Raw genomic sequence first — 53,863 nt, forward strand, 5'->3', positions numbered from 1 at the left:
GCTAAGGTCGCGGTGGCGAACCTGGACGTTCTTGAGGGTTTGTTGCAGCACCTGGCCCAGGCGTTCGGTCAGGTAGACGGAACGGTGGTGGCCGCCGGTGCAGCCGATGGCAATGGTGACATAAGCCCGATTACTTGCGGCAAAGCGCGGTAACCATTTGAGCAGGTAGCTGGAGATATCCTGGAACATCTCCTCGACATCCGGTTGCGCAGCCAGGTACTCGGCTACTGGCTGGTCCAAACCAGACTGGTCACGCAGCTCCGGCTTCCAGTAGGGGTTGGGCAGGCAGCGCACGTCGAACACCAGGTCGGCATCCACCGGCATCCCGCGCTTGAACCCGAACGACTCAACCAGAAAGGCCGTGCCTGGTTCCGGCTGGTTCAGCAGGCGCAGCTTGATGGCATCGCGCAACTGATACAGGTTGAGGTCCGTGGTGTTGATCTTGAGATCCGCGAGGTCAATGATCGGCCCCAGCAGCGTGGTCTCATCCTCTATGGCTTCTGCCAGGGAGCGATGCGGACTGCTGAGGGGGTGACGTCGACGGGTTTCGGAGAAACGCTTGAGCAGCGTTTCCTCGTCGGCATCCAGGTACAGCACATCGCAATGAATATGCTTGGCGCGTACTTCCTCGAGCAGTTGCGGGAAGCGCTCGAGATGGCTGGGCAGGTTGCGGGCGTCAATCGAGACGGCCACCAGTGGCTGCGGCAGTTCAGTGTGGATCAGGGCGCGTTCGGCCAATTCCGGCAGCAGGCCCGCCGGCAGGTTGTCGATGCAGTAGAAACCGTTGTCCTCAAGAACATTGAGGGCGGTGCTTTTACCCGAGCCGGAGCGGCCGCTGACGATGATCAAACGCATGGTTACTGCCCGCTTTGCTCATCGAGTACAACCTGATAAAGCGCCTCGTTGCTGCTGGCACTGCGCAGTCTGTCGCGTACTTCTTTGCGGTCGAGCATGCTGGCTATCTGCCGAAGCAGTTCCAGGTGCGCATCGGTGGCGGCTTGCGGGACCAGCAGAACGAACAGCAGGTCAACCGGGGCGCCGTCGATGGCGTCGAAATCGATTTTCTCCTGCAGGTGCAATAGCGCACTGACGGGAGACGTGCAGCCTTCAAGGCGGCAGTGAGGAATGGCGATGCCGTTGCCAAAACCGGTGGAGCCCAGTTTTTCACGGTCAATCAGGGCCTTGAACACGACTTGCTCATCCAGCTCAGGCACTTCACGGCTGATCAGGTTGGCGATGTGTTCGAGGGCTTTCTTCTTACTGCCGCCCGGCGCGTTCACGAGGGAACGGCCGGGGGTCAGGATGGTTTCAAGTTGGATCATGGGGGAGAGTTAACGACCTGTACCTTGCATCAGGTGCAGATTCTTTTCCTTATGCTTTAAGAGTTGGCGGTCAAGCTTGTCGGTGAGCAAGTCGATCGATGCATACATGTCTTCATGCTCGGCCTTGGCCTGCACTTCACCACCTGGAATCTGGAGGGTCGCTTCAATTTTCTGCTGAAGCTTGTCGACCTTCATGATGACCTCCGCGTTGGTGATCTTGTCAAAATGGCCCTCAAGCTTCTTCAGCTTCTGCACGACATAGTCGCGAAGTGGTGGGGTGACTTCCACATGTTGTCCACTGATGTTGACTTGCATACAGCTTCTCCTTCGTTGCCAGTGCATAAAGCGGTGGGTAGGAATACCCACCACTGGAACGCTATGGCCCGCCCGTCACATCAAACGCTTACGCTCGCTGGAAGGCGCGATCCCGAGGGACTCGCGGTACTTGGCGACGGTTCGACGGGCGACCTGAATGCCTTGTGCCTCCAGTAAACCAGCGATCTTACTGTCACTCAATGGCTTTTTCTGATTTTCCGCCGCAACCAGTTTTTTGATGATCGCGCGGATCGCCGTGGACGAGCATTCACCGCCTTCGGAGGTGCTGACGTGGCTGGAGAAAAAGTATTTCAGCTCATAAATACCCCGTGGGGTATGCATGAATTTCTGCGTGGTTACCCGTGAAATCGTCGATTCATGCATACCTACCGCTTCGGCAATGTCATGCAGAACCAGCGGCTTCATCGCCTCATCGCCATATTCCAGGAAGCCGCGCTGGTGCTCGACGATCTGGGTGGCCACTTTCATCAGGGTTTCGTTGCGGCTTTGCAGGCTCTTGATGAACCAGCGCGCTTCCTGCAATTGGTTGCGCATGAAGGTGTTGTCGGCGCTGGTGTCGGCGCGGCGTACAAAGCCTGCATATTGTGGGTTGACCCGCAGGCGTGGCACCGATTCCTGGTTCAACTCCACGAGCCAGCGTTCGTTGTCTTTGCGCACGATCACGTCGGGCACGACATATTCGGCTTCGCTGGACTCGATCTGCGAGCCGGGGCGCGGGTTGAGGCTCTGTACCAGCTCGATGACCTGGCGCAGGTCGTCTTCCTTGAGCTTCATGCGGCGCATCAACTGGCTGTAGTCGCGGCTGCCCAGCAGGTCGATGTAGTCGGTGACCAGGCGCTGGGCTTCGGCGAGCCACGGGGTCTTGGCCGGCAGTTGGCGCAGTTGCAGCAACAGGCATTCGCTTAAGGTGCGAGCGCCAATGCCGGCAGGCTCGAACTGTTGGATGCGATGCAGGACGGCTTCGATTTCGTCCAGTTCGATGTCCAGTTCCGGGTCGAAGGCTTCAAGAATCTCGTCGAGCGTCTCGTCCAGGTAGCCCTGATTGTTGATACAGTCGATCAGGGTTACGGCGATCAGGCGATCGGTATCGGACATCGGCGCCAGGTTCAGTTGCCACAGCAAGTGGCTCTGCAGGCTCTCACCGGCGGACGTGCGAGTGGTGAAGTCCCACTCGTCGTCGTCATTGCTGGGCAGGCTGCTGGCGCTGGTCTGGTAGACGTCTTCCCAGGCGGTGTCCACGGGAAGCTCGTTGGGAATGCGTTCGTTCCATTCACCTTCCTCAAGGTTGTCCACCGTAGGGGCGGTTTCCTGATAGGACGGTTCCTGCACGTCGGGGTTGGGTTTTTGCTCGATGTTGTCGGCCAGCGGGTCTGCATTGTCGAAGTCGTCGCCTTCTTCCTGGCGTTCGAGCATCGGATTGGACTCCAGGGCCTCCTGGATTTCCTGTTGCAGGTCCAGGGTCGACAATTGGAGCAGGCGGATGGCCTGTTGCAGCTGCGGTGTCATCGTCAGCTGCTGGCCCATTCTCAGGACTAGCGATGGTTTCATGGCAGGGGCTTAACACCTTATTCGCCGGCGCAATGCGCCATCCACGACAGGGCGCGTGAGCGCCAAACATAAGCAAATTATATGCCTGATATCAGGGGCTTTGCCTAGAGCGCGGTAACAATAAAAAAACTGAGGTTTTTATTGACTTGCACGCGCCCCGGGCAATGGCCTGATACCACCGTGTTTACAGGCGGAACTCGTGACCCAGGTACACTTCCTTCACCAGTTCATTGGCCAGGATAGTGGCGGAGTCACCTTCTGCAATCAGTTGCCCATCGTTAACGATATAGGCGGTTTCGCAGATATCGAGGGTCTCACGCACGTTGTGGTCGGTGATCAGTACACCGATACCCTTGGCCTTGAGGTGATGGATGATCTGCTTGATATCGCCAACCGAGATCGGGTCGACACCGGCGAAAGGTTCGTCCAGCAGGATGAACTTCGGTGCGGTGGCCAGGGCACGGGCGATTTCCACACGGCGACGCTCGCCACCGGACAAGCTCATGCCGAGGTTGTCGCGGATGTGGTTGATATGGAACTCCTGCAACAGGCTTTCCAGCTCTTTGCGACGGCCGTCACGGTCGAGTTCCTTGCGGGTCTCGAGGATCGCCATGATGTTGTCGGACACTGACAGTTTGCGGAAGATCGACGCTTCCTGGGGAAGATAGCCGATGCCGGCGCGTGCACGACCGTGCATGGGCTGGTGGCTTACGTCCAGGTCGTCAATCAATACACGGCCCTGATCCGCCTGGACCAGGCCAACAATCATATAGAAGCAGGTGGTCTTGCCGGCGCCGTTGGGGCCGAGCAAGCCGACGATCTGGCCGCTGTCGATCGACAGGCTGACGTCGCGTACGACCTGACGGCTTTTATAAGCTTTGGCCAGATGCTGGGCTTTCAGGGTTGCCATCAGTTCGTCTTCTTCGCAGCGGGTTTTGGCGCAGGGGCGGCAGCGTCTTTCTGCTTCGGCTGGATAACCATGTCGATGCGCGGCTTCGGTGTGCCGATTTTTGTGCCATTGGCGCGACCGGCGGTAGCGATCTGCTTGACGGTGTCGTAGGTGATTTTTTCACCTTCGGTGGTATTGCCGTCAGTACTGACAACCCGTGCCTGGTCAATCAGGATAATGCGGTTCTGCTGGGCGTGATACTGGATGGTCCTGCCGTAGCCTTTCATCGGTGCCGGGTCGGCAGCCGCCTGCTTCTGTTCGAAGTAAGCCAGGTTGCCCACCGAAGTCACCACGTCGATGTCGCCAGCCGGGGTGCGAGTCAGCGTTACCGTGTTGCCGGTAATCTTCATCGAGCCTTGGGTGATGATCACGCCACCGGTGTAGGTCGCGACGCCTTGTTTATCATCCAACTGCGCATCGTCAGCCGAGATATGGATCGGTTGCTGGCTATCGTTCGGCAGAGCCCAGGCGCTCACGCTTCCCAGTGCTGCGCCCAGACCGAGCAAAATAGGGAGGGTTTTAACGAGCCTCATACTGTCCTCTTACGTTCGATAGCAGGTGTATCCTGCTTTCTTTCAAATACGCTTTCATTCCCTTGCCAGTCGATACACCGCCAGCGCCGTCAATTCTAACGTCTTGCTCGGTCTGCGCATATTGCTGTTGTGGGAAAACGGTCATGCGACTGCTGGTGATGATGGTGTCACGCTTGTGTTCATCGGTGCGCGCAACGCGTACCGAGTCGATCAACTCAACCTGGGTGCCGTCCGCATTGACCTCGCCACGTTTGCTGGTGACGTGCCACGGAAAGTCGGTGCCGCGGAACAGGTTCAGGTCCGGGTTGGTCAGCAAGCTGACGTCGGAGGCTTTGACGTGTTCCACCTTATCGGAGGTCATCTCGTATTGGACCTTGCCGTCAGGCATGAACTGCACCGTATAGGCATTGGTGGCGAAATTGTCGATCAGCCCCTCGTCAACCTGTGCTACAGGCTTGTCGAGAAAGCGCTCCGGGCTGATATTCCAGTAGCCCACCGCCAGGAACAGCGCGGCGATGACCCCGAATAACAGGAAGTTGCGAATCTTTTTGCTCAGCATAAAACGCTCTATAAGTAGGCGGCGTGGGCCGCTTCAAGACTGCCTTGGGCACGCAGGATCAATTCGCAGAACTCGCGGGCAGCGCCTTCACCGCCACGTGCGACAGTAATGCCATGGGCGTGTTCACGAACAAACGCCGCTGCATTGGCGACGGCCATGCCCAGGCCCACTCGGCGAATGACCGGCAGGTCAGGCAGATCATCACCCAGGTACGCAACCTGCTCATAGCTTAGGTTGAGTTGGCCAAGAAGCTCGTCCAGAACCACCAGTTTATCCTCACGGCCTTGATACAGGTGAGGAATCCCCAGGTTTTGTGCGCGGCGTTCCACAACCGGTGTCTTTCGACCACTGATAATTGCCGTTTGCACACCGGCGGCCATCAACATTTTGATGCCCTGGCCGTCGAGGGTGTTAAAGGTCTTGAATTCGCTGCCATCTTCGAGAAAGTACAGGCGGCCGTCGGTCAGCACGCCGTCCACGTCGAAAATCGCCAGTTTGATGTGTTTGCCGCGTTGCATCAGGTCGCTGGTCATTTACATCACTCCCGCACGCAGCAAGTCGTGCATGTTCAGGGCGCCGATCGGGCGGTCGTCACTATTGACCACCACCAGCGCGCCAATCTTATGGTCTTCCATGATCTTCAGCGCTTCGGCTGCAAGCATCTCGGGGCGGGCGGTCTTGCCGTGGGGCGTCATCACCGCATCAATGGTCGCGGTGTGGATATCGATGGTGCGGTCCAGGGTGCGGCGCAGGTCGCCGTCGGTGAAGACTCCGGCCAGACGCCCGTCGGCTTCCAGGATCACGGTCATGCCCAGGCCCTTGCGGGTCATTTCCATCAGCGCGTCTTTGAGCAAGGTGCCACGTTGCACGTGGGGCAGTTCATCCCCCGAGTGCATGACGTTTTCCACTTTGAGCAGCAGGCGACGACCCAGCGCGCCGCCCGGGTGCGAAAACGCGAAGTCTTCAGCGGTAAAGCCACGAGCTTCCAGCAACGCCACGGCCAGGGCGTCGCCCATGACCAGGGCGGCGGTGGTGGAGGAGGTCGGTGCCAGGTTAAGCGGGCAGGCTTCGTGGGCCACGTGCACGTTCAAATTGACTTCGGCAGCCTTCGCCAGCGTGGATTCCGGGTTGCCGGTGAGGCTGATCATCTTGATGCCCAGGCGCTTGATCAAGGGCAGCAAGGTCACGATTTCGTTGGTGGTGCCCGAGTTCGACAGCGCCAGGATAATGTCATCCTTGGTGATCATGCCCATGTCACCGTGGCTGGCTTCGGCCGGGTGCACGAAAAACGCCGTGGTTCCGGTGCTGGCCAGGGTGGCGGCGATCTTGTTGCCGACGTGGCCGGATTTGCCCATGCCGACCACCACAACGCGGCCCGTGCTGGCCAGAATCATCTCGCAGGCGCGTACGAAATCTGCGTCGATATGGGCCAGTAAACCTTCTACGGCTTCAAGCTCGAGGCGGATGGTGCGTTGTGCGGATTGAATAAGGTCGCTGGATTGGCTCATGTCTGAAATCGTATAGCCTGACGAAAAGTCGGCGATTATAGCGGTAATGATCAAATCCCTCACGCTAGTTATTCTGCAGGTGCCTGGGATTTATGCTCAGCCACGTGTTTTCCCTGTCCCGAATCTGAACAAGCGCTGTTCCGGCCTTGGGGGCTCTGTACCAGCAGTGATATAGTTCGCCGCCAGTTCGGTCGGCCCACCCCATGCCGCTAACTTTTGTGCATCTGTTGCAAACGAAAGTCGCAAGCATGGTGTCTGAGTGAAAGGCTGCATCCCAAGGAGATTAGATGAGTGCCGATAACGCCTACGCGGTCGAGCTGAAGGGCCTTACCTTCAAGCGCGGTTCGCGCAGCATCTTCAATAACGTCGATATTCGCATTCCCCGCGGCAAAGTCACGGGCATCATGGGGCCTTCCGGTTGCGGCAAGACCACTTTGTTGCGCCTGATGGGCATGCAATTGCGGCCCAGCGCCGGCGAAGTGTGGGTCAACGGCCAGAACCTGCCGACCCTGTCGCGCAGCGATCTGTTCGATGCGCGCAAGCATATGGGCGTGCTGTTCCAGAGCGGTGCCCTGTTTACCGACCTCGACGTTTTCGAAAACGTAGCGTTTCCGCTGCGGGTGCATACCCAGCTGTCCGATGAAATGATTCGTGACATTGTGCTGCTCAAACTGCAAGCCGTGGGCTTGCGCGGTGCCATCGACCTGATGCCCGACGAGTTGTCCGGTGGCATGAAGCGTCGTGTTGCGCTGGCGCGGGCTATTGCTCTCGATCCGCAGATCCTCATGTATGACGAGCCGTTCGTAGGCCAGGACCCGATCGCCATGGGCGTGCTGGTGCGCCTGATCCGCCTGCTCAACGATGCGTTGGGGATCACCAGCATCGTGGTTTCCCACGACCTGGCCGAAACCGCGAGCATTGCTGACTACCTTTATGTGGTCGGCGATGGCCAGGTGCTGGGGCAGGGTACGCCTGAAGAGCTGATGAACGCTGATAACCCGCGCATTCGCCAATTCATGACCGGCGATCCCGATGGCCCGGTGCCTTTTCATTTTCCGGCAGCGGACTACCGCTCAGATCTTCTGGGGAAGCGCTGATGCGCAAGACATCTTTACTCGAGAAGGTTCGCCTTTTCGGCCGTTCCGGCATCGACTTGGTCGAGGTCCTGGGGCGTTCGACAATTTTTCTGTTTCACGCGCTGCTCGGGCGTGGCGGCATTGGCGGCGGTTTTGGCCTGTTGTTGAGACAGCTGCATTCGGTGGGCGTGATGTCCCTGGTCATCATCGTGGTGTCCGGGATATTCATCGGTATGGTGCTGGCGTTGCAGGGGTTCAATATCCTCTCCAGCTACGGTTCGGAGCAGGCAGTCGGGCAGATGGTTGCCCTGACGCTGCTGCGTGAGCTGGGGCCGGTGGTCACCGCTTTGCTGTTCGCTGGCCGTGCGGGTTCTGCATTGACCGCCGAAATCGGCAACATGAAGTCCACCGAGCAGTTGTCCAGCCTGGAAATGATCGGCGTGGACCCGCTCAAATATATTGTTGCCCCGCGCCTGTGGGCCGGCTTCATATCCCTGCCGCTGCTGGCGATGATTTTCAGCGTGGTGGGCATCTGGGGTGGTTCGTGGGTGGCGGTTGACTGGTTGGGCGTCTATGACGGCTCCTACTGGGGCAACATGCAAAACAGCGTGACCTTCAGCGGCGACGTGCTCAATGGCATCATCAAAAGCATCGTTTTCGCCTTTGTAGTGACCTGGATCGCCGTATTCCAAGGCTATGACTGTGAGCCCACTTCAGAAGGGATCAGTCGCGCCACCACCAAGACCGTTGTGTACGCCTCGCTGGCGGTACTGGGCCTTGACTTCATTTTGACCGCCTTGATGTTTGGAGATTTCTGATGCAAAACCGCACTGTGGAAATCGGTGTCGGCCTTTTCTTGCTGGCTGGCATCCTGGCTTTACTGTTGCTCGCCCTGCGAGTCAGCGGCCTTTCGGCCAGCCCCACCGCCGATACTTATAAGCTTTACGCGTACTTCGACAATATTGCTGGTTTGACGGTCAGAGCTAAAGTGACCATGGCCGGTGTAACCATCGGCAAGGTCACGGCAATCGATCTGGATCGCGACAGCTTCACTGGCCGGGTGACCATGCAAGTCGACAAGAAGGTAGATAATCTGCCGACTGACTCCACTGCATCTATCCTCACTGCTGGGCTGCTGGGCGAGAAGTACATCGGCATCAGCGTGGGTGGGGAAACAGCTCTGCTCAAGGATGGTTCGACAATCCACGACACACAGTCGTCGCTGGTGCTTGAAGACTTGATCGGTAAATTCCTGCTCAATACGGTCAATAAAGACGCCAAATGAGGAACCTGTTCATGATCTCTACCTTGCGACGTGGCCTGCTGGTGCTGCTGGCAGCGCTGCCGCTGATGGCTAATGCCGCTGCCGGCGGTTCTGCGCACGATCTGGTGCAGGACACCACCAACAAGATGTTGGCTGACCTGACTGCCAACAAAGAGCAGTACAAGCAAGACCCGACCAGGTTTTACGAAGCACTGAATACCATTGTGGGCCCGGTGGTCGATGCCGAAGGCATTTCCCGCAGCATCATGACGGTCAAGTATTCGCGCAAGGCTACCCCTGCGCAAATGCAAACATTCCAGGAAAACTTCAAGAAGGGCCTGTTCCAGTTCTACGGCAACGCCCTGCTGGAGTACAACAACCAAGGTATTACCGTCGCCCCAGCCGGGGATGAGTCGGGTGATCGCACCAGCGTTAACATGAGCGTCAAAGGCAACAACGGCGCCATCTACCCTGTGCAGTACACGCTGGAGAAGGTCAACGGCGAGTGGAAACTGCGCAACGTGATCATCAACGGCATCAACATCGGCAAGCTGTTCCGCGATCAGTTCGCTGATGCGATGCAGCGTAATGGCAATAACCTGGACAAAACCATCAATGGTTGGGCCGGTGAAGTCGCCAAAGCCAAGGAAGAAACCGACAAACAAGCCGGGAAGCCTGCGCAATGACCGAGTCGGCTGTTCGTCTGGGTGACGCCGGCGAGTTGTTCCTCAGTGGCGTGCTGGATTACCGCACCGGGCCTGACCTGCGCAAGCAGGGTCAGGCGCTGATCAACAGCAGTAACGCACCTGCGTTGGTGCTTGATTGCTCGGCGGTGACCAAGTCCAGCAGCGTCGGCTTGTCGTTGTTGCTGTGCTTCATGCGTGATGCGCAAGCCGCCAAGAAGCCGGTCAGCATCCGCTCAATGCCCGAAGACATGCGTGAAATCGCTCAGGTTTCCGGTATTACCGAACTGTTGGCGCATCCTTAATACACATTATTAAAGAAGCCCCCCGTCAGAGTCCTGCTATGCGGGGTTCGCAGGCGCGGGGCTTTTTTGTATGATGTGCGACCCGTGCGCACTGGGCGCCGATAGAGGTTGAGCATGCAGGCCCTAGAAGTTAAAAGCTTCCTTGAAGGAAAGCTGCCGGAAACGATCGTAGAAGTTGAAGGCGAAGGCTGCAATTTCCAGCTGAACGTGATTAGCGATGAACTGGCGAAATTGAGCCCGGTCAAGCGTCAACAGCAGATCTATGCCCATTTGAACCCGTGGATCACCGATGGCAGCATCCACGCGGTTACTATGAAATTTTTCAGCCGCGCGGCCTGGGCCGAGCGTACCTGAGCCCCCAAGGCGTCGAGATTCTTATGGATAAATTGATTATTACCGGTGGTGCCCGCCTCGATGGCGAGATCCGCATTTCCGGTGCAAAAAACTCCGCCTTGCCGATCCTGGCAGCGACCCTGCTGTGCGATGGCCCGGTAACTGTGGCCAACCTGCCGCACCTGCACGACATTACCACCATGATCGAGCTGTTCGGTCGCATGGGTATTGAGCCGGTGATCGACGAGAAGCTGTCTGTCGAAATCGACCCGCGCACCATCAAGACCCTGATCGCTCCGTACGAACTGGTGAAAACCATGCGTGCCTCGATCCTGGTGCTGGGCCCGATGGTTGCCCGTTTCGGCGAAGCTGAAGTAGCACTGCCTGGCGGTTGCGCGATTGGTTCGCGCCCTGTCGACCTGCACATCCGTGGCCTTGAAGCCATGGGCGCGGTCATTGACGTAGAAGGTGGCTACATCAAGGCCAAGGCGCCGGAAGGCGGTTTGCGCGGTGCCAACTTCTTCTTTGATACCGTCAGCGTCACCGGTACCGAGAACATCATGATGGCTGCCGCCCTGGCGAACGGTCGCAGTGTGCTGCAAAACGCAGCGCGCGAGCCTGAAGTAGTCGACCTGGCCAACTTCCTGATCGCCATGGGTGCCAACATCACCGGCGCCGGCACCGACACCATCACTATCGACGGTGTGAAGCGTCTGCACTCGGCCACCTACAAAGTGATGCCGGACCGTATCGAGACCGGCACCTACCTGGTTGCCGCTGCCGTTACCGGTGGCCGCGTCAAGGTCAAGGACACCGATCCGACCATCCTGGAAGCCGTGCTGGAAAAACTCAAGGAAGCCGGTGCTGAAATCACTACCGGTGAAGACTGGATCGAGCTGAACATGCACGGCAAGCGGCCAAAAGCCGTAAACGTGCGTACGGCTCCTTACCCGGCGTTCCCGACCGATATGCAGGCGCAGTTCATTTCCTTGAACGCGATTGCCGAAGGCACAGGCGCCGTGATCGAGACCATCTTCGAAAACCGCTTCATGCACGTGTATGAACTGCACCGCATGGGTGCCAAGATCCAGGTCGAAGGCAACACCGCCATCGTTACCGGCATCGACAAGCTCAAGGGCGCGCCAGTGATGGCGACCGACCTGCGTGCCTCGGCCAGCCTGGTGATTTCGGCGTTGTGCGCCGACGGCGACACCTTGATCGACCGCATCTACCACATCGACCGTGGTTACGAGTGCATCGAAGAAAAGCTGCAGATGCTCGGCGCTAAAATCCGCCGCGTACCGGGCTAGCTCCTGGAACTGTAAACACCGTCACCTGTGGCGAGGGAGCTTGCTCCCGCTGGACTGCGCAGCAGTCCCGTTCTTGGGGGCCGCTTCGCGACCCAACGGGAGCAAGCTCCCTCGCCACAGGTCTGTGTTTGCTGTTAGCTGAATTTGTTTCAAATCGAGGCTGTAATGGCCTCGATCTGTGTCTGGCGCCGTTTGCGACCGGACAGCAATAGCCTGATGAAGGACTGACGTTTCCCATGTTGACCATCGCACTGTCCAAGGGCCGCATCCTTGACGACACTTTGCCGCTTCTGGCTGAAGCGGGCATCGTGCCAACCGAGAATCCGGACAAGAGCCGCAAGCTGATCATCCCCACGACCCAGGACGACGTTCGCCTGTTGATCGTGCGGGCTACCGACGTGCCGACCTACGTTGAACATGGCGCCGCCGACCTCGGTGTGGCCGGTAAAGACGTGCTGATGGAATACGGTGGTCAGGGCCTGTACGAGCCGTTGGACCTGCGTATTGCCCTGTGCAAGCTGATGACCGCCGGCCGTGTCGGTGACGTCGAGCCTAAAGGCCGCCTGCGTGTGGCCACCAAGTTCGTCAACGTCGCCAAGCGCTACTACGCCGAGCAAGGCCGTCAGGTCGACATCATCAAGCTCTACGGCTCGATGGAGCTGGCGCCGCTGATCGGCCTGGCTGACAAGATCATCGACGTGGTCGACACCGGCAACACCCTGCGCGCCAACGGTCTCGAACCCCAGGACTTCATTGCCGACATCAGCTCCCGCCTGATCGTCAACAAAGCTTCGATGAAGATGCAACATCCCCGTATCCAGGCGTTGATCGACACCCTGCGCAAGGCAGTGGAGTCTCGACACCGCGGTTGACTCACCCGCGCGGCCTTAGGCCGCGCCCGTCTATCCGCCTCATAGCCAGAATTCTCAGGTGCCCAAGCGGAAATGACTGCTAGTTTAGGGCGCCTGAGTTTTTGCCAATTCTATTGAGGCCCTCGCTATGACCACGTCCACTGCAATTGCCCGACTCAACGCTGCCGACCCGGATTTCGCCCATCATCTGGATCATCTGCTGAGCTGGGAAAGCGTGTCTGACGACTCGGTCAACCAGCGAGTGCTCGACATCATCAAGGCCGTGCGCGAGCGCGGTGATGCGGCGCTGGTGGATTTCACCCGTCAGTTCGATGGCCTGGACGTGAAGTCCATGGCCGACCTGATCCTGCCCCGTGAACGCCTGGAGCTGGCGCTGACACGCATCACTGCACCCCAGCGCGAAGCCCTGGAAGTGGCGGCGGCGCGGGTGCGCAGCTACCACGAAAAACAGAAACAGGATTCCTGGAGCTACACCGAAGCCGACGGCACCGTGCTGGGCCAAAAAGTCACGCCGCTGGACCGCGCCGGTCTGTACGTGCCCGGTGGCAAGGCCTCGTACCCGTCATCGGTACTCATGAACGCGATTCCGGCCAAAGTGGCGGGCGTGACCGAAGTGGTCATGGTGGTGCCGACCCCGCGTGGTGAAATCAACGAGCTGGTGCTGGCCGCTGCCTGCATCGCCGGCGTCGACCGCGTGTTCACCATTGGTGGTGCGCAAGCCGTTGCAGCCCTGGCCTACGGCACCGAAAGCGTGCCGAAGGTCGACAAGGTGGTTGGCCCCGGCAACATCTATGTCGCCACCGCCAAGCGCCACGTGTTTGGCCAGGTCGGTATCGACATGATCGCCGGCCCTTCGGAAATTCTCGTGGTGTGTGATGGCCAGACCGACCCGGACTGGATCGCCATGGACCTGTTTTCCCAGGCCGAGCACGACGAAGACGCCCAGGCGATTCTGGTCAGCCCGGACGCCGAGTTCCTCGACAAAGTCGCCGCCAGTATCAATAAGCTGCTGCCGACCATGGAGCGCGCCGAGATCATCGAGAAGTCGATCAATGGCCGTGGTGCGCTGATTCTGGTGCGTGACATGGAACAGGCCATCGAAGTGGCCAACCGCATTGCGCCAGAGCACTTGGAGTTGTCCGTAGCCGACCCACAGGCCTGGCTGCCGTTGATCCGCCACGCCGGTGCGATCTTCATGGGCCGTCACACCAGCGAAGCCCTGGGCGACTACTGCGCCGGCCCCAACCACGTGCTGCCGACGTCCGGCACCGCGCGGTTCTCGTCGCCGCTGGGGGTGTATGACTTCCAGAAGCGCTCGTCGATTATCTTCTGCTCGCCACAAGGCGCCTCCGAACTGGGCAAGACTGCCTCGGTGCTGGCCCGTGGTGAATCGCTGAGCGCTCACGCGCGTAGCGCCGAATATCGCATCCTTGAAGAGGGGAAATGAGGCATGAGCAAATTCTGGAGCCCCTTCGTCAAGGACCTCGTGCCTTACGTACCCGGCGAACAACCGAAGCTGACCAAGCTGGTCAAGCTCAACACCAATGAAAACCCCTACGGCCCTTCGCCCAAGGCGCTGGCCGCGATGCAGGCCGAGTTGAACGACAATTTGCGCCTGTACCCGGACCCCAACAGCGACCTGCTCAAGCAGGCCGTGGCCAAGTATTACGCGGTCGACGCCAGCAAGGTGTTCCTCGGCAACGGTTCCGACGAAGTGCTGGCGCACATCTTCCACGGCCTGTTCCAGCACGACTTGCCGCTGCTGTTCCCGGACATCAGCTACAGCTTCTACCCGGTGTACTGCGGCCTTTACGGCATCAAGTCCGCCCCGGTGCCGCTGGACGAGCAATTCCAGATCCGCGTGGCCGACTACGCCAAGCCCAACGGCGGGATCATCTTCCCCAACCCGAACGCGCCGACCGGCTGCGTGCTGGCGCTGGATGCAGTGGAGCAGATCCTCAAGGCCAGCCCGGATTCGGTGGTGGTGGTCGATGAAGCCTATATCGACTTCGGCGGCGAAACCGCCATCAGCCTGGTGGATCGCTACCCGAACCTGCTGGTGACCCAGACCCTGTCCAAATCGCGCTCACTGGCCGGTTTGCGTGTAGGCCTGGCCGTGGGCCACCCGGACCTGATCGAGGCGCTGGAGCGGGTCAAGAACAGCTTCAACTCCTACCCGCTGGATCGCCTGGCGATTGTCGGCGCGGCGGCGGCGTTTGAGGATCGTGAATATTTCGAGAAGACTTGCAAGCAGGTGATCGACAGCCGCAACACGGTGGTCGCGCAATTGGAAGGCAAGGGTTTTGAAGTGTTGCCTTCAGCGGCCAACTTCATCTTTGCCCGTCACCCACGGCACGATGCCGCGGGTTTGGCCGCAAAGCTGCGTGAGCAAGGCGTGATCGTGCGGCACTTCAAGCAGGAGCGGATTGCCCAGTTCCTGCGGATCAGCATCGGTACGCCGGAGCAGAACCAGGCGCTGATCGATGGCCTCGGCGAGCTCTAAGCCACACTGAAGATAAAAAAAAGTGGGAGCTGGCAAGCCAGCTCCCACTTTTTTTTGCGTTGAGCCAGTTAGATCAACGGCTCATCCGGCTTCTTGTTCTTCCAGCCATCATTGCCCGGCAGCAGCAGGTTCAAACCAATCGCTACCACCGCACACAGGGCGATGCCCTTGAGGCCGAAATCATCCGGGCCAGTGCCGGTGCCGACCAGCACACCGCCAATCCCGAACACCAAAGTCACCGACACAATCACCAGATTGCGCGCCTCACCCAGGTCGATCTTGTGGCGGATCAACGTGTTCATGCCAACCGCCGCAATCGAGCCGAACAGCAGGCACAGAATCCCGCCCATCACCGGTACCGGGATGCTTTGCAGCAACGCGCCGAACTTGCCGATAAACGCCAGGCTGATGGCAAACACTGCCGCCCAGGTCATGATTTTCGGGTTGTAGTTCTTGGTCAGCATCACTGCGCCCGTCACTTCGGCGTAAGTGGTGTTTGGCGGGCCGCCGAACAGGCCGGCAGCGGTGGTGGCAATCCCGTCACCCAGCAGGGTGCGGTGCAGGCCGGGCTTCTTCAGGTAATCGCGACCGGTCACGCTGCCCACCGCAATCACACCGCCGATATGCTCGATCGCCGGGGCCAGGGCCACCGGGACGATAAACAGGATGGCCTGCCAGTTGAACTCCGGCGCGGTGAAGTGGGGCAGGGCGAACCACGGCGCGGCGGCGATCTTCGCCGTGTCGACCACACCAAAGTAGAACGACATGGCAAAGCCGACCAGCACGCCGGAGATAATCGGCACCAGGCGGAAAATGCCTTTACCGAATACCGCGACGATCAAGGTGGTCAGCAGCGCCGGCATCGAAATCAGCATCGCCGTCTGGTAATGGATCAGCTCGCTGCCATCGCCGGCTTTGCCCATTGCCATATTGGCGGCAATCGGCGCCATGGCCAGACCGATGGAAATGATCACCGGGCCAATCACCACCGGCGGTAGCAGGCGGTCGATGAAACCCGTGCCTTTGACCTTAACAGCCAGGCCCAGGAAGGTATAAACGAAACCGGCCGCCATCACCCCGCCCATGGTCGCCGCGAGGCCGAACTGGCCTTTGGCGAGAATGATCGGGGTGATAAACGCAAAGCTCGATGCCAGGAATACCGGCACCTGCCGCCCTGTCACCACCTGGAACAGCAGCGTGCCCAGGCCTGCGGTGAACAGTGCGACGTTTGGATCAAGACCTGTGATCAGTGGCATCAACACCAGCGCGCCAAATGCTACAAACAGCATTTGTGCGCCAGACAGGATCTGGCGCCAAAGCGGGTCGTTGAATTCATCCTGCATGCTCACGCGTCCTTCTGCTTGGTGCCGAAGATCTTGTCACCGGCATCGCCCAGGCCTGGGATGATGTAGCCGTGTTCGTTCAAGCGCTCGTCGATGGAGGCGGTGTAGATCTGCACGTCCGGGTGAGCCTTTTCGACGGCAGCGATGCCTTCGGGGGCAGCCACCAGCACCATGGCGCGGATGTCCTTGCAACCGGCTTTTTTCAGCAGGTCGATGGTGGCAACCATGGAGCTGCCGGTGGCGAGCATCGGGTCGATGATCATTGCCAGGCGTTCGTTGATTTCCGGGACGAGTTTTTCCAGGTAGGTGTGCGCCTGCAAGGTTTCTTCATTGCGGGCCACGCCCACGGCGCTGACTTTGGCGCCCGGGATCAGGCTGAGCACGCCTTCGAGCATGCCGATACCGGCGCGCAGGATAGGCACTACGGTGATTTTCTTACCGGCGATTTTCTCTACTTGTACGGGACCGGCCCAACCGGGGATCTCGTAGGTTTCCAGCGGCAAATCCTTGGTCGCTTCATAAGTCAGCAGCGCTCCGACTTCCTGAGCAAGCTCACGGAAATTCTTCGTGCTAATGTCGGCACGGCGCATAAGGCCGAGTTTGTGTCGGATCAGCGGGTGGCGGATCTCGCGAGTGGGCATGGGAAAGGCTCCGGCGGCGGGCAAAAAAACCGGCCTAGATTAATCTATCCGAGGGTGTTGTCCTATAGACATCTAGTACGTTAGTCCATTAAGGCTTGATCGTTGCGCCTCACATGCGTACCTTTGCCCGCTTTTCTTGCCACAGCACCCCCTTGGAGAGCGCCATGTCCGCTGATCTCGAGCATATCCGTCAAATCATGCGCGAGGCTGACTGCCTGTACACCGAAGCGCAAGTCGAAGAAGCGATCGCCAAGGTCGGCGCACACATCAGCCGCGAAATGGCCGAAACCAACCCGGTGGTCTTCTGCGTGATGAACGGCGGCCTGATTTTCGCCGGCAAATTGCTGACTCATCTGCAATTCCCGCTGGAAGCCTCCTACCTGCACGCCACCCGTTATCGCAACGAGACCAGCGGCGGCGACCTGTTCTGGAAAGCCAAGCCGGAAGTGTCGTTCATCGACCGCGACGTGCTGATCATCGACGACATCCTCGATGAAGGTCACACCCTGGGCGCGATCATCGACTTCTGCAAACATGCCGGCGCGCGCAAAGTGCACACCGCCGTACTGATCGACAAAGACCACGACCGCAAAGCCCGTCCGGACCTCAAAGCCGATTACGTCGGCCTGCCGTGCATCGACCGCTACATCTTCGGTTACGGCATGGACTACAAAGGCTACTGGCGTAACGCCAATGGCATCTATGCGGTTAAAGGGATGTAAACCATGGTGCGCTTTCTTGATCAGACGCTGTTCGCGCAATTGGCCGAGAAAGCCGCCGCCAGCCCTCGCGGCCGGCACCATCACAACTTCCATCAGATGGAAGAACCCTGCCATCGCCTGGCCGTTGGCCTGCAACCCGACACCTATGTGCCGCCGCATCGGCACCTGCGTGCCGACAAGGCGGAAACCCTGTTGGTGCTCAAGGGCAGCCTCGGCTTACTGGTGTTCAGCGATACCGGCGAGGTGATTGCCAAGCGCATTCTGCAGGCGGGCGGTGAGTGTGCAGGCGTCGATCTGCCGCCAGGCGTGTTTCATGGCCTGGTGGTGCTGGAGCCCGACAGTGTGATGTTTGAATGCAAGGCCGGGCCGTATCGCCCGATAGGCGAGGGCGAGTCACCCGACTGGGCGCCCCGCGAAGGCGATTCCGGTGTGGCCGAGTATCAACGCTGGATGCTCGCCCAGTTCGATTGAGCTACAGTGCTCGGCCTTCTTCTACGGAGCGGCCCATGAGCCTGTTGACACACACCTGCGCCGCCCTGGCGTTGACTCTCAGTTTGCCACTGGCTGCCGCGCCCGCGCCGATGCACAGCCAGTTCCTGCCGCCCGATGACCTGACCCTGCGTGCGCAAACGCCCGACCAGCAGCAACTGCTGCAAGTTACCGAATATGCGGTGGTGGTGGGTAACCAGCGGCAGTCGACGCAACAGCCGATTCCGGTGACCTCGCCGTTGATGATCCGCCTCAAGGGGAAATCCCTGAACAAGGGCGCGACGATCAGTCAGGTGGTGCTCAATTTTGATGCCGAAAGCAAAAGCCTGAAAAAGCCGATGTTCGATGACGCCAGCAAAACCCTGACCCTGTCTTACCCAATGGCGCAATATCGAGTGATTGTCGACCTGCTGCGCAATGACACGGTGTATGTGCAGTTCCTCAGTTATACCAATGGGCATATCTGGGCGGATCTGCACACAGGGGCCGTACGCGCAAAGTAATTAAGCCGAATGCAGTCAATGTGGGAGCTGGCTTGCCTGCGATGGCGGCGGGTCAGTTGGCCCAACTGTCACTGATGCACCGCTATCGCAGGCAAGCCGGCTCCCACATGAGTGTTTGGTTGTTTTCGAAGGTGGTGTCTGGCAGGTAGACTCCCAATCCCGTGTAAATGTCTGCAGGCTGGAGTCGGTAATGCGTAAAGATAAGAAACAGGTGATTGGTGACGAGATCGGCGACGACCAGATCAAGTTGTTCCTGGATTTTGAGCCAGTCGACGCGACTTCACCGTCCCTGCACAAGCTGATCAAGGCCTACCGTGGCCTGCGTATCGACGACTTCGAGCGCTTCCTGGGCTTTTTCAAGGAAGCTGGCCTGGACCTGGATGGTAAGGACGAGCACGGCAAGACCTTCGTCGAGCTGATCAAGGACCAGCGCAACGCGCCTGAGTACATCGAGCTGATCGAAAACGCTCGCGGCTGATTATCCCGGCCACAAAAAAACGCCCCGAAGGGCGTTTGATCGTTCCCACGCTCCGCGTGGGAATGCCTCCACTGACGCTCCGCGTCAAGACCTCAAGCGAAGCTTTCAGCCTCGTTGCTTTGCGCAACCAGCTCCAGGCTGATGTTGTTCTGCGCATTGATCTTGCGATACAGCTCAGCGTCCGTCTCCAGCACTTTTTCCCTCGCCGGGAAGATCTCGTGCAGCTTGGCCGCCCACTCACCAGCAGCCTTGGCCGGGAAGCAGCGCTCGATCAGTTCCAGCATGATCGAAACCGTCACCGAAGCGCCTGGGGACGCACCCAGCAGGGCCGCCAGCGAGCCGTCTTTGGCCGCGACCAGCTCGGTGCCAAATTGCAGCACGCCGCCTTTTTTCGGGTCTTTCTTGATGATCTGCACCCGTTGTCCGGCCACTTCCAGGCGCCAGTCTTCGGCTTTGGCTTGCGGGTAGAAGCGACGCAGTGATTCCAGGCGCTGCTCCATGGACTGCATCACTTCGCTGACCAGGTATTTGGTCAGGTCCATGTTGTCGCGAGCGACCGCCAGCATCGGGCCGATATTGCCGGCGCGAACCGACAGCGGCAGGTCGAGGAACGAGCCGTGCTTGAGGAACTTGGTGGTGAAGCCGGCGTATGGCCCGAACAGCAGGGATTTCTGGCCATCGACCACGCGGGTGTCCAGGTGCGGCACGGACATCGGCGGCGAGCCCACGGCGGCCTGGCTGTAGACCTTGGCCTGGTGGTGCTTGACCACTTCCGGGTTGTCGCAACGCAGCCACTGGCCACTGACCGGGAAGCCGCCGAAGCCTTTGCTTTCTTCGATGCCCGAAGCTTGCAGCAGCGGCAGGGCCGCGCCACCGGCGCCGAGGAACACGAACTTGGCGTCGACTTCGCGGGTGTTGCCGCTATTGACGTCCTTGATGCTCACGGTCCAGCCCGCGCCATTGCGCTTGAGGCCGGTAACGCGCTTGCTGTACTTGACCTGGGCATCCGGTGCGCTGGTCAGGTGCGACAGCAGTTGGTTGGTCAGGGCGCCGAAATTGACGTCGGTGCCGTTCATCACGCGGGTGGCCGCGATTTTTTCGTCGAGCGGGCGGCCCGGCATCATCAGCGGCATCCACTCGGCCATCTCATTGCGGTCTTCGGTGTAATGCATGTCCGAGAACGCATGGTGCTGGCTGAGGGTTTCAAAGCGTTTCTTGAGGAAAGACACGCCTTTGTCGCCTTGCACGAAGCTCAGGTGCGGCACCGGGCTGATAAAGGACTTGGACGAGCCAAAGGTGCCCTTTTTGGTCAGGTAAGCCCAGAACTGCTTCGACACCTCGAACTGGGTGTTGATGTGCACGGCTTTCTTGATATCGATGGAGCCGTCGCCAGCCTGCGGCGTGTAGTTCAGCTCACACAGCCCGGCGTGGCCGGTGCCGGCGTTGTTCCACGGGTTGGAACTCTCCGCGGCACCCGAATCCATCAGCTCAACGACTTCCAGCTTGAGGCCGGGGTCGAGCTCTTTGAGCAATACGGCCAGGGTGGCACTCATGATGCCGGCCCCTACCAGTACTACGTCGACTGCTTCGTTATGCGCCATTTAACGCGTCTCCAAAATCTGCAGCACCAAATTGACGGCATGGCTGCCAGGAGTGACGGGGCGGTTCACGTGTTGCCCCAGGTTACCCATGGCCAGGATCGCCATGTCCGTTTCGCAATTCTTTGCAACTTCAGCACACGCTTCCTGCCAGGCTAATCTGCCTATGAACGCATTCATGGGCGCCTGTGGCAATTCGACTTATGGTCAAAACGTGCGATTTGTGCAATCAAACCGTAGCGGACAGGCTCAAGCTCCGGTGTTTGAGGAGTACTCGGTCCTGTGTGGTTGGGCTGTTCCAGACGCTGATGGTGCTTGTACAAACGCCAAACTATTCATTTGCTCGCCACACTCTTGTGAAGTTGTGAAAACCCGTTTTTTTCACGCTCTTTTGAAGACGTGAACCTCAAAAAAGGGCTGCCCCAGCCTGGCACCTGGCCCGTAAACCCCTGCCGACACGCGGCAAGACGGGCAAACAACTCAAGTGGCCGAGCGCAATGGCAGCTCTGGCAGATTCGGTAAAGAGGGGTGGTTTGCAAAGAAAACAGCAAGCGCGCCAGCTTCACTCGATCTGTGTGGGCGGCTCTCTGTGGGCGATTGGGGGGTTAATACCGAGGCATTAACGATGCTGCGAGGCCCGATCAGGAGACGTCCTTATAATCGGGGGGAGATTGTAGCGAAGAACGCCAGGGAAATGGGCGTGTTTTGTGACTTTTATTAGGGCGTTCAGGAAGCCAGTGCGTGCCGCGAGTGCGTGTGGGCAACCCGTGGGCTGATTCGGGCGTTCATTGGCAGTGGGCGGTGCATCCAGCCCAGATGTGTCTCCGTGACTTCCACCCAGCCCTCGCCCACGGGTGGCAGGCTGCACTGCTTGAACGCCACGCAATGGCCATTGGCATCGAGCCGTGCGTAGTGGCGATGGCGGGGGTGGGACATGAACAATGATTTAAGAAGGCGCATGGCTTTGTACCTGTTACGTTACATGCTTGAAGGTTGCCAGTGTGCCATGACAGTGGAGTGACGAAATTATGCGAAATTGTAATTTCAGCCCGCCTTCAGCTGCCGTTCAGGATGGCTGGTGAGTGGCCCACATGCGCCGTTATACTGGCGGCCTGTTTGCACCTAGTCCTGGAGAAATGAGTATGTTGCAACGCCTGTTGTTCGGTTTGATCACTGTGACCAGTTTGACCCTGGTTGGCTGCGCCAACAGCCCGCAACAACTCAGCCCGCAACCTAAAGTCACGGCGCAACTGGCGCCTGTCGGCCACGGCCAGCCGGTATCGGTGCGCGTGGTAGATGGTCGTCCTTCGCCAACCCTGGGTTCCCGTGGTGGTCTGTACCCTGAGACCGCGCTGATTTCGGTACAAGGCCAGGACGTGCTGCCCAAGCTGCAAGCCCAGGCTGAAGCCGCCGTGCGCCTGCTGGGCTTCACCCCGGCCAACTCGCCGGGCGCGCCGCAGTTGACCATCACCCTGGCTGAGCTGAAGTACCAGTCGCCCAAAGAAGGCCTGTATGTGACGGAAGCCTCCATCGGCGCGACCTTCAAGTCCGACGTCAGCGCCGGCACACGCCGCTACAGTGGCCGCTACGGCGCGTCCCTGAACCAGCGCTTCGGTATGTCGCCGAACCAGGAAACCAACACCAAGCTGGTCAGCGACGTGTTGAGTGATGCCCTGACGCGCTTGTTCAAAGACCCGAGCATCGGTTCGCTTCTCAACGCGCAGTAACCGTCAGGCGGGCGCGCAACGCCCCCATCGCCGGGCTCAGCAATGAGCCCGGTTTTTTTATGCCTGTAGCCTTCATGCAGCCGTTTCGACATAAAAGTCCAGCACACTCACGCCAGTGAGCAGGTCCAGCTCCGGCAGGTCGGCATGCTGGTGCCCGCCGAGCGCGCAATACACCAGCCAGTGGCGGTCCTGGACGTTGAATGCGAGGCCGCCGACCAGCGCTTCCTGTTCATCGTTCTGGGCCATCAGGTACAGCCGATCCTGGTTTTGTGCGTGCAGCATGACAAGCTCCCAAGCGTTCGAAGGGCAACAGAGTGGCTTGTTAAGGTGACGTTCAGGTGACGCTGTAAATTACTGGATACATTAACCGTACATGGGGGACGGAACGTTTCAGCGGCAGGAGGCCAATATCATTCAGGTTTGTATCTGAATTGATACCAAGACACTCGTCTACCGAGGTTTGCGATGGCGCTGCCCGCACTGCTGATCAATGCTGTGGCTTTATTGGTGGCCTGCCCGGGTGCAGCGCTGCTGTTCATTACCCGCCTGCGCGAGCAGCGAGCGCTGGCCGACCTGACCGCCCAAAGCGAAGACCGCGCGATCGACCAACCGATGTTGTTTCTGGATGTGCGTACCGAACGGTCGCATCGCCTGGCTTACCGCGTCGGGTTTGCCTGCCTCGGCCTGGCGCTGGCCGTGTCCTGGCTCAGCACCCACCTCTAAAACCACCGCAAAACAAATGTGGGAGCTGGCTTGCCCGCGATAGCAGTGTGCCAGTTGATAGATTCGGTTCTGACACGCCGCCATCGCGGGCAAGCCCGCTCCCACATTTTGGTTTGGTATTTACAGAGGAATCCCGGCCTTGACCCGGTATTGATTCCTCACCGGCGTCGCATACTGCGTCACCAAGTACGGCCGGTGTTCCACCGGGCATTCATTCAAACGCCGCTCCCACTCCGCTTTGGCCTTGGCCAGCTCATCGGCCGGGAACACCTCGGCTGCCGCCGGCACCTGCAATTGCGGGTCGGCGTCGCTCCACTGCGCATACGCCAGGTAATGCACCGGGAACAGGCGATAACCGCCGAGAATCTGGCGGTCCATTTCTACGGCCAACAGTTTGGTGTCTTCAAAGCGTTCGGTGATCGGCGGTGCGAAGTTCACGTGCACGCGGCCCTTGTAGCCGGTAATGCCCAGCGCAATGCTCACATCGTCTTCACCTGGCGCCTTGCTGTAGGTGCCGGTGGTGGCGCGGATGTACAGCTCGCGGGCCTTGGCGCTGTCGCATGGGTCGTATTCATAGCTGATCGACACCGGCGTCAGGTTCAGCGACTGGATCACCTCGGCAAACGGCTCGTCCTTGCGGCTGACGTGGAACATCTTGAGGATTGCCGACTCGGTGCGATCATCCCCATCCTTGGCCCGCCCTTCGGCCTGGGCGATCCAGATCGACTGGCAGTCGTTGCGGATCGAATGGTTGATATAGGCCGACAGCAGGTTATACGCCGCCATCTTCTCCTTTCGCCCGGTGATCGAGCGGTGCACGATAAAGCTCTTGTTCAGGCGCATCAGGTCGCTGACAAACGGCTTTTGCAGCAGGTTGTCGCCGATGGCGATGCGTGGCGTCGGCAGGCCGGCGTGGTACACGGCATAGTTGACGAAGGCCGGGTCCATCACGATATCGCGGTGGTTGGCCAGAAACAGATAGGCGGTGCCGGACTTGAGCTGCTCGACGCCGGTATAAGTCACGCCGTCGGTCGCCCGATCTATGGTGTGATCGACGTAGTACTCGACTTTGTCCTGCAGCGTGGCCACGGTGGTGACGCCGGCAAATTCACGGCGCAGTTTGCGGGCGATCATCGGCTTGAGCAGCCAGCCCAGGGCGCCGGCAAAGCGCGGGAAGCGAAAGTGAGTCAGGATGTCCAGAAAGGCCTTGTCACTGAACAGGCGCGCCAGCACGGCCGGGACTTCGCTGTCGTTGTAAGGTCGGATGGTATCGAATTCGCCCATCATGCTCTCTTGTTAGAAACGGCTAGGGTAAGTAAAGGAAATATCAGGGTGCGGCCGCAATATTGGCTCTGCCGTGAATAGCCCTGTAAATAGACCGGCGATTATACGCACAAGTCACCTGGGAGACCGCGATGGAAGAGGAGTCGTACGAATGTCCTTATTGTGGAGAGGTGGTCACGGCGTTGCTGGACCTGTCGGGAGGCGATCAGCAATATATAGAGGATTGCCCGGTGTGCTGCCGGCCCATTACTTTCGAGCTACAGGTGCATGATGACGAATGGATGCTGAACGTGCGCAGCGAAAACGAGTAACAGGTACACCCCATGCAGCGAATCTACGAACCGGAAAACCTGATGGAGGGCGAGCTGCTGCAACAGATGCTTGCCAGTGAAGGCATCGAGGCGCACCTGGTGGGGCGCCATTTGCTCGGTGGGACCGGCGAGTTGCCGATCTTCGGCCTGTTGGGCCTGGAAGTCGACAACGACCAGGCCGCCTACGCCCGCGAATTGATTACGGCCTATAACGGCGCGCAACCCATGCCCGGCGATGAACCCGACAGCTTCCCCGACGTGTTGGTCTGTTAGGCTGTCGGTCGGTTTACCCCAAGAGTCGTGTTGCCCCATGTGTGGACGTTATGCCCTGTTTCGCTGGAACCCTGCCTTCGCTGCCTTACCGGGATTCCCCGCCGATCAAAAGGCCCAGTGGAATATCTCCCCGAATGATTCGGTGCTGATCCAGCGCCTGAGCGAAGGTCAGCGCACCCTGGCCCGTGCGCGCTGGGGCCTCACGCCACCGTGGCTCACCGACCTTTCGCGCACGCCAGCCCACGCGCGCGCCGAAACCCTGGCCGAACAACCGATGTTTCGCGAAGCCTTGCGTCAGCGCCGCTGTTTGCTGCCGGCCAACGGTTTCTACGAATGGCGCGGCACCCAGCGTAAACGCCCGTATTGGCTGACGCCGGGTGAAGGCTCGACACTGTTTTTTGCGGCGATCTGGGAGGCTTATCCGGTGCAGGAGCAGGTGTGGCTGAGTACGGCGGTGGTGACCCAGGCCGCACAGAGTCAGCGGCGGCCGTTGATTCTGGATGCGGCAGGGCAAGAGGCGTGGTTGAATCCTGAGACGCCGCTGCACGTGTTGCAGGGCTTGTTGGCCAGCGAGCCTGCCGCGTTGCGCGAGCGGGTGTTGGCCAATATGGTCAATGATCCGAAGTTGAATGGGCCGGAGTGTCTGACCCCAGGTTGAGATTGGCTTTGCTGGCCTCATCGCAGGCAAGCCAGCTCCCACATGTTGAATGTATTCACAAATCAAAATGTGGGAGCTGGCTTGTCGGGTCGCCGCATCGCTGCGATAGCGGCCTCAGACCTTGAACTGATTGATCAACCGCCGCTGCTGCTCCGCCAACTTGGTCAGGTCCGCACTCGCTGCGCTGGACTCATCCGCACCGCCCGCCACCTCATTGGCCACCTGGCCGATATTGATCACATTGCGATTGATGTCCTCGGCCACGGCGCTCTGCTCTTCGGCCGCGCTGGCGATTTGCGTGTTCATGTCGTTGATCACCGACACCGCCTGGGTAATGGTCTCCAGCGCTTCGGCCGCCTTCGCCGCGTGCTGCACGCTTTCGTCGGTGCGGTGCTGGCTGTCTTCCATCACCCGCACCACATCCCGCGTGCCTTGTTGCAGCTGCTGGATCATGGTCTGGATTTCTTCGGTGGCTTTTTGGGTTTTCTGCGCCAGGTTGCGCACCTCATCGGCCACCACCGCAAAGCCACGCCCTTGCTCACCGGCGCGGGCCGCTTCGATGGCGGCGTTGAGCGCCAGCAGGTTGGTCTGCTCGGCAATCCCGCGAATCGCCGTGAGGATCGCGTTGATATTTTCGCTGTCCTTGGCCAGGGTTTGCACCACGCCGACCGCCTTGCCGATTTCTTCAGCCAGCGCGCCGATGGAAGTGGACGTGTCGCGCACAATACGCATGCCTTGGCTTGCGGCCTGGTCGGCATGGCTGGCGGCTTGCGCGGCCTGGGTGGCGTTGCGTGCCACGTCTTGCGCAGTGGCGGTCATTTCGTGCACAGCGGTGGCCACCTGGTCGATCTCGACCATCTGTTTATGCACGCCCTGGTTGGTGCGAATCGCGATGTCGGCGGTGTGTTCCGACGAGTCGCTGACCTTCTGCACCGAACTCACGACCTGAGTGATCATGCCCTGCAACTTGATCAGGAAGGTATTAAAGCCGTTGGCAATCGCGCCCAGCTCATCGGAGCGATCACTGGTGAGGCGGCGGGTAAGGTCGCCTTCGCCCTGGGCGATATCGTTGAGCATGGCCACCATTTGCTTGAGCGGGCGGGCGATGCCATGGCCCACCAGCCAGATCACCAGCAAACCGATACCGGCGATCAACAGGCCGACCATGGCCATGCCGAAGGTGTCGGTCTTGCGCTGGGCTTGCAGGTCGCCTTGCAGCTTCTGCGAGTCGGCCATTACCGCACTCAGCGGCAGTTGCAGCATCAAGGTCCAGCGCGCTTCGGCCTGGCCGATGTTGAAGGGCAGGAACAGCTCGATATGCCCGTGCTCCTTGTCGATGTCGTAGCGCACTTCGCCGACTTTCAACTGGCCGAGGTTGGCCAGCTCGTTGCTGTCGAGCAGGTCGCTGGCTTTTTCGCCAAGCTTGCTGGCGTCCTTGGTATAGGCCACCAGGCGACCGTTGCTGGAGATCAGCGCCAGTTCGCCGGCGCCGTTGTACAGGTTCTGGTCGGCGCGGGTGAGCATGTCCTGGATGAAGTTCACCGACAGGTCGGCGCCGACGATGCCCTGGAACGTGCCGTCGACCATGATCGGTTCGATAAACGAGGCGAGCATCACCATCGCATTCCCGACTTTATAAGGCGCCGGGTCGATGGCGCAGGGCTTCTTGCTCTCTTTGGAGCACAGGTAGTACTCACTGGCGCGCACGCCGGTTGACAGGATCTTCTGATCGTTGACGTCAGCGAGCTTATCCAGGCCCAGGCTGCCATCGGCGTTGCGGTACCACCACGGCAGGAAACGGCCGTCGGTGCCCATGCCGACAATCGCGGTGTTCACGTAGGCAGCGTCGTTATGGTCGATGGCATTGGGCTCCCAGCCGATGTAGGCGCCGAGGATTTTCGGGTTGCGCACCACGGTTTCATGCAGCAGGTTGATCAATTGCTCGCGGCCGACCTGCAGCGCGGGTTCGCCCTTGGCGTCTTTCATCGCCAGCAGGGCATTGGCGGTGGCCAGGCCTTTGGCGGTCACCAGTGGTGCCTCCAGTTCGCGCTGGACCAGCGTGGCCTGGGTTTGCGCCAAAGCGGTGAGGCGCTGCTCGATGATCTGCTCAAATTGCGCCTGGGTGCGCTCCTGCACCAGCTCCTGGGTGCGGGCACCGGCAAACACTGCATAGAGCACCAGCACTGCGACCACACTCAGCACGATGGCCCCGGTCAATGCGGCGACAGAAAACTGAATCGACTTGAATTTCATGGAGGCTCCAGGCGCAGGGCAGGTGGGCTGCCTTTTTGTATCGGCCATGGGCACTGGAGGCTTAAGGCTTGGCGGGCGAAATAGTGCGAGATGTCGCAAACGGGCAGTTCGCCGCCGCTGTGGGTGTGTGGGATGTATCTGAAAGTTAGTGGTTACACGTCGTGTGTATCTGGCGCAGATACACATGACCGCCTAGGATACGCGCCAGGATTTCAGGGAGAGCGTCATGAAAAAGTCATTGGTGGTAAGTGTACTCAGTGCAGCGATGCTGCTGGCCGGTTGCCAGGTGGTCAACACCACCAGTGGCGGTGCCGTTGGCGTTGAGCGCAAGCAATATATGTACAGCCTGTTGTCGAGTCAGGAAGTCGACCAGATGTATGCCCAGTCCTATCAAAAGACCTTGGGCGAGGCGAGCAGCAAAGGTGTCGTCGACAAGACGAGTGCCAACGCCAAGCGCGTGCAGGCGATTGCCAAGCGTTTGATCGTGCAAGTACCGGCGTTCCGCCCGGACGCGGCGCAGTGGCAATGGGAAGTGAACCTGATCAAAAGCGACGAGATCAACGCTAACTGCGGGCCAGGCGGCAAGATATTCGTATACAGCGCGCTGATCGACGACCTCAAATTGACCGATGACGAGTTGGCGGCGGTGATGGGGCATGAAATCGCCCACGCCTTGCGCGAGCACAGTCGTGAGGCCATGTCCAAAGCGTACGGTATCGAAATGGCCAAGCAGGGCGCCTCAGCCTTGTTGGGGTTGGGCCAAGACAGTATGGCGATTGGTGATGCTGCCGTTAAATACGGCCTGACGTTGCCCAACAGTCGCGGCAACGAGAATGAAGCCGACCTGATCGGCCTGGAGCTTTCGGCCCGCGCCGGCTACAACCCGAATGCCGCGATCACCTTGTGGAACAAGATGGCCAAGGCTTCCCAGGGCGGGACACCGGAGTTCATGAGCACTCACCCGGCCTCCGACAGCCGAATCGCCTCGTTGCAGGCGGCGATTCCGAAGGTGATGCCGCTGTACCAGCAGGCCAAAAAGTCCTGAGTTAACGCGGTCCAGTGTGGGAGCCGGGCTTGCCCGCGATGCAGGCGACTCGGTTTGTAAGGTGTACCGAGGTGATGCCATCGCAGGCAAGCCAGCTCCCACAGGTTTACATCGGGTTTAGATCCAGCCGCTGCTTTGCATGGCCTTGTACACCGCCACCACCGCCAGGACGAAAAACGCCGTAGCCGCCAGTCGACGAATCAAAGTCAGCGGCAGTTTTTCCGCCGCAAAATTCCCCGCCAATACCACCGGCACGTTGGCAATCAGCATGCCCAGCGTGGTGCCGATAATCACCAGCCACAACTCCGGGTACTGCGCCGCCAGCATCACCGTGGCGATCTGGGTCTTGTCACCGATTTCGGCGAGGAAGAACGCAATCAGCGTGGTCAGGAACGGCCCGAACTTGCGCGTGGTACTGGCTTCGTCATCGTCGAGTTTGTCCGGCACCAAAGTCCACAGCGCGGTGGCACAGAAGCTCGCTGCGAGGATCCAGTGCAACACCGCATCCGAGAAGAAACTGCCGAACCAGGCCCCCACGGCACCGGCGGCCGCATGGTTGGCCAGGGTCGCGGCGACAATGCCGGCGATGATCGGCCAGGGTTTGCGAAAGCGTGCGGCAAGGATGAGCGCGAGCAGTTGCGTCTTGTCGCCGATTTCGGCCAAGGCAACGATTGCGGTAGGAACGAGTAATGAATCCAGCATCAGGTAGGTTTCCAGGGGCGGGCCGACACGGCTATGACACGTACAGCCTTCCCGCCCCGGGTAAGGTGTGCGTGTCATAGGTCTTGTCAAACCCCGGTCCGTCTGTGCGGACTCCTGGGTCGCATACGCCATGGTCTGTTGACCAAGTATGTTGACGTATGCCGGACGAGCATGGCGCTCGTGGGAGACTACTCCCCTAGGACGGAGCGGATTCTGCCTAGGCAAAACCCATTCGGCAAGCGTTCTTTTTCAATTCGCCCTCAGCCGCGTTTGGCACGGTAAATGCGAAAACCATTGCCCTCGGCCTTGATCGCACACACGCCCAAGTGCTCTTCGATCAGCGGTTGATACTTGAGGAAACTGTTGGCGACCAAGCGAAGTTCGCCACCTTTTGCCAGGTGTTTCGCCGCTTTTCGCAGCAGGTTTTCCGTAGCGAAATAATCCGTATGTACACCGACATGGAACGGCGGGTTGCTTAAAATCGCGTTCAAACCCATCGGCGCGGCGTCGATACCGTCACCGGTCAACACCTCGGCTTCCAGACCGTTGGCCGCCAGAGTCAGGCGGCTGCTGGCGGCGGCGAAGGCGTCCACATCGAGCATCGTCACGCTGTTATGCGGGTAACGGCGCTTGACCGCAGCCCCGAGCACGCCGGCGCCGCAACCAAAGTCGAGCAGATGCCCGCTCGGCAACTTATCCAGATGCTCCAGCAGCAGCTCGGTGCCGCGATCCAGGCGACCATGGCTGAACACGCCGGGCAGGCTCACCACCTTCAGCGGCCCTTCGGCCAGCGGCACCTCGAAGACTTGCGCCAGGCTTTCCAGCTCGACCGCTTGCGGGGCGTTGGCCACGGTGACTTGCCACAGCTGGCAATGCCGCGCGTTGTCGAGCTTGCGCGGCTTGCCGTACGGAATCATCTGCTTGGCGGCACTTTCGATGCCGCCCTTTTTCTCCCCGACCAAAAACAGCTCGGCGCCGGGCAAGCGTGCGGCCACGGCGTTGAGCAGGTAGTCGGTGAGGTCTTTGGATTTTGGAAGGAAAATCACTGCCGCATCAAACCCGCGTTCGGGCAAGTTCACGCCGAACTGGCTGCGCTCGGGAAAGCGCGCATCCAGTGCGGCCTGATCGCCGGCATGCCAGCTCCAGCCGTGGGCATTGGGCAGTCGGCCGAGCAAGTCGTCAGCGGGCAAACCTACCAGCAGCAGGTTGCCTTGAAAAAGTTCGGCCTGACGAAGCAGTACTTCACTGCGCGGATCCATAGTCTGCTCCTTGAAAAGGGGCGCAGTTTATCAACTGACGACGCGCAGCGGGGCACCGCTGAAAAAGCCTCGGGCGTTTTCAGCCAGTTGGCCGACGATACGCTGGCGCGCTTCGCGACTGCCCCAGGCGTTGTGCGGGGTGACGATCAAGCGGGGAATGTCGCCGGCCAGCAACGGGTTGCCATTCACGGGTGGTTCCACGCTCAGCACGTCGGTGGCCGCGCCGCCCAAATGGCCGCTGCGCAAGGCATCTGCCAGCGCCTGTTCGTTGATCAAACCACCACGCGCGGTGTTGACGATAAACGCGCCCGGCTTGAGCAGTGCCAGTTCACGGGTGCCGATAAAGTCGCGAGTGTGTTCATTGAGCGGGCAGTGCAAGGTCAGCGCGTCGACCTGTGCGAGCAACTCATCCAGCGGCACGCGGTCGGCGCGGGCAGGGCGCCCGGGAATGGCGCCGAGCACCACGCGCATGCCAAAAGCTTCGGCCAGGCGTGCCACCGCGCCGCCCAGTTCACCATGGCCGAGCAGGCCGAGGGTTTTGCCTTCCAGCTCGACAATCGGGTAGTCCAGCAGGCAGAACTGCTTGGCCTGTTGCCATTTGCCTGCCGTTACATCCTGTTGATAGTCCTTCAGACGCGTCGCCAGGTTGAGCAGCAGCATGATCGTGTGTTGCGCCACCGATGGCGTGCCGTAGCCGTGGCAATTACTCACGGTAATGCCGTGTGCGCGGGCGGCGTGGAGGTCGATGTTGTTGGTGCCGGTGGCCGACACCAGGATCAGCTTGAGCTCAGGGCAGGCCGCCAGGGTTTGCGCGTTGAGGGGGATCTTGTTACTGATCACCACCTGGGCGCCTTGCACGCGTTCAAGCACATTCTGTGGCGTGGTGTCGGTGAACAGCTGCAAATCACTGAAGCTGTTGCGCAGCTCGCTGAGGTCGAGGTCGCCCAGGTCCAGGGACGGGTGATCAAGGAAGACGGCGCGGCGATTGTTCATTCTCAACTGTACCTTTTGCGACGAGGTTCGAAGGCGTAATCTGCCGAGCCTATCAGATGAAATAATCAGTTACTTAATGGAGTGAGCATGTACGTCGCCGAGTTTTTGACCGTAGCCCTGATTCACTTGTTGGCAGTGGCCAGCCCCGGCCCGGATTTCGCCGTGGTGGTGCGTGAAAGTGTTACCCATGGCCGTCGCGCCGGCACCTGGACTGCGCTGGGCGTGGGCTCGGCGATTTTCCTGCACGTGGGGTACTCGCTGCTGGGCATCGGCTTGATCGTGTCGCAGTCCATTGTGCTGTTCAACGCGCTGAAGTGGGCCGCCGCTGCGTACCTGCTGTACATCGGCTTCAAGGCTTTGCGCGCGCAGCCGGCCAAGCCGCCCGCCGAGGGCGAGTTGCACCGTGAAGTCGGCGAGCGCACCCCACGCGGGGCGTTTACCGCAGGGTTCGTCACCAATGGCTTGAACCCGAAGGCCACGCTGTTCTTCCTGTCGCTGTTCACGGTGGTGATCAACCCGCACACGCCACTGGCGATCCAGGCTGGTTACGGTGTGTACCTGGCAGTGGCGACGGCGTTGTGGTTCTGCCTGGTGGCCATGCTGTTCAGCCAGCAGCGCGTGCGCGCCGGGTTTGCGCGGATGGGGCATTGGTTTGATCGGACCATGGGCGCGGTGCTGATTGCCATTGGTGTGAAGTTGGCGTTTACCAGCATGAAATAAAGCCACACGGGTAACACACGGCCACTGTGGGAGCCGGGCTTGCCCGCGATGCAGGCGCCTCGGTGTATCAGTTGCACCGAGGCGACGCTATCGCAGGCAAGCCAGCTCCCACAGGGAATCGCTATAAGGCTCCAGTAGTGGCGCAAAGCTAGCATTCATTGGCCGCTGCAAATCATTCCTTTGGCTGATTTGGCTGAAACATTAGCGCTCTACAGTGCAGGTCTTAGCCAAGACCGTGCAGTCAGATAAGGGATTCGTATGTTGCAGACCCGTGTTATCCCGCCCGCCGAAGGCGCTTACCAATACCCGTTGTTGATCAAACGCCTGTTGATGTCCGGGGCGCGTTACGAGAAGACCCGGGAAATCATCTACCGCGACAAGCTGCGTTACACCTACCCAACCCTGATCGAGCGGGTCGCGCGCCTGGCCAATGTGCTGACCCAAGCCGGGGTCAAGGCCGGTGACACCGTGGCAGTCATGGACTGGGACAGCCACCGTTACCTGGAGTGCATGTTCGCCATCCCGATGATCGGCGCGGTGATCCACACCATCAACGTGCGCCTGTCGCCGGAACAGATTCTCTACACCATGAATCACGCCGAGGACCGCTTTGTGCTGGTCAACAGCGAGTTCGTGGGGCTCTACCAGGCGATTGCCGGGCACCTGACCACCGTCGACAAGACCTTGCTGCTCACCGACGCTGACGCCAAGACTGCCGAGTTGCCGAACCTGGTCGGCGAGTACGAAACCCTGCTGGCGGCCGCCAGCCCCAAGTACGACTTCCAGGACTTCGACGAAAACTCCGTCGCCACCACCTTCTACACCACCGGCACCACCGGCAACCCCAAGGGTGTGTACTTCACCCATCGCCAGTTGGTGCTGCACACCATGGGCGTGGCCACCATCATGGGCAGTGTCGACAGCGTGCGCCTGCTGGGCACCAACGACGTGTACATGCCGATCACACCGATGTTCCACGTCCACGCCTGGGGCTTGCCGTATGTGGCAACCATGCTCGGTTTGAAGCAGGTCTACCCCGGCCGTTACGACCCGGAATACCTGGTGGAGCTGTGGCGCAAAGAAAAGGTCACCTTCTCCCACTGTGTGCCGACCATCCTGCAAATGGTGCTCAACGCCAAGGCCGCCCAAAACGTGGATTTTGGCGGCTGGAAAATCGTCATCGGCGGCAGCGCGCTCAACCGCACGTTGTATGAAGCGTCCAAGGCGCGGGGCATTCAGCTGACGGCCGCGTATGGCATGTCCGAAACCGGGCCGCTGGTGTCCTGCGCCCATCTCAACGAAGAGTTGATGGCCGGCACCGAAGACGAGCGCACCACCTACCGCATCAAGGCCGGCGTGCCCGGGCCGTTGGTGGAAGCGGCAATTATCGACGGCGACGGCAACTTTTTGCCCGCCGACGGCGAGTCCCAGGGTGAACTGGTGCTGCGTGCGCCGTGGCTCAGTGAAGGTTATTTCAATGAGCCGCAAAAGGGCGCCGAACTGTGGGAAGGCGGCTGGATGCACACCGGTGACGTGGCCACCCTGGACGCGTTTGGCGTGATCGATATTCGCGACCGCATCAAGGACGTGATCAAGACCGGCGGCGAGTGGATTTCGTCATTGGCCCTCGAAGATCTGGTCAGCCGTCACCCGGCGGTACGCGAAGTAGCGGTGGTGGGCATCGCCGACCCGCAATGGGGCGAGCGCCCGTTTGCGTTGCTGGTGGTGCGTGATGGCCATGTGATAGGTGCCCGAGAGCTTAAGGAGCACCTCAAGCCGTTCGTGGAGTTGGGGCACTTGAGCAAGTGGGCGATTCCAAGCCAGATCGCCGTTGTTACTGAAATTCCCAAGACCAGTGTCGGCAAACTCGACAAAAAACGTATCCGCGTTGACATCATCGAGTGGCAGGCCAACAACAGTACGTTTCTGTCCACGCTCTGACCCCCTTCGCCGCGCCCGTTCGGGCGCGGCAATGCTCTAACTCGCGGCTTCACTTGTGATTTCAGAATTTTCAGCCATCCTTCCCGCGCCGGCCTTCGTCGGCGTGGCGAAAGGGTTGTGGCAGACAGGTTGGTGATGCAAATCACACTTTAGAGGGATCAAGCGCTACCCCCTGCTGGCTATAGTCCCACTCAGAGTTTTTCACGGATGTTGCGCTGCGGGCCATGGGGGCCCGGTTGCCGTTCGGCATTGGGATCGTTGTATTCCGGCCGTTACATGCATCCAGAAGAAAGAACTCACTGCCATAACAATAATGCACATGGAGTAGCGTCGATGACCTCAGTAAACCAGTTCTGGCGCCGGGCAAGACTGCCCCTGGCCGTCAGTCTCGCTTCTACGCTCGCCGGGCCCGCATTCGGCGTCAGTTTCAACATCGGTGAAATCGAAGGCAGCTTCGACTCATCCCTGTCGGTGGGGGCGAGCTGGTCGACTGCCGGTCGCAATAAAGACCTGATCGGTGCCAACAACGGTGGCAGGGGGTTGTCGCAGACCTCCGATGACGGCCACTTGAACTTCGACAAGGGCGATTCCTTCTCGAAGATCTTCAAGGGTATCCATGACCTTGAGTTGAAATATGGCGACACCGGCATCTTTGTGCGTGGCAAGTACTGGTATGACTTCGCGCTGCAAAACGAAGACCTGGACTTCAAGAACGTCAGCAACAACAACCGCAAAGAGGGCGCCAAGTCTTCCGGTGGGCAGATCCTCGATGCCTTCATCTACCACAACTACACCATCGCCGATCAGCCGGGTAACGTGCGGTTTGGCAAGCAGGTGGTGAGCTGGGGTGAAAGCACCTTCATTGGTGGCGGTATCAACTCCATCAACCCGATCGACGTGTCCGCGTTCCGTCGTCCGGGCGCCGAGATCAAGGAAGGCTTGATTCCGGTCAACATGTTCTACGTCTCGCAGACCCTGACCGATAACCTGTCCGCAGAAGCGTTTTATCAGCTGGAGTGGGACCAGACCGTCACCGATAACTGCGGCACATTCTTCTCCCAGCCGGACGTCATCTCGGATGGTTGCAGCAATAACCTGCGGGTGCTGAACAAGCGCTCCACCATCCCTGGCGCGGCCTTGCCCACCCTTAACGCCCTGGGCGTGGACGTGAACAACGAAGGTGTGCTGGTACGTCGCGGCGGTGACCGTGATGCACGCGACAGCGGCCAGTTCGGCGTGGCCATGCACTACAACTTCGAGCCGCTGGACACGGAGTTCGGTGCGTACTTCATGAACTATCACAGCCGTGCGCCGATCTTCAGCGCCACCGGCGCGCCAAACTCGGCCTACACCCGTCCGCTGGGGCCGCTGGCGGCTTTGCGTCCGTTGATCGTGGCAGGCAGCTCCCAGTACTTTGTTGAGTACCCGGAAGATATCCGCCTCTACGGCTTGAGCTTCTCCACCACGCTACCTACCGGCACCGCCTGGAGTGGTGAATTGAGCTACCGGCCAAACGCGCCGGTGCAACTGAGCACCACCGATATCCTGTACGCGGGCGTCACGCCGATTCCGGGCTTTGGCAATGCATCGGTGCTCAAGGGCACACCGGGCCAGGACCTGCACGGCTACAACCGTAAGGAAGTGACCCAGTTCCAGACCACCTTCACGCACTTCTTCGACCAGGTCATGGGCGCTTCTCGCCTGACAACCGTGGGCGAAATCGGCGTGACCCATGTGGGCGGCCTGGAGAGCAAAAACCAGGCACGTTATGGCCGTGATCCGGTCTTCGGCCCTGGCACGCTACCCGGCGGCTTCTGCAATGCGCTTAACAATTCGACAGCCAACGGCGCAGGCCTGCCCAATGCGTCCGGCCTGAACACCAATTGCAACAACGACGGCTACACCACCGCCACGTCCTGGGGTTATCGCGCCCGGGCCATTTGGGAATACCCGGATGTGTTTGCCGGTGTGAACCTCAAGCCCAACGTGGCCTGGTCCCATGACGTCAAAGGTTATTCGCCTGGCCCTGGCGGCAACTTTGAAGAAGGTCGCAAGGCCGTCAGCCTGGGTGTGGATGCCGAGTACCAGAACACCTACACCGTCAGCCTCAACTACACCAACTTCTTTGGTGGCAAGTTCACCACCGTGGATGACCGTGACTTCATCGCGCTGAGCGCCGGCGTGAACTTCTAAGCACAACCTCTTTAAGCAGTCTGTTTTCAGGAAGAACCAGAACATGAAAATAACTAAAAGTCTGTTGCACGTGGGTGTGCTTGGGCTGTCGATCCTGGCGAGCAACGTCATGGCGGCAGTCTCGGCGGATGAAGCCGCCAAGTTGGGCACGACCCTGACGCCGATGGGCGCTGAAATGGCCGGTAACGCGGCCGGCACCATTCCTAAATGGTCGCCGCTGCCTACCAATGCCGGCGCCGTGGATGCCCGTGGCTTCCTGGCTAACCCGTATGCCAGCGAACAGCCGCAGTTCACCATCACCGCGCAGAACGTCGAGCAGTACAAAGACAAGTTGGCGCCGGGGCAGTACGCGATGTTCAAGCGCTACCCTGACACTTTCAAGATGCCGGTCTACCCGACCCATCGCGGTGCTACCGTGCCGGCCGATGTGTTTGCCTCGATCAAGAAGAACGCCACCAGCACCAACCTGGTGTCCGGCGGCAACGGCCTGGAAAACTTCGAAACCGCGATTCCGTTCCCGATTCCCAAAAGCGGCGTGGAAGTCATCTGGAACCACATCACCCGCTATCGCGGTGGCAGCGTGACACGCCTGGTAACCCAGGCCACGCCGCAAACCAATGGCTCGTTCAGCCTGGTGTACTTCCGCGATCAGTTCGTGTTCCGCGACAAAATGAAGGACTACGACCCGAAAAACCCGGGCAACGTGCTGTTCTACTTCAAGCAGCAAGTGACTGCACCGGCGCGTCTGGCCGGTGGCGTGCTGCTGGTGCACGAAACCCTGGACCAGGTGAAAGAGCCGCGTTCGGCGTGGGTCTACAACGCCGGCCAGCGCCGTGTGCGCCGGGCGCCGCAAGTGTCCTATGACGGGCCAGGTACCGCCGCCGATGGCCTGCGTACCTCCGACAACCTCGACATGTACAACGGTGCCCCGGATCGCTACGACTGGAAGCTCGAAGGCAAGAAAGAAATCTACATTGCCTCCAACAGCTACAAAATCGACGATCCGAAGCTCAAGTACGCCGACATCATCAAGGCCGGCCACATCAACCAGGACCTGGCTCGCTACGAGCTGCGCCGCGTCTGGCACGTGGTTGCGACCCTGAAGGAAGGCCAGCGCCACATCTATGCCAAGCGTGATTTCTTCATCGACGAAGACACCTGGCAAGCGGCGGTCATCGACCACTATGACGGTCGTGGCCAACTGTGGCGCGTCGCCGAAGCCCATGCCGAGAACTACTACGACAAGCAAGTGCCGTGGTACGCCATCGAAACCCTCTACGACCTGCAGTCCGGCCGCTACCTGGCCCTGGGCATGAAGAACGAAGAGAAGCAGGCCTATGACTTCGGTTTCACCGCTTCCACCGCAGACTTCTCCCCGGCGGCCTTGCGCCAGGATGGGGTTCGCTAAGCTGCTTTAACTGAGGCCGCACCCTCAGCGTGAAGCCCCGACTGGTTCGGGGCTTTTTTATGTGGGGATATTTTTTGTCGCAGTTCTTTTTCAGGCAAATGCCGCAAAGATCTACAAACCCGCCGCTTTTACCGCTAGTCTGCGGACATCTGCAATGCCGACAACAGCCTTCTACAAGAGCCCGGCGATGACTGATCTGTCCCGAATCCAAGGGCCTGCGAGCGCGGTGATTCCGACCCTGGAAGCGCGTTTCTACAGGCCACCGCTGCCTGACGGCTATGTGCTGCGCCCTCGCCTGTGCGAACGCCTGAGTGCTGGCCTTGCGGGACGACTGTTGCTGGTGAGCGCCCCGGCCGGGTTCGGCAAGAGTTCGTTGGCGGTGGAGTTTTGTCAGAGTCTGCCGGCGCATTGGCAAAGCCTTTGGCTGGGCCTGAGCCCACGGGATAACGACCCCGGCCGCTTCCTTGAGCGCTTGCTCGACGGCTTGCAGCAATACTTCCCGCAACTCGGCGCCCAATCCCTGGGCCTGCTGAAAATGCGTCAGCGTCACCAACCCTTTGCCTTTGAAGAATGGCTCGACGGCTTGCTCGACGAGCTGACGTTGCACCTGTCCACACATGCGCCCTTGCTGCTGGTGCTGGATGACTACCATCTGGCCCAAGGCCCGGTGCTGGATCGCTGCCTGCAATTTTTCCTCAATCATTTACCCGATGGGCTGCTGGTTTTGGTCACCAGCCGCCAGCGCCCGGACTGGCACCTGGCGCGGCTGCGACTCTCGCGCCACCTGCTGGAGCTGCACGAACAAGACCTGCGCCTGACCCACGACGAATCGCTGGCCGTACTCGATAGGCACAGCAGCTCGTTGCGCGGCGAAGCCCTGGACAACCTGATTCGTCGCAGCGAGGGCTGGGTGGCTGGCCTGCGCTTCTGGTTGCTGGCCCTTTCCGAAGCCGGCAATGAGGCCGCGTTGCCACAACATTTGCACGGTGGCGAAGGGCTGATCCGCGACTACTTGCTCGAAGAAGTCATTGATTGCCTGCCAGCAGAAGTTCAAGCCTTCCTCTACGACACTGCGCCTCAGGATCGTTTTTGCAGTGAGCTGTGCGACGCCGTGCGCGAAGCCCACGACAGCGCGCATATCCTCGGTTATTTACAGGCCCACCAAGTGTTTCTGGTGCCGCTCGATGAGCAGGGCCACTGGTATCGCTACCACCATCTGTTTTCCGACCTGCTGCGTACCCGTCGTGCGAGCAGTGCCACCGTGCCGATTGCCAGCCTGCACCTGCGTGCCTGCCGCTGGTTCAACACCCAGGGCTTGATCGATGAAGCGGTGGAACAGGCGTTGCGCGCCGGCCACCTGGATGTGGCGGCGAACCTGGTGCAGAACCTGTCGGAGGAGCAACTGCTGGCCGAACAGAACGTCGGCATGCTGCTGCGCTGGAAGATGGACTTGCCCGACAGCCTGCTGATCAGCACGCCGCGTTTGATCGTGCTCTACAGCTGGGCATTGGGGCTGGCCTGCCAACTGGATGCGGCCGAAGAACTGTCCGGCTACCTCAGCCGCTTCCTGCCGGCACCGTCGGCCACTGCGCAAAAGTCGATGCTGGCACAGTGGCTGGCGCTGAGCGGGATTATCGCTCGAGGCCGAGGCGATCGTGAGTTGACCCTGCGCTACTGCAGCGAGGCGTTGGAAAGCTTGCCGCAAAAACGTTACGGCCAGCGCCTGATGTGCCTGTCGACCCTCTCAAACCTGGCAATCGTCGATGCCGACCTGTGGCGTGCCCGTGGCCTGAATCGTGAATCCCTCGAGCTGGCGCAGCGCGTCGGTAACCCGCTGTTCGAGGCGTTGGCCCATTACGATCGCGCGCGGGTGTTGCAGGCGCGGGGCGAAATCCTGCGTTCCCTGGACGAAGTGCGCCAGGGGCTGCAACGTCTGCATGGCTTGGCGCCGCAGCGGCTGTACGCGGTGCGCGCGCGGTTGTCGCTGTACGAGGGCTATCTGCTGCTGGTGCGCTATCAGCCCGAGGCCGGCCTTGTCCGTTTACGCGCGGGTCTGAACGAAGCCCGCGCCTGCCGGGATATCAGCGTGCTGATCGGGCATTGTGTAATTGCCAGCTTTGAAGGGCGCCGTGGGGACTTTCCCACAGCGTTTGCCGAGCTTGCCGAAGCTGAGCGCTTGATGCACATCTGGGATGTGCCGCCGATCTACTACCTGGCGATGATCACCCTGATCAAATGCGAACTGTGGCTGGCTCAAGGCCGCACTGACTTGGCAGATGCCTGGTTGACCCGGCTGGGGCAAACCTACAACGGTGAACACGCAGCAGCAGCGCCGGAATTTCACCCGCACTTGCCACAACATATCGAGCTGCAACAGGCTTCGCTGGACGCCACCCGTCATCAGCCGGCCGCCGCGTTGCAGCGCCTCGAGGAGCTGGCTCAGCAAGCGCATAACAGTGGGCGGCAAATGATTGCCCTAATGGCCCTGACCCAGCAGGTGCAGTTGCTGCTGGAGTGTGGGCAGCAAGACCAGGCCCGGCAAGTATTGGCCCGCGCCCTTGAGGCGGGCGCCGGTGGGGCGTTGCAACCCTTTCAGCGGCTGCTGGAGAGTTATCCGGACTGGATGCGTGAGCAGCTTGGCCGGGAGGCTCATGGCTTGCTGAACCAGAGTTTGTTGGTGCTGTTGCCGGTTGTAGCTGACGCCCAAGTACCGTCCGGCCAGGAAACCCTCAGCGTCCGCGAACTGGCGGTGCTGCAACTGATCGCCCAGGGGTGTTCGAACCAGGAAATCAGCAATCAGTTGTTTATCTCCCTGCACACGGTGAAAACCCACGCCAGCCATATCAACAGCAAACTGGGTGTAGAGCGCCGGACTCAAGCGGTGGCCCGTGCCAAGTCGATGGGGCTGCTGGCCTGATAATGGGCCAGCTTTCCTGTAGAAGCTGGTGTGTGTGGGAGCTGGCTTATGTGGGAGCTGGCTTGCCTGCGATGCAGGCACCTCGGTCTATCAGTCAAACTTAGGTGATGCTATCGCAGGCAAGCCAGCTCCCACACTGGTCTGACTGTCTCGCTACGGCGCAGTCGGGCAGGCTTTCAGCGACGTGTCGGCGGTTTTGCTGACCAAGGCCGCGAAGCGCTTGAGGTTGTTCTGATGCGCCACCACCAGGTCATCAATGCTCGGGCCTGCGGGTGTCTGCAAGGTGGTGCGGCAAGTCAGCGGTGCGGCATCTCCCCCGCTTGTGGACCGCAGGCGCCAGCGCACATCGAGCAGCGCGTATTGGCCCGGCACCGAGTCGAATCGCTGCACTTCAACGCGCAACGACAGGGGCTGACGGGAGTGACTGTTGGCCAATTGATCCACCAGCGCGCTTTTCAGCTCATCGGCCAGGGTTGCGGCCCACCATTGGGTTTCAAGGATCGCCACGCCACTGTCGCCCTGGCGAATCACGATTTGTGCGCGGTCGACCTGAGGCGGCACGCTGATGCTTTCAATGCGGATATCGCTGGCCTGTGCCTGAGTGCTGTTATTCCAGTGCACCGGGGTGAGAGTGTGGAACGCAATCGGCTCACTGCGACAGGCCGCGAGCAGCACCAGCGCGGCGACCAGGGTAAGTTTCAAGGGAAAGGTCATGGCGGCTCCAATGGTCATTTGCGCGGCGGCCCTTGCAGGTCTGTTGGCGCGGCGTTGTCAGGGCGACCGCGAATCAGCGATTCCGGATGCCGGCCCAGGTAGTCCGACAGTTCGCGCAAGGAGCGCGACATACGCGCCAGTTCATCCAGGGTCTGGGTCAGTTGTTCACGTTGCGGCGAGTCTTCGGCCAGGGTTGAGTTGGCCGACTGCAAGGTCTTGCTCACGTCGCCCAGGGTGCTCTGCACGCCAGGCAGGGTCTTGGCGTTGAACTGGGCAAGGCTTTTGCGCAGCTCAACCAGGCTGCCGTCGAGGTTGCCGGCGATGCGCTCCATCGGCAGTTGGTTGACCTTGTTGACGATGCCTTCGAGTTTCTCCTGCAACTGTTCCAGATTGCCGGGGATGGTCGGAATGTTGACCGGGCGCAGGTTCGGGTCAAACGTGACTTTGTCGGCTTTCGGGAAAAAATCCAGGGCGATGTACAGCTGGCCGGTCAGCAGGTTGCCGCTGCGGGCCTGAGCGCGCAGGCCGTTTTCGATAAAGGTGCCGATCAGGCGCACGCCGCCTGCTTCATCGTTAGGGTCATGGTTGGTGGCCTTGAGCAGCTTGGTGTTGGCTTCACCGAGCAATTGCGGGTAAATAACGATGCCGACGTTGATCGGGAAACTGCGTTTTTTGGCATCGAAGTCCAGGTTGATCGACACCACTTTGCCGAACTCGACCCCAAGAAATTCCACCGGCGCGCCGACCTTGAGCCCACGCAATGCCTGATCAAAACGCAGCGCCATGTATTGCCCTTGACCGTTGGGCGGGGCGAGGGCGCTTTGCTGGTCGTCGAACAGTTCATAGGTGTGATCTTCGCTGGCCGGTTTGTCGTTGGGGCTGTAGGGCGGTGCCTGGAATGCGATGCCGCCGGCCAACATCGATGACAAGGACTCGGTTTTCAGCGCGAAACCATTGGCGCCGACGCTCAGATCAATGCCGCTGGCATTCCAGAATCGCGTGTTTTCGGTGACGTACACATCATTGGGCGCATGCACAAAGACCTCGATCTTCACGCCCTTGCCATCGTCATCCAGCTCGTAGGCCACTACCTGGCCCACCGGGATCTTGCGGTAGTACACCGGCGAGCCGATATCCAGGGAGCCCAGGCCCTGGGTATGCAACGTGAAGCGTTTGCCCGGCTCGCCATAGGTGATGGGCGGCGGGTTTTCCAGGCCCTTGAACTGTTTGGCGCGGGTATCGGATTGGCCGATATCGGCACCGATATAGTCACCGGACAGCAGGGTATCGATGCCCGACACGCCACCGGCACCGATGCGCGGGCGCACCACCCAGAACTTGGAGTCTTCACGGGTGAAGCTTTCCGCCTGCTTGGCCAACTTGATGGTGGCGTTGACGCTTTTCTGGTCATCGCTCAAGGCCACATCCGAGACTTGGCCGATCACCACGTTGCGGTATTTGACTTCGGTTTTATTGGCGACCAGGCCGTTGCCGGTCTTGAAGTTGAGGACGATGATAGGCCCCTGTTGCAGCACGCTGTGTACCACCAGCGAGATGCCCACCAGCACCGCCACGATCGGCACGATCCACACCAGCGAAACGCTGAAGCGCCGCGTCTTGATCGCCGGTGAGCCGGCGGGGGTGTCAGTGTTGCGTGAACTCATCCGAGATCTCCTCGTTGTGTGGGTTTTCCCAGATCAGGCGCGGGTCGAAACTCATCGCCGCGAGCATGGTGAACACCACCACCAGACCAAAAAACAAAATGCCCAGGCGCGGCTCGATGGTGCCCAGCGCCTGGAACTTGACCAGCGCGGCCACCAGCGCGACCACAATCACATCGAGCATGGACCAGTAGCCGATCAGCTCGACAAACCGAAACAGCTTCGAGCGCTCCTTGCGCGCCCACAGGCTGTTGCGCTGCACGGTGACCAGCAGCAGGGTCAGCGAGAGAAACTTGATACCCGGCACCGCAATGCTGGCAATGAAAATGATCAGGGCAATGTCCCAGGCACCATGCTGCCAGAACTCCAGCACGCCGCTCATGATGGTGCTGTCCGCGCCGGAACCAAGCAGGGTGGTGTTCATCACCGGCAATAAATTCGCCGGGATATAAAACGCCAGTGCCGTGAGCATGTAGGCCCAGGTGCGGGTCAGCGAGTGGAGTTTGCGCCGATGCAGCGGCGCGCCGCAGCGCTCGCACTCGCTGGGTTCGTCGCGCATGTCGCACGGCTGGCCGCAGGTGTGGCACAGGCACAGGTTGAGTTCACGGGCGGTCGGTGGTGAGTTCATACGGCGTCCCACAAGTCGCGTACGTCACGCCCGGCGATGCGGATCAGCAGCAAGGCGAGGGCGGCGAGGGCGAACAGGCCGGTGCCGGGGATCACGTCGAGCATGCCGGCCAGCTTGAACACCGCAACCATGGCGCCCAGCAGGCAGACTTCGAGCATGCTCCACGGCCTCAGCGCTTCCAGCCAGCGCATGCACAGTTTGAACGCTGGCGAGCGCTTGCCGGCCAGGGCGAAACTCAGCACCCACATCAGCAAGAGCAACTGAAACACCGGCGCGATGATGATCGAGATCGCCGCGACCAGCGCAATAAAAGTGATCGGCCCCAGGCTCAGCGCGACCACCGAGTCCCACAGGGTCGCGCTGTTTTTCAAGCCTTTGAGGCTGATGCTCATCACCGGATAGAAATTGGCAAAGGTCCACAGCACCGCTGCGGTAACGGTCAGCGCGAGGCGCTGTTGCACCGACAACCCGTTGTAGCGCTGCAACACGCCCGCGCAACGGGTGCACAGGGCCTTTTGATGTTTGGCGAGCGTGACCTTTTCGTACACGCAATCGCAGTGTTCGCAGATGATCCGAGAATTGGCCATACGTCTTGCTCCAAATGCGACGCTGCGGTGCTGGTTCCATGGCGCTGGAGTAGCTTAGCAGTTGAGGCTCTTCGAATCCGCAGCAAGCTCCACCATACTGCGCCTGGAATGTGCCATAGAGCTTGCAGGAACGCCCATGAATATCGAAAAACCCGTGCTGATCCGCGAAACCTTCCCCGTCGGCCCGTTGCAGTGCAACTGCACCATCATTGGCGATCCGATCAGCAAAAAAGCCATAGTGGTCGACCCGGGCGGCAATCACGAGCTGATCCTTGCGCGCCTTGATGCGCTGGGCCTCAAGGTGGTGAGCATTATCCACACCCACGCCCACTTGGATCACTTCCTGGCGTCCGGCCAGTTGAAAGAGAAGACCGGCGCCACGCTGCATTTGCACAAAGAAGACCAATTTCTTTGGGATAACCTGGAAATGCAATGCCAGATGTTTCGTGTGCCCTACACGCCGGTGCCGTCGCCGGACCGCTGGCTGGAGGACGATGAGGAGTTGGCGTGTGGTTGTGGGGTGGCGCTGCATACGCCGGGGCACACACCGGGTTCGATGAGCTTCTGGTTTGCCGATGCCAAGCTGCTGATCGCCGGCGATACCTTGTTCAAGCGCGGCGTGGGGCGTACCGACCTGTGGGGTGGCGACCAGGCGACTATCGTGCGCTCGATCAAGCAGCGGTTGTACACCCTGGATGAGGGCGCGACCGTGGTGACAGGGCATGGGCCGGACACCTGTTTGGGTGATGAGATGCGCGAGAACCCGTTTGTGCGGGCTTGAGGGGACGCCTGGAAATAATTCCTGGGCGGGGGCTGTTCTCTCTCAAGCACCGCAGTAGCAAAAAACGCAGGTCGCGTTCAGCCTGCGTCTGCTACGGTTTCCCTGGCGGTGATAGGGGCCAGTATTTTGTTCTGGCTCGGGACGTGGCCACGGAATTTTTACCGTTTGTCGCGTTCCAAACTCCGCACAGGTCGATTGCCAATGTCCTCTGCACCACAGAATGCAAAAGTAGGAGCTCCCTTCATGTTCACTCCGCGTCGTCTGCTTGTTGTCGCTACCGCCGTAGCCCTGTTGTCCGGCTGCGCTTCACCTAATCCTTATGGCGGCAGCCAGGGACAGGCCAGCAACGGTTCCGAAGGGGGTATCAGCAAAACCGCCAAATACGGCGGCCTGGGTGCTCTGGCCGGTGCGCTGGCGGGTGCTGCCATCGACCATAACAACCGTGGCAAGGGCGCACTGATCGGTGGTGCTATTGCAGGCCTGGGCGCCGCCGGTTATGGCTACTACGCCGACCAGCAGGAAAAGAAACTGCGCGAAAGCATGGCCAACACCGGTGTTGAAGTGCAGCGCCAGGGTGACCAGATCAAGTTGATCATGCCGGGTAACATTACCTTCGCGACCAACTCCGACGCCATCGCCAGCAGTTTTTACCAGCCGCTCAACAACCTGGCTAACTCCCTCAAGCAGTTCAACCAGAACACCATCCAGATTGTCGGCTACACCGACAGCACGGGCAGCCGCCAGTTGAACATGGACCTGTCCCAGCGTCGTGCCCAGAGCGTGGCCAACTACCTGACCTCTCAAGGCGTCAGCCCGACCAACCTGAGCGCCCGCGGTGCCGGCCCGGATAACCCGATTGCCAGCAACGCCGATGTGAATGGCCGTGCCCAGAACCGTCGTGTAGAAGTTAACCTCGGCCCGATCCCCGGCCAGCAATACGGCCAGCCTGGTCAACAGCAGCAACAACAGGCGCCGCAGCAGAACAACCAGTTCCAGGGCAACCCGTACCAGCAATACCAGTAAACCCTGGGCAATAAAAAGGGCGCCGTGCAGTCAATGCACGGCGCCCTTTTTTGTGGCTGGCGATTACATCAGTCGATGTATTCGAACACTTTCACGATCTTCTGCACGCCGGACACGCCCTGTACCAGGTTGGCGGCACGGGTGGCTTCTGCCTGGGTCAGCAGGCCCATCATGTAGACGATGCCATTATCGGTGACGATCTTGATGCGCGAGCCGGGTACACCGCTGTCGGTGAGCATCTGCGCCTTGATCTTGGTGGTCAGCAGCGCATCGTTGCTGATGGCCAGCAGGGTGATCGGGTCCATGACCTGCAGCTCGTTGTGGACCTTCTTGACCCGCTGGACCGTCGAGGCGGCTTGTTCGGCCTGGGCCTTGAGGTCGGCACGCGGCGTCTGCCCGGCCAGCAGTACCACGCCGTTGAAGCTGGTGACCACAATGCGCGAGGCGCCGTTGCCCAGGTCGGTAGCGGCCTTGGCGACGTTGACCTTGACCTTGGTTTCGATCAGCGAATCGTCGATGGTGCTGCCAAAAGTGCGTGTGCCCCGGTCATCCTGAATGGGTGTGTCGCGTGTCGCAGTGATTGCCGTGCTGCACCCGCTGATGGCGAGGCACAGCGTAATGGCCAAAAGGCTGAGGCGGTTAACGGTCATTCTTCACTCCCGAACAGTTGGCTGTCGATCAGATCGCACAGGCAGTGGATCGCCAGCAGGTGGACTTCTTGAATGCGTGCAGTGACGTTGGCCGGGACACGGATCTCCACGTCCTCAGGCAATAACAGTGAGGCCATGCCGCCGCCGTCGCGCCCGGTCAAGGCTACGACAATCATTTCGCGGTCATGTGCGGCCTGGATCGCTTGAATAATGTTCGCCGAGTTGCCGCTGGTAGAAATAGCCAGCAACACATCGCCGGGTTGGCCCAGGGCGCGTATCTGCTTGGAGAAGATTTCGTTGTAGCTGTAGTCGTTGGCGATCGAAGTGATCGTCGACGAGTCGGTGGTCAGCGCGATGGCCGGCAGGCTCGGGCGCTCGCGCTCGAAGCGGTTGAGCAGCTCGGAGGAAAAGTGCTGGGCATCACCGGCCGAACCGCCGTTGCCGCACGAAAGCATCTTGCCCTCGTTGAGCAAGGCATTGACCATGACCTGACTGGCTTGCTCGATGTGCGGTGCAAGTACGTCCATCGCCTGTTGCTTGGTGTCGATGCTGGCCTGGAAAAGCTGGCGAATTCGGGATTGCATGTCCATCTGTGTGACCTTAAGTAGCGCGGCTGTTTGGCACAGAAATGTGCAGCCCGCAAAGCAAAGAGCAAAAGTGTGTGGTGAAGATATCCGGGCAATCAGCTGTCGAAGGCATTCTTGAGCCAGTTCAAATCAGCTGGGCCTGCCGGTGTGCTTTCCATGGCAACCACATCGAAACGGCAGGGGCTGTCAGCCCAGCGATGCTCTTTTTGCAGGAAAAACTGCGCGGCGAGTATCAGCTTCTGACGCTTGCGCCCATCGATACTGGCGAGCGCGCCACCCCATTGTGCGTGTTTTCTGTAGCGGACTTCGACGAATACTACTGTATCGCCGTCAAGCATGACCAGATCAAGCTCACCGCGTTTACATAACCAGTTCTGCGCCAGAAGGCGCAGACCCTGTTGTTGCAGATAGTTCAGAGCTTGCAGTTCGGCGTCCTTGCCGCTTTGAGCGCTGGACCGCTCGAGCATCAGCGCGGGGTGTCCGGCAGGCGTTGAATCTCGCCGCCGACGAACTTCGCCCATGGCATCTGGCGGTCAACACGCTGGTAGGCGCCGATACCCAGGTTGCCCGACAGGCCGTCAACGCGAGTGTCCGGCAATGCCTTGAGTTGGCCCAGGCGCGGTGCCAGGCGGTAGGCGTCCACGCCCATCGCATACAGGCGGCCAAGGCTGCCATTGGCCTGTGGCCATTGCGCGGCAACCTGGTTGCGCAGCGGGTCGGTGGTGTTGAGCAGCCACGGGGTTTCGCAGAACATCACGTTGGTCATGTCCAGGTACTGGTTTTTGTCGCCGCTGGCGCTGAACACGTGGGACGTCGCATACACAGGCACATCACCGGCGTACTGGAAGTTAAGTGTCGGTTTGATCTGCTGGGCCAGTTGCGGCGTCACAGCCAGGAAAATGAACTCGATGTCCTGGCGACGCGAAGGTTGCGCGGCGACGTCGGTGCCGACGGTGCTTTGCAGGCTCTTGGCGCGGCCTTCGCTTTTACGCAGCTGGAACAGGTCAGCAATCTGCTGGGCGAGGGCCACCGGCTGATCGACGTACTCAACGCCAACCACGGTGCCGCCGTTGGCTTCCCAGTCCTGACGGAAGGCTTTATAGACACGCTCACCCCATTCGCCACGCGGCACCATGGCGGCGGCGCGGTGCAGGCCGTCGGCACGGGCGCGACGCGAGACTTCGCGGGCTTCGTCTTCAGCGGCCAGGCCGAACTGGAACAGTTGCGGCGGGTTTTCGTTAAGTTCGCTGTAGTTCAGGCCCAGGGTGGTGATCGGCAATTGCCCGCGGGAGGCGAGCTGCTTGACCAGTGGTTTCTCCAGCGGGCCGACTACCAGTTGCACGCCGGCAGCCTGGGCCTTGGCGTAGAAGTCGTCGAGGGAGGTCAGGCGCGAGCTGTCATAGAACTCGATCACCGGCGGCTTCTGCCCGGCTTGTTCAGCCTGGAAGTGCGCCGCCATGAAGCCTTCGCGCAGCGCCTTGCCGACCGCCGCCAAAGGGCCTTCCTGCGGCAGCAGCAACGCGATTTTGGTCAGCGGCTGGCTGGCCAGCTCCTTGAGCTTGGCCAGCGGGGTCGGCAGGTTGACTGCCGCCGGGTGGCCTGGGTTCTGCGCGCGCCAGGTATCAATGGCGGCTTGCTGTTGTTCCAGGGTGCCGGCGCCTTTGATTGCCTGGGCCAGGGTGATCCAGCCGTCGAGGGTCGGGTTGCCGCTGGCTTGCAGTTGCTCTGCAGGCAGCGCGGCGACCAGCGCCCAGATGGCTTCGTGGTTGCTCTTGGCGGCATCACCCGTCAGCAACGGGGCCATGGCCACCCGCTCACGCGCGGCAGCCAAAGTCTGGCCATCGGCTTCATAGGCGCGAGCATGCACGGTGCCGGTACGGATCTGCTGGTCAGTCGGCAGCTCCTTCAGGCTTTGCAGGCTGGGGTGGTTCAGGGCGGCCAGAGCCGCTTTGGGTTGGTTGCGCGCCATGGCCAGTTCCGCGGCCAGGGTGCTGGCAAAGACTTGTGCGGCCGGCTTCAGGACATCCAGGGGCACCTGCGCAAGAATCTGCGACGAGCGGCCAGGGTTGTTCTGGTGGTAGGCCAGGTCTGCCGCACTCAGGCGCAGCATCGCGGCCTTTTCTGGCGTACTGGCCTTGGTGGCCTGTTCGAGCAGTTGCTCGATACTGGCATCCGGGGTCCGGGGGAGGTCGCCAAGGCTGGACGAGGGCGAGCTGGCGCACGCGGCCAGTAAGGCAGCGAGGCAGAGGGCGGAGAGCAGCCGCAGGCAAGCGATCATGTAAGTGTTCCTGATACCGATCAAATTAGCGTGGAATTGTACCCAAGCACTGGCCCAGGCGCGATGTTACTGGCGTGAAACCATCGATTTAGGTCGTGTAAATGTTGCGAGCCGGCATCGATGGCCGACCTCGAGGGCATATTATCGAGGCGCCTACGCGCTACAATGCGACTTTTCCTTACCATCGAGGTGTGCGTTTTGACTGCTCCAGGTCCTTTGAATTCCACTGCAGGCTCGCTTTTTGTCGTGGCGACGCCCATTGGCAACCTGGACGACATCAGTGCTCGGGCGCTGAAAGTGTTGCGTGACGTAAAATTGATCGCGGCGGAAGACACGCGGCACTCCCAGCGTTTGATGCAGCATTTTGGTATCAGCACGCCATTAGCCGCGTGCCATGAGCATAACGAGCGAGAAGAAGGCAGCCGTTTTATCACGCGCTTGCTGGCGGGTGACGATGTGGCGTTGATCTCGGATGCCGGCACTCCGTTGATTTCCGACCCTGGCTATCACCTGGTTCGCCAGGCGCGTGCAGCTGGTATCAATGTAGTGCCAGTTCCGGGAGCGTGCGCGCTGATTGCGGCATTATCGGCCGCCGGGTTGCCGTCGGACCGTTTTATCTTCGAAGGTTTCCTGCCCGCCAAGGCGGTTGGGCGCCGTGCGCGACTGCAAGCGTTAAAGGAAGAGCCGCGTACGTTGATCTTTTACGAGGCGCCGCACCGCATTCTCGAGTGCTTGCAGGACATGGAGCTGGTGTTCGGCGGCGAACGCCTGGCGCTGTTGGCTCGGGAGCTGACCAAGACCTTCGAGACCCTCAAAGGCTTGCCGTTGGAAGAGCTGCGTGCGTTCGTTGAGGGCGACAGCAACCAGCAGCGCGGTGAGTGCGTGGTGCTGGTGGCCGGCTGGACCGCACCGGAAAATGAAGACGCGGTGGGCAGCGAGGCTATGCGCATCCTGGATCTGCTGCTTAAGGAAATGCCCCTGAAGCGTGCGGCAGCCCTGGCGGCTGAGATTACCGGCTTGCGTAAGAACGTGCTGTATCAAGTCGCGCTGGATAAGCAGAAAGCCGAATAGTTCCGGGGTTACGCCGGTATCCCGTCCGAACGTGATGGCATTGCTGCACTTTTAATACTTGTCCTCAAGCCGTCGTGCCGTTAACCTGCGCGGCGGAGAGTCGATTGGACAGTCGCTGCCCTCTATGAAAATTAGGGGGGGGAGGAAAGTCCGGGCTCCATAGGGCGAAGTGCCAGGTAATGCCTGGGAGGCGTGAGCCTACGGAAAGTGCCACAGAAAATAACCGCCTAAGCACTTCGGTGCCGGTAAGGGTGAAAAGGTGCGGTAAGAGCGCACCGCACGACTGGCAACAGTTCGTGGCTAGGTAAACCCCACTTGGAGCAAGACCAAATAGGGTCCCAAGGCGTGGCCCGCGCTGGGACCGGGTAGGTTGCTAAAGATGTCCAGTGATGGCCATCGTAGACGAATGACTGTTCAAGACAGAACCCGGCTTACAGATCGACTCTCCACCTTTTTTCCTTCTGCCCGAATCTCGGGCAGAAAACCGGTAGTAACGCAAGAATCCCTCCCTGCCAAATCATTGGCAGATGCATCTTCGTAATACCAAAAAAATCTTACTCTTAATAAATTACTTTAACTTTAAGCCGTAGCTCCATGAGCTATTTGCGGTTGCTGAGTCAAAAACATCGCCAAACTCGCGTTTCTCCTCCTTTTACGTTCCTAAATCTCCGTTCTGTAAGGCTTTTCCTTGAATCCGCGCCTTGACGGTGTGGTGGGCGCATTCCTATAGTGTGCGCAAGTGGCGGAAAGTGGCACAAAGTGGGTTTTTTGAACGTAAAACGCTAAAATTTGGAGAAACGCATCTGTGTTTCGCGGAGCTAACGCTATCAGTCTCGATGCAAAAGGCCGTCTCGCCATGCCGAGCCGGTATCGTGACGAGCTCATTTCGCGAAGTTCAGGCCAGTTAATCATCACGATTGACGCCGTTGACCCTTGTTTGTGTGTTTACCCCCTCGATGAGTGGGAGTTGATCGAAACCAAGTTGCGCGCTCTGCCTTCATTGCGTGAAGAAAACCGCCGCCTGCAGCGTCTGCTGATCGGTAATGCCGTCGACCTTGAACTCGATGGCAGTGGTCGTTTCCTGGTGCCGCCGCGCTTGCGCGAGTACGCCAAGCTGGATAAGCGCGCAATGCTGGTGGGCCAGCTGAACAAGTTCCAATTGTGGGACGAAGATGCCTGGGATGCTGTTTCTGCAGCAGACTTGGCTGCTATTCAACAACCGGGCGCTATGCCTGATGAACTGCGTGATTTGATCCTGTGACTATTGATAGCGGCTTTAACCACATCACCGTACTGCTTGACGAAGCCGTTGAGGCTCTCGCCGTACGCGCGGATGGCTGCTATGTGGATGGCACCTTCGGCAGGGGCGGGCACAGCCGGTTGATACTCAGCCAGCTCGGCTCCGACGGTAAACTCCTCGGGTTCGACAAAGACCCTCAAGCGATTGCCACCGGGCAAGCGCTAGCGGCCGAAGACGGCCGCTTTGTCGTTGTGCAGCGCAGCTTTGCCGAGCTGGGTGCCGAAGTCGCCGAGCGCGGCATGGCAGGTAAGGTAGCCGGGGTTTTGCTCGACTTGGGCGTATCTTCGCCACAGCTTGACGACCCCGAGCGCGGCTTCAGTTTCATGAACGACGGCCCTCTCGACATGCGCATGGACCCGACTCGTGGCATCAGCGCTGCGCAGTTCATCGCCACTGCGCCCCATGAAGAAATTACCCGCGTGTTCAAGGAATACGGCGAAGAACGCTTCGCCGGCCGCATGGCCCGTGCCGTGGTTGAGCGCCGTGAAATCCAGCCGTTCGAGCGCACCGCCGACCTGGCTGAAGTGCTCAAGGTCGCAAACCCTGCGTGGGAAAAGGGCAAGAACCCGGCAACCCGTGCGTTCCAGGGTTTGCGCATTCACGTCAATAACGAACTGGGCGATCTGGAAGCCGGCCTCGAAGCCGCACTGGATGCCTTGGAAGTGGGTGGTCGCCTGGTGGTGATCAGCTTCCACTCCCTGGAAGACCGCATCGTCAAACTGTTCATGCGTCGTCTGGTCAAGGGCGAGTCCGATAACCTGCCGCGCAACCTGCCGGTGCGTTTCGAAGCCTTTGTGCCGAAAATCAAAATCCATGGCAAAGCGCAGTTCGCCTCCGAAGCCGAACTCAAGGCCAACCCACGTTCCCGTAGCGCCGTTATGCGCGTCGCGGAGAAGCTGCGGTGAGCAAGCTTTTCGCCAAGCCCCTCCCGGGCGGCAGCTTCTTTATGTTGCTGTTGTTTGTCGGCGTGCTGGTGTCCGCAATTGCGGTGTCTTACAGCGCCCACTACAACCGTCAATTGCTTAACACCCTGTACGGGGAATTGAGCGTGCGTGACAAAGCGCAGGCGGAATGGGGCCGGTTGATCCTTGAGCAAAGCACCTGGACGGCCCATAGCCGTATCGAAGTGCTGGCCACCGAACAGCTGAAAATGCACATTCCTGGTGCGGCCGAAGTGCGGATGGTGGCGCCATGATGAAACTTGAAGGTGCACTTTACCCGTGGCGCTTTCGCCTGATGCTCGGCATCTTGGCTTTGATGGCCGGCGCGATTGCATGGCGGATTATCGACCTGCAAGTGAT

General features: G+C 60.0%; 59 protein-coding genes, 1 other RNA gene, 2 pseudogenes and 1 riboswitch (2 of these 63 only partly in view). Of the genes and pseudogenes, 33 read left to right on the forward strand and 29 right to left on the reverse strand.

Annotated features, from left to right (window positions below; all coding sequences use genetic code 11):
- From rapZ to HBO41_RS15815, 9 genes are all read right to left on the reverse strand, one after another.
- A protein-coding gene (gene rapZ / locus HBO41_RS15775) for an RNase adapter RapZ (RefSeq protein ID WP_017138239.1) crosses the window boundary here: on the reverse strand, positions 1 to 855 show its 5' portion. Its footprint begins 3 nt before the window's first position; the window shows 855 of its 858 coding nt (coding positions 1-855); it begins with the start codon at positions 853 to 855; its stop codon lies off the left edge, out of view.
- Positions 856 to 857: 2 nt separating this feature from the next.
- A complete protein-coding gene (ptsN, locus tag HBO41_RS15780) occupies positions 858 to 1,322 on the reverse strand; it encodes a PTS IIA-like nitrogen regulatory protein PtsN (RefSeq protein WP_169986897.1) in 465 nt (154 codons plus the stop codon).
- A gap of 9 nt (positions 1,323 to 1,331) precedes the next feature.
- Entirely contained in the window at positions 1,332 to 1,637 is a 306-nt protein-coding gene (gene hpf / locus HBO41_RS15785) for a ribosome hibernation-promoting factor, HPF/YfiA family (RefSeq protein ID WP_056859024.1), read from the reverse strand.
- A 75-nt stretch (positions 1,638 to 1,712) separates the two neighbouring features.
- Positions 1,713 to 3,206: an RNA polymerase factor sigma-54 gene (locus tag HBO41_RS15790; protein ID WP_017138236.1), complete on the reverse strand. Its 1,494-nt coding sequence runs from the start codon at positions 3,204 to 3,206 to the stop codon at positions 1,713 to 1,715.
- Positions 3,207 to 3,390: 184 nt separating this feature from the next.
- Positions 3,391 to 4,116, reverse strand: a complete 726-nt coding sequence (gene lptB / locus HBO41_RS15795; RefSeq protein WP_016974288.1) for an LPS export ABC transporter ATP-binding protein — start codon at positions 4,114 to 4,116, stop codon at positions 3,391 to 3,393.
- A complete protein-coding gene (lptA, locus tag HBO41_RS15800) occupies positions 4,116 to 4,688 on the reverse strand; it encodes a lipopolysaccharide transport periplasmic protein LptA (RefSeq protein ID WP_017138235.1) in 573 nt (190 codons plus the stop codon). Before lptA ends, lptB begins: the two co-directional genes overlap by 1 nt.
- Positions 4,675 to 5,247, reverse strand: coding sequence for an LPS export ABC transporter periplasmic protein LptC (gene lptC, locus HBO41_RS15805; protein ID WP_017138234.1), 573 nt, complete (start codon positions 5,245 to 5,247; stop codon positions 4,675 to 4,677). The genes lptA and lptC overlap by 14 nt, the downstream gene beginning before the upstream one ends.
- An 8-nt stretch (positions 5,248 to 5,255) precedes the next feature.
- Complete coding sequence (locus HBO41_RS15810) at positions 5,256 to 5,780, reverse strand: HAD family hydrolase (protein ID WP_017138233.1); 525 nt, start codon at positions 5,778 to 5,780, stop codon at positions 5,256 to 5,258.
- Entirely contained in the window at positions 5,781 to 6,755 is a 975-nt protein-coding gene (locus HBO41_RS15815; protein ID WP_017138232.1) for a KpsF/GutQ family sugar-phosphate isomerase, read from the reverse strand.
- Positions 6,756 to 7,042: 287 nt separating this feature from the next.
- On the opposite strand from HBO41_RS15815, the gene HBO41_RS15820 reads away from it, so the two are divergent.
- The 7 genes from HBO41_RS15820 (at position 7,043) to murA (ending at position 11,726) form a co-directional block, all read left to right on the forward strand.
- Positions 7,043 to 7,852 carry an ATP-binding cassette domain-containing protein gene (locus tag HBO41_RS15820; RefSeq protein ID WP_005784851.1) on the forward strand — a complete coding sequence of 270 codons (810 nt, stop codon included), beginning with the start codon at positions 7,043 to 7,045 and terminating at the stop codon, positions 7,850 to 7,852.
- A complete protein-coding gene (mlaE, locus tag HBO41_RS15825; protein ID WP_017138231.1) occupies positions 7,852 to 8,649 on the forward strand; it encodes a lipid asymmetry maintenance ABC transporter permease subunit MlaE in 798 nt (265 codons plus the stop codon). The genes HBO41_RS15820 and mlaE overlap by 1 nt, the downstream gene beginning before the upstream one ends.
- Positions 8,649 to 9,116 (forward strand): outer membrane lipid asymmetry maintenance protein MlaD, encoded by a 468-nt coding sequence (gene mlaD, locus HBO41_RS15830; protein WP_010170575.1) that lies wholly within the window; start codon positions 8,649 to 8,651, stop codon positions 9,114 to 9,116. The genes mlaE and mlaD overlap by 1 nt, the downstream gene beginning before the upstream one ends.
- Before the next feature lie 11 nt (positions 9,117 to 9,127).
- Positions 9,128 to 9,781 (forward strand): phospholipid-binding protein MlaC, encoded by a 654-nt coding sequence (locus tag HBO41_RS15835; protein WP_017138230.1) that lies wholly within the window; start codon positions 9,128 to 9,130, stop codon positions 9,779 to 9,781.
- Positions 9,778 to 10,083, forward strand: coding sequence for a lipid asymmetry maintenance protein MlaB (locus tag HBO41_RS15840; RefSeq protein WP_099548392.1), 306 nt, complete (start codon positions 9,778 to 9,780; stop codon positions 10,081 to 10,083). The genes HBO41_RS15835 and HBO41_RS15840 overlap by 4 nt, the downstream gene beginning before the upstream one ends.
- Before the next feature lie 114 nt (positions 10,084 to 10,197).
- Complete coding sequence (locus HBO41_RS15845; protein WP_017138228.1) at positions 10,198 to 10,437, forward strand: BolA family protein; 240 nt, start codon at positions 10,198 to 10,200, stop codon at positions 10,435 to 10,437.
- A 23-nt stretch (positions 10,438 to 10,460) separates the two neighbouring features.
- On the forward strand, positions 10,461 to 11,726 hold the full coding sequence (gene murA, locus HBO41_RS15850; RefSeq protein WP_017138227.1) for a UDP-N-acetylglucosamine 1-carboxyvinyltransferase: 1,266 nt from the start codon (positions 10,461 to 10,463) through the stop codon (positions 11,724 to 11,726).
- A 24-nt stretch (positions 11,727 to 11,750) separates the two neighbouring features.
- Here the strand turns inward: murA and HBO41_RS29875 are convergent.
- A pseudogene (locus HBO41_RS29875) lies at positions 11,751 to 11,846 on the reverse strand (N-acetyltransferase); the annotation flags it as partial.
- A 116-nt stretch (positions 11,847 to 11,962) separates the two neighbouring features.
- Between HBO41_RS29875 and hisG the strand changes: the two are divergent.
- From hisG to hisC, 3 genes are all read left to right on the forward strand, one after another.
- A complete protein-coding gene (hisG, locus tag HBO41_RS15855) occupies positions 11,963 to 12,598 on the forward strand; it encodes an ATP phosphoribosyltransferase (RefSeq protein ID WP_169986899.1) in 636 nt (211 codons plus the stop codon).
- A gap of 127 nt (positions 12,599 to 12,725) precedes the next feature.
- On the forward strand, positions 12,726 to 14,045 hold the full coding sequence (hisD, locus tag HBO41_RS15860) for a histidinol dehydrogenase (protein ID WP_017138226.1): 1,320 nt from the start codon (positions 12,726 to 12,728) through the stop codon (positions 14,043 to 14,045).
- 3 nt (positions 14,046 to 14,048) lie between these two features.
- On the forward strand, positions 14,049 to 15,101 hold the full coding sequence (gene hisC, locus HBO41_RS15865) for a histidinol-phosphate transaminase (RefSeq protein WP_169986902.1): 1,053 nt from the start codon (positions 14,049 to 14,051) through the stop codon (positions 15,099 to 15,101).
- Positions 15,102 to 15,169: 68 nt separating this feature from the next.
- Here the strand turns inward: hisC and HBO41_RS15870 are convergent, their stop codons facing one another.
- Positions 15,170 to 16,444: a uracil-xanthine permease family protein gene (locus HBO41_RS15870; RefSeq protein ID WP_017138224.1), complete on the reverse strand. Its 1,275-nt coding sequence runs from the start codon at positions 16,442 to 16,444 to the stop codon at positions 15,170 to 15,172.
- Positions 16,445 to 16,446: 2 nt separating this feature from the next.
- A complete protein-coding gene (gene upp, locus HBO41_RS15875) occupies positions 16,447 to 17,085 on the reverse strand; it encodes a uracil phosphoribosyltransferase (RefSeq protein ID WP_017138223.1) in 639 nt (212 codons plus the stop codon).
- A 164-nt stretch (positions 17,086 to 17,249) separates the two neighbouring features.
- Here upp and HBO41_RS15880 point away from each other — a divergent pair, with 164 nt between their 5' ends.
- The 4 genes from HBO41_RS15880 (at position 17,250) to HBO41_RS15895 (ending at position 19,277) form a co-directional block, all read left to right on the forward strand.
- The gene (locus tag HBO41_RS15880; RefSeq protein WP_169986904.1) at positions 17,250 to 17,807 is read left to right on the forward strand and encodes a hypoxanthine-guanine phosphoribosyltransferase; all 558 of its coding nucleotides are present in this window, start codon (positions 17,250 to 17,252) and stop codon (positions 17,805 to 17,807) included.
- Between the two features lie 3 nt (positions 17,808 to 17,810).
- Complete coding sequence (locus HBO41_RS15885; RefSeq protein WP_017138222.1) at positions 17,811 to 18,278, forward strand: WbuC family cupin fold metalloprotein; 468 nt, start codon at positions 17,811 to 17,813, stop codon at positions 18,276 to 18,278.
- A 35-nt stretch (positions 18,279 to 18,313) separates the two neighbouring features.
- Positions 18,314 to 18,799: a hypothetical protein gene (locus tag HBO41_RS15890; RefSeq protein ID WP_169986906.1), complete on the forward strand. Its 486-nt coding sequence runs from the start codon at positions 18,314 to 18,316 to the stop codon at positions 18,797 to 18,799.
- 190 nt (positions 18,800 to 18,989) lie between these two features.
- Positions 18,990 to 19,277 (forward strand): PA4642 family protein, encoded by a 288-nt coding sequence (locus tag HBO41_RS15895; RefSeq protein WP_017138220.1) that lies wholly within the window; start codon positions 18,990 to 18,992, stop codon positions 19,275 to 19,277.
- Between the two features lie 92 nt (positions 19,278 to 19,369).
- Here the strand turns inward: HBO41_RS15895 and mqo are convergent, their stop codons facing one another.
- Positions 19,370 to 20,878 (reverse strand): malate dehydrogenase (quinone), encoded by a 1,509-nt coding sequence (mqo, locus tag HBO41_RS15900; RefSeq protein ID WP_138451634.1) that lies wholly within the window; start codon positions 20,876 to 20,878, stop codon positions 19,370 to 19,372.
- Positions 20,879 to 21,601: 723 nt separating this feature from the next.
- Positions 21,602 to 21,835, reverse strand: a complete 234-nt coding sequence (locus HBO41_RS15905) for a hypothetical protein (protein WP_017138218.1) — start codon at positions 21,833 to 21,835, stop codon at positions 21,602 to 21,604.
- A 182-nt stretch (positions 21,836 to 22,017) separates the two neighbouring features.
- On the opposite strand from HBO41_RS15905, the gene HBO41_RS15910 reads away from it, so the two are divergent.
- Positions 22,018 to 22,602, forward strand: a complete 585-nt coding sequence (locus HBO41_RS15910; protein WP_017138217.1) for a YajG family lipoprotein — start codon at positions 22,018 to 22,020, stop codon at positions 22,600 to 22,602.
- Positions 22,603 to 22,674: 72 nt separating this feature from the next.
- Here the strand turns inward: HBO41_RS15910 and HBO41_RS15915 are convergent, their stop codons facing one another.
- Positions 22,675 to 22,884 (reverse strand): hypothetical protein, encoded by a 210-nt coding sequence (locus HBO41_RS15915; RefSeq protein ID WP_056859008.1) that lies wholly within the window; start codon positions 22,882 to 22,884, stop codon positions 22,675 to 22,677.
- A 183-nt stretch (positions 22,885 to 23,067) separates the two neighbouring features.
- Between HBO41_RS15915 and HBO41_RS15920 the strand changes: the two genes are divergently transcribed.
- Positions 23,068 to 23,325 (forward strand): hypothetical protein, encoded by a 258-nt coding sequence (locus HBO41_RS15920; protein ID WP_017138215.1) that lies wholly within the window; start codon positions 23,068 to 23,070, stop codon positions 23,323 to 23,325.
- Positions 23,326 to 23,445: 120 nt separating this feature from the next.
- Here HBO41_RS15920 and HBO41_RS15925 read toward each other — a convergent pair whose 3' ends face one another.
- Entirely contained in the window at positions 23,446 to 24,609 is a 1,164-nt protein-coding gene (locus tag HBO41_RS15925) for a 1-acyl-sn-glycerol-3-phosphate acyltransferase (RefSeq protein ID WP_026013785.1), read from the reverse strand.
- 131 nt (positions 24,610 to 24,740) lie between these two features.
- Between HBO41_RS15925 and HBO41_RS15930 the strand changes: the two genes are divergently transcribed.
- The 3 genes from HBO41_RS15930 to HBO41_RS15940 are packed head-to-tail and all read left to right on the forward strand — an operon-like array spanning position 24,741 to position 25,851.
- Positions 24,741 to 24,920 (forward strand): CPXCG motif-containing cysteine-rich protein, encoded by a 180-nt coding sequence (locus tag HBO41_RS15930; protein ID WP_017138213.1) that lies wholly within the window; start codon positions 24,741 to 24,743, stop codon positions 24,918 to 24,920.
- Between the two features lie 12 nt (positions 24,921 to 24,932).
- Positions 24,933 to 25,193, forward strand: a complete 261-nt coding sequence (locus HBO41_RS15935) for a putative signal transducing protein (RefSeq protein WP_017138212.1) — start codon at positions 24,933 to 24,935, stop codon at positions 25,191 to 25,193.
- Positions 25,194 to 25,230: 37 nt separating this feature from the next.
- Positions 25,231 to 25,851: an SOS response-associated peptidase gene (locus HBO41_RS15940; protein WP_017138211.1), complete on the forward strand. Its 621-nt coding sequence runs from the start codon at positions 25,231 to 25,233 to the stop codon at positions 25,849 to 25,851.
- Between the two features lie 114 nt (positions 25,852 to 25,965).
- Here HBO41_RS15940 and HBO41_RS29880 read toward each other — a convergent pair whose 3' ends face one another.
- The gene (locus tag HBO41_RS29880) at positions 25,966 to 26,808 is read right to left on the reverse strand and encodes a methyl-accepting chemotaxis protein (protein ID WP_370589381.1); all 843 of its coding nucleotides are present in this window, start codon (positions 26,806 to 26,808) and stop codon (positions 25,966 to 25,968) included.
- A 15-nt stretch (positions 26,809 to 26,823) separates the two neighbouring features.
- Positions 26,824 to 28,290: pseudogene (locus HBO41_RS29885) on the reverse strand (HAMP domain-containing protein); the annotation flags it as partial.
- A 40-nt stretch (positions 28,291 to 28,330) separates the two neighbouring features.
- On the opposite strand from HBO41_RS29885, the gene HBO41_RS15950 reads away from it, so the two are divergent.
- The gene (locus HBO41_RS15950) at positions 28,331 to 29,149 is read left to right on the forward strand and encodes a M48 family metallopeptidase (protein WP_017138210.1); all 819 of its coding nucleotides are present in this window, start codon (positions 28,331 to 28,333) and stop codon (positions 29,147 to 29,149) included.
- Between the two features lie 117 nt (positions 29,150 to 29,266).
- On the opposite strand, the gene HBO41_RS15955 is transcribed toward HBO41_RS15950, so the two are convergent.
- From HBO41_RS15955 to HBO41_RS15965, 3 genes are all read right to left on the reverse strand, one after another.
- Complete coding sequence (locus HBO41_RS15955; protein WP_016974259.1) at positions 29,267 to 29,851, reverse strand: TMEM165/GDT1 family protein; 585 nt, start codon at positions 29,849 to 29,851, stop codon at positions 29,267 to 29,269.
- Between the two features lie 89 nt (positions 29,852 to 29,940).
- Positions 29,941 to 30,060, reverse strand: a riboswitch (yybP-ykoY riboswitch).
- Positions 30,061 to 30,111: 51 nt separating this feature from the next.
- Positions 30,112 to 31,110, reverse strand: a complete 999-nt coding sequence (locus HBO41_RS15960; protein WP_169986910.1) for a class I SAM-dependent methyltransferase — start codon at positions 31,108 to 31,110, stop codon at positions 30,112 to 30,114.
- Between the two features lie 30 nt (positions 31,111 to 31,140).
- Positions 31,141 to 32,103 (reverse strand): 2-hydroxyacid dehydrogenase, encoded by a 963-nt coding sequence (locus HBO41_RS15965; protein WP_169986912.1) that lies wholly within the window; start codon positions 32,101 to 32,103, stop codon positions 31,141 to 31,143.
- A gap of 87 nt (positions 32,104 to 32,190) precedes the next feature.
- On the opposite strand from HBO41_RS15965, the gene HBO41_RS15970 reads away from it, so the two are divergent.
- The 5 genes from HBO41_RS15970 to HBO41_RS15990 all read left to right on the forward strand — a co-directional run bounded on the left by HBO41_RS15970 (position 32,191) and on the right by HBO41_RS15990 (position 41,282).
- Positions 32,191 to 32,823: a LysE family translocator gene (locus HBO41_RS15970; RefSeq protein ID WP_056859000.1), complete on the forward strand. Its 633-nt coding sequence runs from the start codon at positions 32,191 to 32,193 to the stop codon at positions 32,821 to 32,823.
- A 258-nt stretch (positions 32,824 to 33,081) separates the two neighbouring features.
- Positions 33,082 to 34,764 (forward strand): fatty acid--CoA ligase, encoded by a 1,683-nt coding sequence (locus HBO41_RS15975; protein WP_017138206.1) that lies wholly within the window; start codon positions 33,082 to 33,084, stop codon positions 34,762 to 34,764.
- A 333-nt stretch (positions 34,765 to 35,097) separates the two neighbouring features.
- The gene (locus tag HBO41_RS15980; protein ID WP_017138205.1) at positions 35,098 to 36,957 is read left to right on the forward strand and encodes a DUF1302 domain-containing protein; all 1,860 of its coding nucleotides are present in this window, start codon (positions 35,098 to 35,100) and stop codon (positions 36,955 to 36,957) included.
- Positions 36,958 to 37,000: 43 nt separating this feature from the next.
- Positions 37,001 to 38,365, forward strand: a complete 1,365-nt coding sequence (locus tag HBO41_RS15985; protein WP_017138204.1) for a DUF1329 domain-containing protein — start codon at positions 37,001 to 37,003, stop codon at positions 38,363 to 38,365.
- Between the two features lie 187 nt (positions 38,366 to 38,552).
- Entirely contained in the window at positions 38,553 to 41,282 is a 2,730-nt protein-coding gene (locus HBO41_RS15990; protein WP_169986914.1) for a LuxR C-terminal-related transcriptional regulator, read from the forward strand.
- 153 nt (positions 41,283 to 41,435) lie between these two features.
- Here the strand turns inward: HBO41_RS15990 and HBO41_RS15995 are convergent, their stop codons facing one another.
- From HBO41_RS15995 to HBO41_RS16010, 4 genes are read right to left on the reverse strand one after another with little or no spacing between them, the layout of a single operon-like run.
- Positions 41,436 to 41,996: a membrane integrity-associated transporter subunit PqiC gene (locus HBO41_RS15995; protein WP_169986916.1), complete on the reverse strand. Its 561-nt coding sequence runs from the start codon at positions 41,994 to 41,996 to the stop codon at positions 41,436 to 41,438.
- 14 nt (positions 41,997 to 42,010) lie between these two features.
- A complete protein-coding gene (locus HBO41_RS16000) occupies positions 42,011 to 43,660 on the reverse strand; it encodes an intermembrane transport protein PqiB (RefSeq protein ID WP_017138201.1) in 1,650 nt (549 codons plus the stop codon).
- Positions 43,641 to 44,285, reverse strand: coding sequence for a paraquat-inducible protein A (locus tag HBO41_RS16005; protein WP_017138200.1), 645 nt, complete (start codon positions 44,283 to 44,285; stop codon positions 43,641 to 43,643). The genes HBO41_RS16000 and HBO41_RS16005 overlap by 20 nt, the downstream gene beginning before the upstream one ends.
- Positions 44,282 to 44,872: a paraquat-inducible protein A gene (locus tag HBO41_RS16010; protein WP_169986918.1), complete on the reverse strand. Its 591-nt coding sequence runs from the start codon at positions 44,870 to 44,872 to the stop codon at positions 44,282 to 44,284. Before HBO41_RS16010 ends, HBO41_RS16005 begins: the two co-directional genes overlap by 4 nt.
- Positions 44,873 to 45,008: 136 nt before the next feature.
- Here HBO41_RS16010 and HBO41_RS16015 point away from each other — a divergent pair, with 136 nt between their 5' ends.
- On the forward strand, positions 45,009 to 45,653 hold the full coding sequence (locus HBO41_RS16015; protein ID WP_017138198.1) for an MBL fold metallo-hydrolase: 645 nt from the start codon (positions 45,009 to 45,011) through the stop codon (positions 45,651 to 45,653).
- A gap of 243 nt (positions 45,654 to 45,896) precedes the next feature.
- Positions 45,897 to 46,676, forward strand: coding sequence for an OmpA family protein (locus HBO41_RS16020; RefSeq protein ID WP_017138197.1), 780 nt, complete (start codon positions 45,897 to 45,899; stop codon positions 46,674 to 46,676).
- A gap of 68 nt (positions 46,677 to 46,744) precedes the next feature.
- On the opposite strand, the gene HBO41_RS16025 is transcribed toward HBO41_RS16020, so the two are convergent.
- The 4 genes from HBO41_RS16025 to HBO41_RS16040 all read right to left on the reverse strand — a co-directional run bounded on the left by HBO41_RS16025 (position 46,745) and on the right by HBO41_RS16040 (position 50,191).
- Positions 46,745 to 47,326, reverse strand: coding sequence for a BON domain-containing protein (locus tag HBO41_RS16025; protein WP_017138196.1), 582 nt, complete (start codon positions 47,324 to 47,326; stop codon positions 46,745 to 46,747).
- On the reverse strand, positions 47,323 to 47,916 hold the full coding sequence (locus HBO41_RS16030) for a phosphoheptose isomerase (RefSeq protein ID WP_007904374.1): 594 nt from the start codon (positions 47,914 to 47,916) through the stop codon (positions 47,323 to 47,325). The genes HBO41_RS16025 and HBO41_RS16030 overlap by 4 nt, the downstream gene beginning before the upstream one ends.
- 92 nt (positions 47,917 to 48,008) lie before the next feature.
- Positions 48,009 to 48,380, reverse strand: coding sequence for a YraN family protein (locus HBO41_RS16035; protein ID WP_017138195.1), 372 nt, complete (start codon positions 48,378 to 48,380; stop codon positions 48,009 to 48,011).
- The gene (locus HBO41_RS16040) at positions 48,380 to 50,191 is read right to left on the reverse strand and encodes a penicillin-binding protein activator (RefSeq protein WP_169986920.1); all 1,812 of its coding nucleotides are present in this window, start codon (positions 50,189 to 50,191) and stop codon (positions 48,380 to 48,382) included. Before HBO41_RS16040 ends, HBO41_RS16035 begins: the two co-directional genes overlap by 1 nt.
- Before the next feature lie 165 nt (positions 50,192 to 50,356).
- On the opposite strand from HBO41_RS16040, the gene rsmI reads away from it, so the two are divergent.
- From rsmI to HBO41_RS16070, 6 genes are all read left to right on the forward strand, one after another.
- Entirely contained in the window at positions 50,357 to 51,262 is a 906-nt protein-coding gene (gene rsmI / locus HBO41_RS16045) for a 16S rRNA (cytidine(1402)-2'-O)-methyltransferase (RefSeq protein ID WP_017138193.1), read from the forward strand.
- A gap of 96 nt (positions 51,263 to 51,358) precedes the next feature.
- Positions 51,359 to 51,712, forward strand: an RNA gene (gene rnpB / locus HBO41_RS16050) — RNase P RNA component class A.
- Positions 51,713 to 52,067: 355 nt separating this feature from the next.
- Positions 52,068 to 52,523, forward strand: a complete 456-nt coding sequence (mraZ, locus tag HBO41_RS16055; RefSeq protein WP_003171868.1) for a division/cell wall cluster transcriptional repressor MraZ — start codon at positions 52,068 to 52,070, stop codon at positions 52,521 to 52,523.
- Positions 52,520 to 53,467, forward strand: coding sequence for a 16S rRNA (cytosine(1402)-N(4))-methyltransferase RsmH (rsmH, locus tag HBO41_RS16060; protein ID WP_017138192.1), 948 nt, complete (start codon positions 52,520 to 52,522; stop codon positions 53,465 to 53,467). Before mraZ ends, rsmH begins: the two co-directional genes overlap by 4 nt.
- Entirely contained in the window at positions 53,464 to 53,757 is a 294-nt protein-coding gene (ftsL, locus tag HBO41_RS16065; protein WP_003216203.1) for a cell division protein FtsL, read from the forward strand. The genes rsmH and ftsL overlap by 4 nt, the downstream gene beginning before the upstream one ends.
- Positions 53,757 to 53,863 carry the 5' portion of a penicillin-binding protein 2 gene (locus HBO41_RS16070; protein ID WP_169986985.1) on the forward strand. Its footprint extends 1,636 nt past the window's final position, so the window shows 107 of its 1,743 coding nt (coding positions 1-107); the start codon lies at positions 53,757 to 53,759; the stop codon falls past the right edge of the window. Before ftsL ends, HBO41_RS16070 begins: the two co-directional genes overlap by 1 nt.

The organism is Pseudomonas sp. WS 5146, assembly GCF_012985495.1.
Taxonomy (GTDB): Bacteria; Pseudomonadota; Gammaproteobacteria; order Pseudomonadales; family Pseudomonadaceae; genus Aquipseudomonas; species Aquipseudomonas edaphica.

Excerpts from the sequence above, each read along its gene's own strand:
- ptsN (WP_169986897.1), bottom strand. The coding sequence starts at position 1,322 with ATGATCCAACTTGAAACCATCCTGACCCCCGGCCGTTCCCTCGTGAAC.
- hpf (WP_056859024.1), bottom strand. The coding sequence starts at position 1,637 with ATGCAAGTCAACATCAGTGGACAACATGTGGAAGTCACCCCACCACTT.
- HBO41_RS15790 (WP_017138236.1), bottom strand. The coding sequence starts at position 3,206 with ATGAAACCATCGCTAGTCCTGAGAATGGGCCAGCAGCTGACGATGACA.
- lptB (WP_016974288.1), bottom strand. The coding sequence starts at position 4,116 with ATGGCAACCCTGAAAGCCCAGCATCTGGCCAAAGCTTATAAAAGCCGT.
- lptA (WP_017138235.1), bottom strand. The coding sequence starts at position 4,688 with ATGAGGCTCGTTAAAACCCTCCCTATTTTGCTCGGTCTGGGCGCAGCA.
- lptC (WP_017138234.1), bottom strand. The coding sequence starts at position 5,247 with ATGCTGAGCAAAAAGATTCGCAACTTCCTGTTATTCGGGGTCATCGCC.
- HBO41_RS15810 (WP_017138233.1), bottom strand. The coding sequence starts at position 5,780 with ATGACCAGCGACCTGATGCAACGCGGCAAACACATCAAACTGGCGATT.
- HBO41_RS15815 (WP_017138232.1), bottom strand. The coding sequence starts at position 6,755 with ATGAGCCAATCCAGCGACCTTATTCAATCCGCACAACGCACCATCCGC.
- HBO41_RS15820 (WP_005784851.1), top strand. The coding sequence starts at position 7,043 with ATGAGTGCCGATAACGCCTACGCGGTCGAGCTGAAGGGCCTTACCTTC.
- mlaE (WP_017138231.1), top strand. The coding sequence starts at position 7,852 with ATGCGCAAGACATCTTTACTCGAGAAGGTTCGCCTTTTCGGCCGTTCC.
- mlaD (WP_010170575.1), top strand. The coding sequence starts at position 8,649 with ATGCAAAACCGCACTGTGGAAATCGGTGTCGGCCTTTTCTTGCTGGCT.
- HBO41_RS15835 (WP_017138230.1), top strand. The coding sequence starts at position 9,128 with ATGATCTCTACCTTGCGACGTGGCCTGCTGGTGCTGCTGGCAGCGCTG.
- HBO41_RS15840 (WP_099548392.1), top strand. The coding sequence starts at position 9,778 with ATGACCGAGTCGGCTGTTCGTCTGGGTGACGCCGGCGAGTTGTTCCTC.
- HBO41_RS15845 (WP_017138228.1), top strand. The coding sequence starts at position 10,198 with ATGCAGGCCCTAGAAGTTAAAAGCTTCCTTGAAGGAAAGCTGCCGGAA.
- murA (WP_017138227.1), top strand. The coding sequence starts at position 10,461 with ATGGATAAATTGATTATTACCGGTGGTGCCCGCCTCGATGGCGAGATC.
- hisG (WP_169986899.1), top strand. The coding sequence starts at position 11,963 with ATGTTGACCATCGCACTGTCCAAGGGCCGCATCCTTGACGACACTTTG.
- hisD (WP_017138226.1), top strand. The coding sequence starts at position 12,726 with ATGACCACGTCCACTGCAATTGCCCGACTCAACGCTGCCGACCCGGAT.
- hisC (WP_169986902.1), top strand. The coding sequence starts at position 14,049 with ATGAGCAAATTCTGGAGCCCCTTCGTCAAGGACCTCGTGCCTTACGTA.
- HBO41_RS15870 (WP_017138224.1), bottom strand. The coding sequence starts at position 16,444 with ATGCAGGATGAATTCAACGACCCGCTTTGGCGCCAGATCCTGTCTGGC.
- upp (WP_017138223.1), bottom strand. The coding sequence starts at position 17,085 with ATGCCCACTCGCGAGATCCGCCACCCGCTGATCCGACACAAACTCGGC.
- HBO41_RS15880 (WP_169986904.1), top strand. The coding sequence starts at position 17,250 with ATGTCCGCTGATCTCGAGCATATCCGTCAAATCATGCGCGAGGCTGAC.
- HBO41_RS15885 (WP_017138222.1), top strand. The coding sequence starts at position 17,811 with ATGGTGCGCTTTCTTGATCAGACGCTGTTCGCGCAATTGGCCGAGAAA.
- HBO41_RS15890 (WP_169986906.1), top strand. The coding sequence starts at position 18,314 with ATGAGCCTGTTGACACACACCTGCGCCGCCCTGGCGTTGACTCTCAGT.
- HBO41_RS15895 (WP_017138220.1), top strand. The coding sequence starts at position 18,990 with ATGCGTAAAGATAAGAAACAGGTGATTGGTGACGAGATCGGCGACGAC.
- mqo (WP_138451634.1), bottom strand. The coding sequence starts at position 20,878 with ATGGCGCATAACGAAGCAGTCGACGTAGTACTGGTAGGGGCCGGCATC.
- HBO41_RS15905 (WP_017138218.1), bottom strand. The coding sequence starts at position 21,835 with ATGCGCCTTCTTAAATCATTGTTCATGTCCCACCCCCGCCATCGCCAC.
- HBO41_RS15910 (WP_017138217.1), top strand. The coding sequence starts at position 22,018 with ATGTTGCAACGCCTGTTGTTCGGTTTGATCACTGTGACCAGTTTGACC.
- HBO41_RS15915 (WP_056859008.1), bottom strand. The coding sequence starts at position 22,884 with ATGCTGCACGCACAAAACCAGGATCGGCTGTACCTGATGGCCCAGAAC.
- HBO41_RS15920 (WP_017138215.1), top strand. The coding sequence starts at position 23,068 with ATGGCGCTGCCCGCACTGCTGATCAATGCTGTGGCTTTATTGGTGGCC.
- HBO41_RS15925 (WP_026013785.1), bottom strand. The coding sequence starts at position 24,609 with ATGGGCGAATTCGATACCATCCGACCTTACAACGACAGCGAAGTCCCG.
- HBO41_RS15930 (WP_017138213.1), top strand. The coding sequence starts at position 24,741 with ATGGAAGAGGAGTCGTACGAATGTCCTTATTGTGGAGAGGTGGTCACG.
- HBO41_RS15935 (WP_017138212.1), top strand. The coding sequence starts at position 24,933 with ATGCAGCGAATCTACGAACCGGAAAACCTGATGGAGGGCGAGCTGCTG.
- HBO41_RS15940 (WP_017138211.1), top strand. The coding sequence starts at position 25,231 with ATGTGTGGACGTTATGCCCTGTTTCGCTGGAACCCTGCCTTCGCTGCC.
- HBO41_RS29880 (WP_370589381.1), bottom strand. The coding sequence starts at position 26,808 with ATGATCACTCAGGTCGTGAGTTCGGTGCAGAAGGTCAGCGACTCGTCG.
- HBO41_RS15950 (WP_017138210.1), top strand. The coding sequence starts at position 28,331 with ATGAAAAAGTCATTGGTGGTAAGTGTACTCAGTGCAGCGATGCTGCTG.
- HBO41_RS15955 (WP_016974259.1), bottom strand. The coding sequence starts at position 29,851 with ATGCTGGATTCATTACTCGTTCCTACCGCAATCGTTGCCTTGGCCGAA.
- HBO41_RS15960 (WP_169986910.1), bottom strand. The coding sequence starts at position 31,110 with ATGGATCCGCGCAGTGAAGTACTGCTTCGTCAGGCCGAACTTTTTCAA.
- HBO41_RS15965 (WP_169986912.1), bottom strand. The coding sequence starts at position 32,103 with ATGAACAATCGCCGCGCCGTCTTCCTTGATCACCCGTCCCTGGACCTG.
- HBO41_RS15970 (WP_056859000.1), top strand. The coding sequence starts at position 32,191 with ATGTACGTCGCCGAGTTTTTGACCGTAGCCCTGATTCACTTGTTGGCA.
- HBO41_RS15975 (WP_017138206.1), top strand. The coding sequence starts at position 33,082 with ATGTTGCAGACCCGTGTTATCCCGCCCGCCGAAGGCGCTTACCAATAC.
- HBO41_RS15980 (WP_017138205.1), top strand. The coding sequence starts at position 35,098 with ATGACCTCAGTAAACCAGTTCTGGCGCCGGGCAAGACTGCCCCTGGCC.
- HBO41_RS15985 (WP_017138204.1), top strand. The coding sequence starts at position 37,001 with ATGAAAATAACTAAAAGTCTGTTGCACGTGGGTGTGCTTGGGCTGTCG.
- HBO41_RS15990 (WP_169986914.1), top strand. The coding sequence starts at position 38,553 with ATGACTGATCTGTCCCGAATCCAAGGGCCTGCGAGCGCGGTGATTCCG.
- HBO41_RS15995 (WP_169986916.1), bottom strand. The coding sequence starts at position 41,996 with ATGACCTTTCCCTTGAAACTTACCCTGGTCGCCGCGCTGGTGCTGCTC.
- HBO41_RS16000 (WP_017138201.1), bottom strand. The coding sequence starts at position 43,660 with ATGAGTTCACGCAACACTGACACCCCCGCCGGCTCACCGGCGATCAAG.
- HBO41_RS16005 (WP_017138200.1), bottom strand. The coding sequence starts at position 44,285 with ATGAACTCACCACCGACCGCCCGTGAACTCAACCTGTGCCTGTGCCAC.
- HBO41_RS16010 (WP_169986918.1), bottom strand. The coding sequence starts at position 44,872 with ATGGCCAATTCTCGGATCATCTGCGAACACTGCGATTGCGTGTACGAA.
- HBO41_RS16015 (WP_017138198.1), top strand. The coding sequence starts at position 45,009 with ATGAATATCGAAAAACCCGTGCTGATCCGCGAAACCTTCCCCGTCGGC.
- HBO41_RS16020 (WP_017138197.1), top strand. The coding sequence starts at position 45,897 with ATGTTCACTCCGCGTCGTCTGCTTGTTGTCGCTACCGCCGTAGCCCTG.
- HBO41_RS16025 (WP_017138196.1), bottom strand. The coding sequence starts at position 47,326 with ATGACCGTTAACCGCCTCAGCCTTTTGGCCATTACGCTGTGCCTCGCC.
- HBO41_RS16030 (WP_007904374.1), bottom strand. The coding sequence starts at position 47,916 with ATGGACATGCAATCCCGAATTCGCCAGCTTTTCCAGGCCAGCATCGAC.
- HBO41_RS16035 (WP_017138195.1), bottom strand. The coding sequence starts at position 48,380 with ATGCTCGAGCGGTCCAGCGCTCAAAGCGGCAAGGACGCCGAACTGCAA.
- HBO41_RS16040 (WP_169986920.1), bottom strand. The coding sequence starts at position 50,191 with ATGATCGCTTGCCTGCGGCTGCTCTCCGCCCTCTGCCTCGCTGCCTTA.
- rsmI (WP_017138193.1), top strand. The coding sequence starts at position 50,357 with ATGCGACTTTTCCTTACCATCGAGGTGTGCGTTTTGACTGCTCCAGGT.